General features: G+C 55.4%; 54 protein-coding genes and 3 tRNA genes. 31 read left to right on the top strand and 26 right to left on the bottom strand.

What is annotated here, in order from left to right; all coding sequences use genetic code 11:
• The first annotated feature begins 6 nt into the window (after positions 1-6).
• Positions 7-1506: a CoA-acylating methylmalonate-semialdehyde dehydrogenase gene (locus tag ACR0CA_RS18085; RefSeq protein ID WP_480504383.1), complete on the top strand. Its 1500-nt coding sequence runs from the start codon at positions 7-9 to the stop codon at positions 1504-1506.
• Between the two features lie 183 nt (positions 1507-1689).
• Positions 1690-2289: a L,D-transpeptidase gene (locus ACR0CA_RS18080; protein WP_170769642.1), complete on the top strand. Its 600-nt coding sequence runs from the start codon at positions 1690-1692 to the stop codon at positions 2287-2289.
• A gap of 53 nt (positions 2290-2342) precedes the next feature.
• Here the strand turns inward: ACR0CA_RS18080 and ACR0CA_RS18075 are convergent, their stop codons facing one another.
• On the bottom strand, positions 2343-2819 hold the full coding sequence (locus ACR0CA_RS18075) for a fasciclin domain-containing protein (RefSeq protein WP_170786627.1): 477 nt from the start codon (positions 2817-2819) through the stop codon (positions 2343-2345).
• 70 nt (positions 2820-2889) lie between these two features.
• Complete coding sequence (locus tag ACR0CA_RS18070) at positions 2890-3741, bottom strand: class I SAM-dependent methyltransferase (protein ID WP_480900519.1); 852 nt, start codon at positions 3739-3741, stop codon at positions 2890-2892.
• A 130-nt stretch (positions 3742-3871) separates the two neighbouring features.
• Here ACR0CA_RS18070 and ACR0CA_RS18065 point away from each other — a divergent pair, with 130 nt between their 5' ends.
• The 6 genes from ACR0CA_RS18065 (at position 3872) to ACR0CA_RS18040 (ending at position 9382) form a co-directional block, all read left to right on the top strand.
• On the top strand, positions 3872-4987 hold the full coding sequence (locus ACR0CA_RS18065; protein WP_480552069.1) for a carboxylate-amine ligase: 1116 nt from the start codon (positions 3872-3874) through the stop codon (positions 4985-4987).
• Positions 4988-5090: 103 nt separating this feature from the next.
• Entirely contained in the window at positions 5091-6233 is a 1143-nt protein-coding gene (locus ACR0CA_RS18060; RefSeq protein WP_480900517.1) for an acyl-CoA dehydrogenase family protein, read from the top strand.
• 7 nt (positions 6234-6240) lie between these two features.
• Positions 6241-7281 carry an enoyl-CoA hydratase/isomerase family protein gene (locus ACR0CA_RS18055; protein ID WP_480900515.1) on the top strand — a complete coding sequence of 347 codons (1041 nt, stop codon included), beginning with the start codon at positions 6241-6243 and terminating at the stop codon, positions 7279-7281.
• A 3-nt stretch (positions 7282-7284) separates the two neighbouring features.
• The gene (gene mmsB, locus ACR0CA_RS18050) at positions 7285-8157 is read left to right on the top strand and encodes a 3-hydroxyisobutyrate dehydrogenase (protein ID WP_170791081.1); all 873 of its coding nucleotides are present in this window, start codon (positions 7285-7287) and stop codon (positions 8155-8157) included.
• Positions 8158-8252: 95 nt separating this feature from the next.
• Positions 8253-8645, top strand: coding sequence for a hypothetical protein (locus tag ACR0CA_RS18045; RefSeq protein WP_480873667.1), 393 nt, complete (start codon positions 8253-8255; stop codon positions 8643-8645).
• A gap of 80 nt (positions 8646-8725) precedes the next feature.
• Complete coding sequence (locus ACR0CA_RS18040; RefSeq protein ID WP_170791085.1) at positions 8726-9382, top strand: site-2 protease family protein; 657 nt, start codon at positions 8726-8728, stop codon at positions 9380-9382.
• Positions 9383-9384: 2 nt separating this feature from the next.
• Here ACR0CA_RS18040 and uvrA read toward each other — a convergent pair whose 3' ends face one another.
• The 3 genes from uvrA to ACR0CA_RS18025 form a co-directional block, all read right to left on the bottom strand.
• On the bottom strand, positions 9385-12243 hold the full coding sequence (gene uvrA, locus ACR0CA_RS18035; protein ID WP_480900511.1) for an excinuclease ABC subunit UvrA: 2859 nt from the start codon (positions 12241-12243) through the stop codon (positions 9385-9387).
• Positions 12244-12420: 177 nt separating this feature from the next.
• Positions 12421-12497 (bottom strand) — tRNA-Asp (locus ACR0CA_RS18030).
• Positions 12498-12542: 45 nt separating this feature from the next.
• Positions 12543-12619, bottom strand: a tRNA-Asp gene (locus ACR0CA_RS18025).
• Positions 12620-12959: 340 nt separating this feature from the next.
• Here ACR0CA_RS18025 and ACR0CA_RS18020 point away from each other — a divergent pair.
• On the top strand, positions 12960-13697 hold the full coding sequence (locus ACR0CA_RS18020; RefSeq protein WP_480900510.1) for a porin: 738 nt from the start codon (positions 12960-12962) through the stop codon (positions 13695-13697).
• Between the two features lie 110 nt (positions 13698-13807).
• Positions 13808-13882, top strand: a tRNA-Val gene (locus ACR0CA_RS18015).
• A 101-nt stretch (positions 13883-13983) separates the two neighbouring features.
• Here the strand turns inward: ACR0CA_RS18015 and ACR0CA_RS18010 are convergent.
• The 4 genes from ACR0CA_RS18010 to ACR0CA_RS17995 form a co-directional block, all read right to left on the bottom strand.
• On the bottom strand, positions 13984-14877 hold the full coding sequence (locus tag ACR0CA_RS18010; RefSeq protein WP_214648752.1) for a tyrosine-type recombinase/integrase: 894 nt from the start codon (positions 14875-14877) through the stop codon (positions 13984-13986).
• 227 nt (positions 14878-15104) lie between these two features.
• Positions 15105-15656: a recombinase family protein gene (locus ACR0CA_RS18005; protein ID WP_170751026.1), complete on the bottom strand. Its 552-nt coding sequence runs from the start codon at positions 15654-15656 to the stop codon at positions 15105-15107.
• Between the two features lie 318 nt (positions 15657-15974).
• Positions 15975-16484 carry a hypothetical protein gene (locus tag ACR0CA_RS18000; protein WP_170354053.1) on the bottom strand — a complete coding sequence of 170 codons (510 nt, stop codon included), beginning with the start codon at positions 16482-16484 and terminating at the stop codon, positions 15975-15977.
• A 184-nt stretch (positions 16485-16668) separates the two neighbouring features.
• Complete coding sequence (locus ACR0CA_RS17995; RefSeq protein WP_170354052.1) at positions 16669-17964, bottom strand: MFS transporter; 1296 nt, start codon at positions 17962-17964, stop codon at positions 16669-16671.
• A 249-nt stretch (positions 17965-18213) separates the two neighbouring features.
• On the opposite strand from ACR0CA_RS17995, the gene ACR0CA_RS17990 reads away from it, so the two are divergent.
• The 6 genes from ACR0CA_RS17990 (at position 18214) to ACR0CA_RS17965 (ending at position 25343) form a co-directional block, all read left to right on the top strand.
• Positions 18214-18384 carry a hypothetical protein gene (locus ACR0CA_RS17990; RefSeq protein ID WP_170751020.1) on the top strand — a complete coding sequence of 57 codons (171 nt, stop codon included), beginning with the start codon at positions 18214-18216 and terminating at the stop codon, positions 18382-18384.
• A gap of 47 nt (positions 18385-18431) precedes the next feature.
• Positions 18432-19463: an AraC family transcriptional regulator gene (locus ACR0CA_RS17985; protein ID WP_480900508.1), complete on the top strand. Its 1032-nt coding sequence runs from the start codon at positions 18432-18434 to the stop codon at positions 19461-19463.
• A 315-nt stretch (positions 19464-19778) separates the two neighbouring features.
• Positions 19779-20642 carry an alpha/beta hydrolase gene (locus ACR0CA_RS17980; protein ID WP_414478960.1) on the top strand — a complete coding sequence of 288 codons (864 nt, stop codon included), beginning with the start codon at positions 19779-19781 and terminating at the stop codon, positions 20640-20642.
• Between the two features lie 283 nt (positions 20643-20925).
• Positions 20926-21747: a hypothetical protein gene (locus tag ACR0CA_RS17975; protein WP_170354049.1), complete on the top strand. Its 822-nt coding sequence runs from the start codon at positions 20926-20928 to the stop codon at positions 21745-21747.
• A 43-nt stretch (positions 21748-21790) separates the two neighbouring features.
• Positions 21791-23230 carry an arylsulfatase gene (locus tag ACR0CA_RS17970; protein WP_170354048.1) on the top strand — a complete coding sequence of 480 codons (1440 nt, stop codon included), beginning with the start codon at positions 21791-21793 and terminating at the stop codon, positions 23228-23230.
• A 328-nt stretch (positions 23231-23558) separates the two neighbouring features.
• Entirely contained in the window at positions 23559-25343 is a 1785-nt protein-coding gene (locus tag ACR0CA_RS17965; RefSeq protein ID WP_170751015.1) for a Na/Pi cotransporter family protein, read from the top strand.
• Between the two features lie 230 nt (positions 25344-25573).
• On the opposite strand, the gene ACR0CA_RS17960 is transcribed toward ACR0CA_RS17965, so the two are convergent.
• The 3 genes from ACR0CA_RS17960 to lon form a co-directional block, all read right to left on the bottom strand.
• Complete coding sequence (locus ACR0CA_RS17960) at positions 25574-26119, bottom strand: hypothetical protein (RefSeq protein ID WP_170751013.1); 546 nt, start codon at positions 26117-26119, stop codon at positions 25574-25576.
• A gap of 437 nt (positions 26120-26556) precedes the next feature.
• Positions 26557-27726 (bottom strand): hypothetical protein, encoded by a 1170-nt coding sequence (locus ACR0CA_RS17955; protein ID WP_480900505.1) that lies wholly within the window; start codon positions 27724-27726, stop codon positions 26557-26559.
• Positions 27727-28612: 886 nt separating this feature from the next.
• Complete coding sequence (lon, locus tag ACR0CA_RS17950; protein WP_480900503.1) at positions 28613-31021, bottom strand: endopeptidase La; 2409 nt, start codon at positions 31019-31021, stop codon at positions 28613-28615.
• Between the two features lie 333 nt (positions 31022-31354).
• Between lon and ACR0CA_RS17945 the strand changes: the two genes are divergently transcribed.
• Positions 31355-32512, top strand: coding sequence for a sugar-transfer associated ATP-grasp domain-containing protein (locus tag ACR0CA_RS17945; protein ID WP_480900501.1), 1158 nt, complete (start codon positions 31355-31357; stop codon positions 32510-32512).
• Between the two features lie 23 nt (positions 32513-32535).
• Here the strand turns inward: ACR0CA_RS17945 and tgt are convergent, their stop codons facing one another.
• A complete protein-coding gene (tgt, locus tag ACR0CA_RS17940; RefSeq protein ID WP_480900499.1) occupies positions 32536-33666 on the bottom strand; it encodes a tRNA guanosine(34) transglycosylase Tgt in 1131 nt (376 codons plus the stop codon).
• Between the two features lie 63 nt (positions 33667-33729).
• Positions 33730-34641, bottom strand: a complete 912-nt coding sequence (locus ACR0CA_RS17935; protein WP_480504394.1) for a nucleoside hydrolase — start codon at positions 34639-34641, stop codon at positions 33730-33732.
• A 178-nt stretch (positions 34642-34819) separates the two neighbouring features.
• On the opposite strand from ACR0CA_RS17935, the gene ACR0CA_RS17930 reads away from it, so the two are divergent.
• The 3 genes from ACR0CA_RS17930 to ACR0CA_RS17920 all read left to right on the top strand — a co-directional run bounded on the left by ACR0CA_RS17930 (position 34820) and on the right by ACR0CA_RS17920 (position 36442).
• Entirely contained in the window at positions 34820-35707 is an 888-nt protein-coding gene (locus ACR0CA_RS17930; RefSeq protein ID WP_170786600.1) for an SPFH domain-containing protein, read from the top strand.
• A complete protein-coding gene (locus ACR0CA_RS17925) occupies positions 35707-35985 on the top strand; it encodes an NfeD family protein (protein ID WP_480900496.1) in 279 nt (92 codons plus the stop codon). The genes ACR0CA_RS17930 and ACR0CA_RS17925 overlap by 1 nt, the downstream gene beginning before the upstream one ends.
• 94 nt (positions 35986-36079) lie before the next feature.
• Complete coding sequence (locus ACR0CA_RS17920) at positions 36080-36442, top strand: SUF system Fe-S cluster assembly protein (RefSeq protein WP_480873652.1); 363 nt, start codon at positions 36080-36082, stop codon at positions 36440-36442.
• Between the two features lie 53 nt (positions 36443-36495).
• Here ACR0CA_RS17920 and ACR0CA_RS17915 read toward each other — a convergent pair whose 3' ends face one another.
• Positions 36496-36825 carry a hypothetical protein gene (locus ACR0CA_RS17915; RefSeq protein ID WP_480900494.1) on the bottom strand — a complete coding sequence of 110 codons (330 nt, stop codon included), beginning with the start codon at positions 36823-36825 and terminating at the stop codon, positions 36496-36498.
• Between the two features lie 190 nt (positions 36826-37015).
• Between ACR0CA_RS17915 and ACR0CA_RS17910 the strand changes: the two genes are divergently transcribed.
• Complete coding sequence (locus tag ACR0CA_RS17910) at positions 37016-37381, top strand: HesB/IscA family protein (RefSeq protein ID WP_170786598.1); 366 nt, start codon at positions 37016-37018, stop codon at positions 37379-37381.
• On the opposite strand, the gene ACR0CA_RS17905 is transcribed toward ACR0CA_RS17910, so the two are convergent.
• Positions 37378-38292 carry an isopenicillin N synthase family dioxygenase gene (locus ACR0CA_RS17905; protein ID WP_480900492.1) on the bottom strand — a complete coding sequence of 305 codons (915 nt, stop codon included), beginning with the start codon at positions 38290-38292 and terminating at the stop codon, positions 37378-37380. The two genes, ACR0CA_RS17910 and ACR0CA_RS17905, sit on opposite strands and share 4 nt — an antisense overlap.
• Before the next feature lie 122 nt (positions 38293-38414).
• Between ACR0CA_RS17905 and tpiA the strand changes: the two genes are divergently transcribed.
• Positions 38415-39164: a triose-phosphate isomerase gene (tpiA, locus tag ACR0CA_RS17900; RefSeq protein WP_480900489.1), complete on the top strand. Its 750-nt coding sequence runs from the start codon at positions 38415-38417 to the stop codon at positions 39162-39164.
• A gap of 3 nt (positions 39165-39167) precedes the next feature.
• Here tpiA and ACR0CA_RS17895 read toward each other — a convergent pair whose 3' ends face one another.
• From ACR0CA_RS17895 to ACR0CA_RS17870, 6 genes are all read right to left on the bottom strand, one after another.
• Positions 39168-39479, bottom strand: a complete 312-nt coding sequence (locus tag ACR0CA_RS17895; RefSeq protein WP_170769621.1) for a DMT family transporter — start codon at positions 39477-39479, stop codon at positions 39168-39170.
• Between the two features lie 155 nt (positions 39480-39634).
• Positions 39635-41011, bottom strand: coding sequence for a TRAP transporter large permease (locus ACR0CA_RS17890; RefSeq protein ID WP_170786590.1), 1377 nt, complete (start codon positions 41009-41011; stop codon positions 39635-39637).
• Positions 41011-41688, bottom strand: a complete 678-nt coding sequence (locus tag ACR0CA_RS17885) for a TRAP transporter small permease (protein ID WP_170769619.1) — start codon at positions 41686-41688, stop codon at positions 41011-41013. Before ACR0CA_RS17885 ends, ACR0CA_RS17890 begins: the two co-directional genes overlap by 1 nt.
• 111 nt (positions 41689-41799) lie before the next feature.
• The gene (locus ACR0CA_RS17880) at positions 41800-42801 is read right to left on the bottom strand and encodes a DctP family TRAP transporter solute-binding subunit (RefSeq protein WP_170769618.1); all 1002 of its coding nucleotides are present in this window, start codon (positions 42799-42801) and stop codon (positions 41800-41802) included.
• 359 nt (positions 42802-43160) lie between these two features.
• Positions 43161-44390 (bottom strand): sigma-54-dependent transcriptional regulator, encoded by a 1230-nt coding sequence (locus ACR0CA_RS17875; protein WP_170769617.1) that lies wholly within the window; start codon positions 44388-44390, stop codon positions 43161-43163.
• Complete coding sequence (locus ACR0CA_RS17870) at positions 44387-46120, bottom strand: sensor histidine kinase (protein WP_480900486.1); 1734 nt, start codon at positions 46118-46120, stop codon at positions 44387-44389. Before ACR0CA_RS17870 ends, ACR0CA_RS17875 begins: the two co-directional genes overlap by 4 nt.
• 47 nt (positions 46121-46167) lie before the next feature.
• Here ACR0CA_RS17870 and ACR0CA_RS17865 point away from each other — a divergent pair, with 47 nt between their 5' ends.
• Positions 46168-47349, top strand: a complete 1182-nt coding sequence (locus tag ACR0CA_RS17865; protein ID WP_480900484.1) for a cytochrome P450 — start codon at positions 46168-46170, stop codon at positions 47347-47349.
• Between the two features lie 2 nt (positions 47350-47351).
• Here the strand turns inward: ACR0CA_RS17865 and ACR0CA_RS17860 are convergent, their stop codons facing one another.
• Entirely contained in the window at positions 47352-47831 is a 480-nt protein-coding gene (locus ACR0CA_RS17860) for an Lrp/AsnC family transcriptional regulator (RefSeq protein WP_170786584.1), read from the bottom strand.
• A 141-nt stretch (positions 47832-47972) separates the two neighbouring features.
• Here ACR0CA_RS17860 and cobA point away from each other — a divergent pair, with 141 nt between their 5' ends.
• From cobA to infC, 7 genes are all read left to right on the top strand, one after another.
• Positions 47973-48749 (top strand): uroporphyrinogen-III C-methyltransferase, encoded by a 777-nt coding sequence (gene cobA / locus ACR0CA_RS17855; protein WP_480900482.1) that lies wholly within the window; start codon positions 47973-47975, stop codon positions 48747-48749.
• Positions 48749-49063: a DUF2849 domain-containing protein gene (locus ACR0CA_RS17850; protein ID WP_170786582.1), complete on the top strand. Its 315-nt coding sequence runs from the start codon at positions 48749-48751 to the stop codon at positions 49061-49063. Before cobA ends, ACR0CA_RS17850 begins: the two co-directional genes overlap by 1 nt.
• A gap of 66 nt (positions 49064-49129) precedes the next feature.
• Positions 49130-50794, top strand: a complete 1665-nt coding sequence (locus ACR0CA_RS17845) for a nitrite/sulfite reductase (RefSeq protein WP_480900480.1) — start codon at positions 49130-49132, stop codon at positions 50792-50794.
• Positions 50784-51545 carry a phosphoadenylyl-sulfate reductase gene (locus ACR0CA_RS17840; protein ID WP_170769610.1) on the top strand — a complete coding sequence of 254 codons (762 nt, stop codon included), beginning with the start codon at positions 50784-50786 and terminating at the stop codon, positions 51543-51545. The genes ACR0CA_RS17845 and ACR0CA_RS17840 overlap by 11 nt, the downstream gene beginning before the upstream one ends.
• Positions 51542-51949, top strand: a complete 408-nt coding sequence (locus tag ACR0CA_RS17835) for a DUF934 domain-containing protein (protein WP_170786575.1) — start codon at positions 51542-51544, stop codon at positions 51947-51949. Before ACR0CA_RS17840 ends, ACR0CA_RS17835 begins: the two co-directional genes overlap by 4 nt.
• Before the next feature lie 111 nt (positions 51950-52060).
• Positions 52061-52912 carry a ferredoxin--NADP reductase gene (locus ACR0CA_RS17830; protein ID WP_170769608.1) on the top strand — a complete coding sequence of 284 codons (852 nt, stop codon included), beginning with the start codon at positions 52061-52063 and terminating at the stop codon, positions 52910-52912.
• A gap of 117 nt (positions 52913-53029) precedes the next feature.
• Positions 53030-53620, top strand: coding sequence for a translation initiation factor IF-3 (gene infC, locus ACR0CA_RS17825; protein WP_456239037.1), 591 nt, complete (start codon positions 53030-53032; stop codon positions 53618-53620).
• Between the two features lie 16 nt (positions 53621-53636).
• Here infC and ACR0CA_RS17820 read toward each other — a convergent pair whose 3' ends face one another.
• The 3 genes from ACR0CA_RS17820 to ACR0CA_RS17810 form a co-directional block, all read right to left on the bottom strand.
• Complete coding sequence (locus tag ACR0CA_RS17820; RefSeq protein WP_480900478.1) at positions 53637-54002, bottom strand: hypothetical protein; 366 nt, start codon at positions 54000-54002, stop codon at positions 53637-53639.
• Positions 54003-54132: 130 nt separating this feature from the next.
• Entirely contained in the window at positions 54133-55449 is a 1317-nt protein-coding gene (locus ACR0CA_RS17815; RefSeq protein ID WP_480552950.1) for an aspartate aminotransferase family protein, read from the bottom strand.
• Complete coding sequence (locus tag ACR0CA_RS17810; RefSeq protein WP_480552948.1) at positions 55446-56213, bottom strand: beta-keto acid cleavage family enzyme; 768 nt, start codon at positions 56211-56213, stop codon at positions 55446-55448. The genes ACR0CA_RS17815 and ACR0CA_RS17810 overlap by 4 nt, the downstream gene beginning before the upstream one ends.
• Before the next feature lie 89 nt (positions 56214-56302).
• Between ACR0CA_RS17810 and ACR0CA_RS17805 the strand changes: the two genes are divergently transcribed.
• The gene (locus tag ACR0CA_RS17805; protein WP_237215909.1) at positions 56303-57193 is read left to right on the top strand and encodes a MurR/RpiR family transcriptional regulator; all 891 of its coding nucleotides are present in this window, start codon (positions 56303-56305) and stop codon (positions 57191-57193) included.
• Positions 57194-57283 lie beyond the last annotated feature (90 nt).

The following is a 57283-nucleotide window of genomic DNA, read 5'->3' as shown; positions in this document are numbered from 1 at the left end:
TTCGCAATGTCCGAACTGTCCCATTTCATCAACGGCGAGAACGTGTCCGGCACGTCTGGTCGCTTTGACGACGTCTTCAACCCGGCTACGGGTGAAGTTCAGTACAAATGCCCGATGGCCAGCGTGGCCGAGACCACGGCTGCCATCGAAAGCGCCGCCGCTGCGCAACCCGCGTGGGGAGCCACTAACCCGCAGAAACGCGCGCGGGTGATGATGGCCATGGTTGGCCTGATGAACCGCGACATGGACAAGCTGGCCGAGGCGCTCAGCCGCGAGCACGGTAAGACCATCCCTGACGCCAAAGGCGACCTTCAGCGTGGTTTGGAAGTGATCGAATATTGCATCGGCGCACCACAGATGCTGAAGGGCGAATACACCGACAGTGCAGGCCCCGGCATCGACATGTATTCCATGCGCCAGCCGCTGGGCGTTGTGGCCTCGATCATGCCGTTCAATTTCCCCGCCATGATGCCGCTGTGGCACGTGGGCCCGGCACTGGCCTGCGGCAATGCCGTGGTTCTGAAACCGTCCGAACGTGACCCCTCGGTCCCGCTAATGCTGGCGGAATTGTTCGTCGAAGCCGGTCTGCCCAAAGGCGTGTTCCAGGTGGTCAATGGCGATAAAGAGGCCGTGGATACCCTGCTGGACAGCGAGATCATTCAGGGCGTCTCTTTCGTGGGTTCGACCCCGATTGCGCAGTACATCTATTCCCGCGCCACGGCGAATGGCAAACGTGCACAGTGCTTTGGCGGCGCCAAGAACCATATGATCGTCATGCCCGACGCGGATATGGATCAGGCCGCAGACGCGCTGGTCGGTGCCGGGTTTGGTGCGGCTGGCGAACGCTGCATGGCGGTTTCGGTCGCCGTTCCTGTGGGTGAGGAAACCGCCGATGCGCTGATCGAAAAGCTGGTGCCGCGCATCGAAAAGCTGAAGGTCGGCCCCTATACCGCAGGCGATGACGTGGACATGGGCCCCGTCGTCACCGGAGCTGCGAAAGAGCGTATCCTTGGCCTGATCAACTCGGGCATCGAACAAGGCGCAGAACTGGTCGTCGACAACCGCGACTTCAGCCTACAGGGCTATGAGGACGGCTTCTTTGTCGGCCCACACCTGTTCGACCGCGTGACCCCGGATATGGACATCTACAAGCAAGAGATCTTTGGTCCGGTCCTGTCGACTGTCCGCGCGGGATCTTATGAAGAAGCGCTGAAACTGGCGATGGACCATGAATATGGCAACGGCACCGCGATCTTCACCCGTGACGGTGACACCGCGCGTGACTTCGCCAGCCGTGTGAACATCGGTATGGTCGGCGTTAACGTTCCGATCCCGGTTCCGCTGGCCTATCACACCTTTGGCGGTTGGAAGAAATCCATGTTTGGCGATCTGAACCAGCACGGCCCGGACAGTTTCAAATTCTACACCCGGACAAAAACGGTCACGGCGCGCTGGCCATCTGGCATCAAAGAAGGCGGCGAATTTAACTTCAAAGCCATGGACTAAATGGCACGTAGTTTTTGAATCGGCCCCTTCGGGGGCCGGTTTTTTTCGGCAACGGTCTGCCGAATTCAGGCCGAAGCGCCGATTTCACGATAAATTCAGGCCAAGATGTCTGGAAATGTGCATCGATCGCCAATATTTTATCGACAAAATACAGACCGAGCAGTTCCTGAACCGGAGGCCAAATTGTCCAATTCCCGCTTGACCCGTCGCTCTGCCTTGTTGGGGGCAGCGTCCCTGTTGGCCACCCCTGCCCTTGTGCGCGCCCAAAGCTCTGACGCATTCCCGCAGAACGAAGACGCGATCAGCACGCAGCTTCCGGTGCGCCGTAACGTTTCGTCCTTCTCGCAGCAGAACTGGCAGGACCATTTTGATGAGCTGGGTGTGGGTGCCCTGTTGGCCGACATCACCAGCCGCGCGGTGCATTACTGGGGTCCAGACGGGACCTACAAACTGTATCCCAGCTCAGTCCCCATGAGCGAAGAGCTGACAAAACGCGGCTATACCGAGGTTGTACGCAAACGCGAAAACCCAAGCTGGACACCGACCGCGTCGATGCGCGAGCGTGATCCTGATCTGCCGATCCGCATGGAAGGCGGTGAGCCGGGCAATCCGCTGGGCACGCGGGCTATGTATCTTGGCTGGCCTGCCTATCTGGTCCACGGTACCCATGATACCCGAAAGATTGGACGTCAAAGCTCGTCCGGCTGTATCGGGCTCTACAATCAGCATGTCGAGGAGCTCTATCCCCTCGTCCAGGTCGGAACCCAAGTTCGACTGGTTTGAAACACAAAACCCCGGCCGCAAGGACCGGGGTTTTTTCATGACTTTACAGCGCGTTATTCCGGCAGGATGACTGCGTCGACAACGTGGATCACACCGTTGCTGGTTTCAATGTCAGCCTGAATGACTTCGGCGTCGTTGACTTTAACCCCGCGCTTGGCGTTGACGCTCAGTCGATCACCTTGGACCGTCAGAACCTTTGCACGCTTACCAGCAATGTCACCGGACATAACCTTTGCCGGGACCACGTGATAGGTAAGAATTTCGACCAGTTGATCCTTATTCTCGGGCAGCAGAAGCGTTTCTACTGTGCCTTCGGGCAAGGCGGCAAATGCCTCATCTGTGGGGGCGAATACGGTGAACGGGCCGTCACCTTTCAACGTGTCGACCAGTCCGGCAGCCTGAACAGCGGCAACAAGCGTTTCGAACGACCCGGCCGAAACGGCGGTGTCCACGATGTCGGCGGCTTGCGCCTTGACCGGCAGTGTCAGGGCAAGTGCGGCTGCGGCACCCATCAGTGTTTGGCGGAACATGGCTGTATCTCCTCTCCAGCGTGTTATGAAAAGGGGTACGGGGCCTCAGCCACAGCGGATCACTTTGAGTTCAATTTTCTTTGATCTGCACCCAGATACTTTGCGCACGACCATCGCCCAGGAACGGCAAAGCCTCGACCGCATCGGGGCGATCCTGTTGCAGGTAATACCCCGGCCAAAGCATTGAAAACGCGCCAGATTGCAGCAAAGCATGCAGCATGTACTGCTCGCCCCAACCGGGGCAGTCATAGAAGAATCGCTTGGGATATTCGTAGGGCAAAAAAGCATCGTGCACATGGATGACGACACCAGGTTTCAATGCCGGAATGATGCGACAGAACAGGTGTGCGACGTCATTGCTCATGCGTACAACGTGGCTGGAATCGATGAACAGGATGTCACCCGCCTCCAACTGATCGAACAGCGCGGGGTCGACCTCTTCCAGCCGTTTCTGTTCGAAATGATCCACCACATGGGCGATGTCTGCACGCGGATAGGGGTCAATCGCGGTGATCTGCGTCCTGAGCCCGCCGTCGATGATCGCTTGCCGGGTCACGCGCGTTGAGTTGCCGCAGCCGACCTCAATCACCCTTCGAGGTTTGAACCGACGGATCATCAGGTACAAGGCATCGGCATCGGGGCTATCATAATAGCCATTGCCAATCCGATAGCCGGTTTGACTGCGCGCCGGGTCCTTCATCGCGGCCAGCGCATCGGCATGTTCGCCATATTCGGCCGCTAGCGGCGCGATATCGAACTCCTTCATCCCCGGCGACAAGGCATAGGCGGGTCGAGTCAAGCCTCCTGCCCTCTCAAACGCTTCAAGGCGGGCGCGTTCGTCATTTTCGGGGGCTTTGTCGATAAGTTTAACCCCAAGTTCCTCAAGGGCGTCGTTGATTTTTCGGAATTTCCTGGGTTTCACGCGAACGCTCCGGGGTTTGGACTGTTGACTGAAGGGTTCTTATCGCCGGCGCCGGGGGCTTCGCAAGCCAAACACTTGGCAAGACGATCATTTCCGTATTCACTGTTTGGAATAACCGACGAGGGCGACCATGCAGCAAGAATACACGCTGGGTATCGAGGAAGAGTATCTTCTGGTCAACCGCGACACATGCGAACTTGCCGAAGCGCCCGAGGCGTTGATGGAAGCTTGCCAGACCGACTTCCAAGGCCAGGTCAGCCCGGAATTCCTGCAATGTCAGATCGAGGTCGGCACCCGCCCCCATGCCACTATCGCCGCCGCACGAGAGGACCTGAAACGCCTACGGTCCTGCGTGGCCAAACGCGCGGCAGACTACAACCTCGCACCAATTGCGGTGTCGTGCCATCCGTTTGCCGACTGGAAGAAGCAGCACCACACGCGCAAGGAACGCTATGACGCGCTGCAACATGCCTTGGGCGGCGTGGCGAGGCGAATGCTGATCTGTGGGATGCATGTCCATATCGGGGTTCAAGACCCTGCCCTGCGTGCTGATCTGATGCCGCAACTGGCCTACTTCCTGCCTCATCTGCTGGCCTTGTCCACCTCATCCCCCTATTGGAACGGTGAGGATACGGGGCTGTCCTCGTACCGTTTGACGGTCTTTGACAACCTTCCACGCACCGGGTTGCCCCCAGCCTTGGCCAGTTGGGACGAATATGAGCGCACCACCGGCATTCTGGTAGAGCTTGGCGTGATCGAGGATACGTCGAAAATCTGGTGGGACCTTAGGCCGTCGCACCGCTTCCCCACGCTTGAGACGCGGATCATGGATGTGCAACCGAGGCTTGAACACGCGCTGTCTCTTGCGGCGATGGTACAGGCCCTGACCCGAATGCTGTGCCGCCTGAAAGCGCGAAACCTGCGTTGGCGCAACTATGACCAGTTCCTGATCGGAGAAAACCGTTGGCGCGCACAGCGCTATGGCGTCGGCGAGGGCATGATCGACTTTGGCGACCGCTCGATCAAGCCCATGCCCGAACTGATGGGCGAACTGATGGGACTACTGGCCGAAGACACCGAGGCACTTGGTACAATGACCGAACTGGCGCGGTTGCAACAAATCGCGCAGAACGGAACATCGGCCACACGTCAGCGACGCGTTTATGCCGAGGCATCCGCCCGTGGCGAAGATCCGGGAAAAGCGGTTGTCCAACACCTGATCGAGGAATTTCACCACGACCTTTAATCCCCAATAGACAGATGCTGGGAATTGCTGGCCGTGAAAAATTTCTGTAAGGATTGGGAAATAAACACTCGTTCAATTCATCCGTCGGCGTGGGAGGGAAGCCATGGATTTCGCTTTGACCGAAGAGCAGACTGCGATCTTCGACATGGCATATGAGTTCGGGCAGAAGAACATAGCCCCCTATGCTCGACAGTGGGAGGCTGAAGGGACCATCCCCAAAGACCTGTGGCCACGTGTCGGAGAGCTTGGATTCGGCGGCCTCTACGTCTCTGAAGACAGTGGAGGTTCGGGCCTGTCGCGTCTGGATGCCACAATGGTGTTCGAGGCGTTGTCGATGGCCTGCCCGTCCGTCGCGGCGTTTCTTTCGATTCACAACATGTGCGCGAAGATGTTGGACAGTTTCGCCGGGGATGCGCTTAAAGCACGTATCATGCCCGATGTTCTCAGCCTGAATACCGTTCTCAGCTATTGCCTGACCGAACCGGGCTCGGGCTCGGATGCTGCTGCGCTGAAAACCCGCGCGGACCGCAGCAATGAAGGATACCTGCTGAACGGGACCAAGGCGTTCATCTCAGGAGGTGGTTATTCCGACGCCTATGTCTGCATGGTGCGCACGGGACAGGACGGTCCCAAGGGGATTTCAACGGTCTATGTCGAAGACGGCGCCCCCGGCCTGTCCTTCGGCGCTTTGGAGCAGAAGATGGGATGGAAAAGCCAACCCACGGCGCAGGTGCAGTTCGACGATTGCAAAATCCCGGCCGAAAACCTTGTTGGTGTCGAAGGCGACGGGTTCAAATACGCGATGATGGGCCTAGATGGCGGACGGCTTAACATCGCCTCATGCTCGTTAGGGGCCGCGCAAACGGGGCTGAATATGACGTTGCAATATATGTCCGAGCGGCAGGCCTTCGGTCAGTCCATCGACCAGTTTCAGGCGCTGCAATTCCGTCTGGCCGATATGGAGATCGAGTTGCAGGCCGCGCGCACATTTTTGCGCCAAGCTGCGTGGAAACTGGATCAGGGCGCGCCCGATGCGACCAAGTTCTGCGCCATGGCCAAGAAATTCGTGACCGAGACCGGATCGAAAGTGGTGGATCAGTGCCTGCAACTGCATGGCGGCTATGGCTACCTTGCAGACTACGGTATCGAGAAACTGGTCCGCGACTTGCGCGTGCATCAAATCCTGGAAGGAACGAATGAAATTATGCGCGTGATCGTGTCGCGCCAGATGCTGGCCAATCGCTGAGGGCGCTATGGCTGATATCGACATTCGAACAGCGGGCCGCGCCGGACGGATCACTCTGACCAGGCCCAAGGCCCTGAACGCGCTCAGCTATGACATGTGCATGGCCATCGACGCGGCGCTCCGCAACTGGCGCGAGGATGATGCGGTGGATCTGATCATCTTTGACGCCGAGGGCGACAAAGCCTTTTGCGCCGGAGGCGACATTGCCGAGCTTTACGAAACCGGCACCAAGGGCGATTTCGCATATGGTCAGACGTTCTGGCGGGATGAATACCGCCTGAATGCGCTGATCTTCGAATACCCCAAACCGGTCGTCAGTTTCCTGCAAGGATTTACCATGGGCGGCGGCGTTGGGATCGGATGTCACGGCAGTCATCGCGTCGTGGGCGAAAGCAGCCAGATCGCCCTGCCCGAATGCGGCATCGGTCTGGTGCCGGATGTGGGCAGTTCGCTAATGCTTGCGCTGGCCCCCGGTCGGGTGGGCGAATATCTGGGCATAGCCGGCCACCGTATGGGTCCCGCCGACGCGATTTTCGCTGGATTCGCCGATCACTACATCCCGACCGCGCAATGGGCTGACCTGATCGACATGCTCGAAGCCTCGGGCGACGCAAGCCTGCTGGCCGCCCATGCCCAAGACGCCCCTGACGGCAAACTGGCCGCGCTGCAAGACCAGATCAACATGCTTTTTGATGGTGAAGGGTTGCAGGACATCCTCAACACCCTGACCGCGTCAGACACGGATTTTGCGGCGTGCGCATTGAAAATGGTGAACCGAGGTTCGCCCCTTTCCATGGCCTGCTGTATCGAAATGCTGCACCGGCTGCGCGGGCCTAACCTGACCATTCGGAAAGCGCTGGAACATGAATTCCGCTTTACCTACCGCGCAAGCGAGCACGGAGATTTTCTGGAAGGTATCCGCGCACAGATTATCGACAAGGACCGCACACCCCGCTGGAAGCACCAAGACCGGACTGTCCCCATTGTCGAAGTGTCGCGGATGCTACAACCGCTGGGCAGCAATACGCTGACATTCGAGGAGGATTGAGGAATGAAGATCGGGTTTATCGGCCTTGGGAATATGGGCAATCCGATGGCTGCCAATTTGTCCAAGGCCGGGCACGAGGTTGCAGGCTTTGACATGGCAGACGTAGACGTTCCAGGCGTAGTTATGGCCGCTTCGGGGGCTGAAGCCGCCGTCGGTGCCGAGATCGTCATCACCATGCTGCCCAACGGCCAGATACTGCGTGCTGTCGCTGACCAGATCTTGCCCGCAATGGATTCGGGCGCGGTCTGGGTGGATTGCTCGACCGTAGATGTGGACAGTGCCCGCGCAGTCGCAGACCAAGCCGCTCAAGTTGGCGTCTTGGCCGTGGATGCACCCGTGTCCGGAGGGATTGGCGGTGCCGCCGCCGGAACCCTGACCTTTATGGCAGGTGGCATTGAGGAGGCCTTCGCCAAGGCCGCCCCACTGTTCGACATCATGGGGCAAAAGGCCGTGCATTGCGGTGGCTCTGGTGCCGGTCAGGCCGCCAAGATCTGCAACAACATGATCCTCGGCGTCACTATGATCGCCACCTGCGAGGCGTTTGCGCTGGCTGACAAGCTGGGTCTGGACCGGCAAAAGATGTTCGACGTGGTCAGCACGTCCTCGGGCTATAGTTGGACGATGAACGCTTATTGCCCCGCGCCCGGTGTAGGACCTGCCAGCCCGGCGGACAACGATTACCAACCGGGCTTTGCGGCGGAACTGATGCTCAAGGACCTGCGCCTCAGCCAGCAAGCGGCCGAAAGCTCGGATGCTGATACTCCGATGGGACAGGCGGCCACTGCGCTTTATGAGCAGTTTGTCGAGGCCGAGAACGGGCTGGGCAAGGACTTTTCTGCCATGCTGCCCCGGTTCGAAAAACGCGGACGCGGATGATATTATCCCGTGGGCGGGTATCTGCCCGCGGGGTTGACCGCCGACCTTCGGACCGCCATCTATCGAGTCAGAGCAGTTTTGTGTCGGAGATCACGATGTCACGCGTTTTGGCAGTTTTGTTAACAGTTTCCACTCTGGTGGCCGCTCCTGCGGCGGTGATGGCAGGCAATGGTAAAGGCAACGGCAAGACTACGGACAACGTTTTTCGCATCCCTTCGCAACCTGTGATTCAGGTCAAGAACAAGGGTGGCCATTGCCCACCGGGTCTGGCCAAGAAAAACGTACCTTGCGTTCCGCCTGGCCAGGCCAAAAAACTGTATCGCAACGGCGAGTTCATCAATAACGACTACCGCTGGATCAATGACCCTTACCGTTATGGTCTAGATCGCGGTTCGTATATCCGAGCTGGCGATTACGTTTACCGGGTCGACCCCGAAACGCGCAAAGTGCTGAACCTGATCGGCGCGGTCGTCGACATTCTGAACTAGGTCACACAACCTCAACGATAGCACCCAATTTTTGACGCAATTCTGCGTCATCACGATTCTCGTTATTGCGAGGATTGAATATGTATAGTGACGGTGCGATTTTTGAGTTCCGCGGCCCGTGGAACGTACCCATTCAATTGAACCAGAGCCTGATTTTACTGGTTCTGATCATCGTCGGATTCAGCTTCGACCCCGGGACCCTGCCCTATGCGCTTGGATTCGTGGGTATTTTGCTGGGCTCGATCCTGCTGCACGAACTCGGGCACGCTTGGGGTTGTTTGATCCAGGGCGTCCCCGTCAACCGCGTCGTCCTTTATTGCGGTGGCGGATTTTGCGAACATCGCCGCTCGACCTCGTCATACGAAGATGAGTTGATCGTGGCCATGGGGCCAATAGTGAACCTGACCCTTTGGGCGGTGTGTTCACTGGTCGAGCCCTTCGTTTCCTCTCCCGCGCTGGGTTGGGTTTTGGTCGTGACCGCACAATTGAACCTGTGGCTGGCGATTTTCAACATGCTGCCATTGATGCCGCTGGATGGTGGACGGCTGTTCCACGCAATGCTGAACCGCATGGTGAAACCCGTAACAGCGACCCGCATTGCCGGATTTGTCGGACTGATTGGCGTCGCCATGTGGCTGCCGATGATGGTGTTTGCCTATGTGAATTTCGGCTTTGTGTTTCTTTTCTTCCCACCATTACTGCGCCACTGGCATATGCTGCGATACGCGCAGTATTGACGCTATTCCGCCGCGACCTGTTCAGAGTTCAGCATCTGATTCAGGTATCGCCCAGTATGGCTGCGCTCGACGGCGGCCACATCTTCAGGCGTGCCGGTGGCGACGATCTCACCACCGCCATCGCCACCTTCGGGGCCGATGTCGATGATATGGTCAGCGGTTTTTACCACATCCAGATTGTGCTCGATCACAACGACCGTATTGCCCTGATCGACCAATTCATGGAGCACTTCCAACAGCTTGCGCACGTCTTCGAAATGCAGACCAGTCGTTGGTTCATCCAGAATATACAGCGTCCGCCCAGTCGAGCGTTTGGACAATTCCTTAGACAATTTCACCCGCTGCGCCTCGCCCCCGGACAAGGTCGTGGCCTGCTGCCCAACCTTGATATAGCCCAGCCCAACACGCGCCAGCGCATCCATCTTATCGCGGATTGAAGGCACGGCCTTAAAGAACTCCTGCGCGTCTTCTACAGTCATATCAAGGACATCGGCGATGGACTTGCCCTTGAATTTGATCTCCAATGTTTCGCGATTGTAGCGCGCACCCTTGCAGGTTTCGCAGGTGACATAGACGTCAGGCAGAAAGTGCATCTCGATCTTGATGACGCCGTCACCCTGACACGCCTCGCACCGGCCACCCTTGACATTAAAGCTAAACCGCCCCGGCTTGTACCCTCGCGCCTTGGCTTCCGGCAGACCAGCGAACCAGTCGCGGATTGGGGTGAAGGCCCCGGTGTAAGTCGCTGGATTCGAACGCGGAGTCCGCCCGATAGGGCGCTGGTCAATGTCGATGACCTTGTCGAGATGCTCCAGCCCCTTGATCGTCTCACAGGGCGCAGGCGTCTGCCGGGCGCCGTTCAATCGCATCGAGGCGGTTTTGAACAGTGTCTCAATCGTCAGAGTCGACTTACCGCCACCTGATACACCGGTCACACAAACGAACTTACCCAGCGGAAATTCTGCCGTGACGTTTTTCAGGTTATTCCCGGTGGCTTTGACGACCTTGAGCTTTTTCTTGTTCCCCTTGCGCCGGTCACTGGGCACAGCAATCTCGCGCGTGCCCGACAGGTATTGCCCGGTCATCGAGGCCGCATCGGCCGCGATATGCTCTGGCGTTCCATGGCTGACCACCTGCCCGCCATGCACACCGGCACCGGGGCCAATATCGAACACGTAATCAGCCTCGCGGATCGCTTCTTCGTCATGTTCGACCACGATCACCGTATTGCCCTGATCGCGCAGATTCTTGAGCGTCCCCAGCAGCCGGTCATTATCCCGCTGATGTAACCCGATCGAAGGCTCGTCCAACACATATAACACGCCCGTCAGGCCCGACCCAATCTGGCTGGCCAACCGGATACGCTGGCTTTCGCCACCGGACAACGTGCCACTAGAACGAGACAGCGTAAGATATTCCAAACCCACATTATTCAGGAATCCGAGGCGCTCGCGAATCTCTTTCAGAATCGCCCGAGCAATCTCATTCTTCTGTACGCTCAGATGGTTCGGGGCGTCCTCAACCCAAGCCAAGGCCTCACGGATCGACATCTGAACCACCTGCCCCACATGCAGACCCGCGATCTTGACTGCCAAAGCTTCGGGTCGCAGACGGTAGCCTTCGCAGGCCCCGCAAGGACGGTTGTTCTGATAACGCTCGAATTCTTCCCGAATCCAGGCACTGTCAGTTTCGCGATAGCGGCGTTCCATATTCGGAATAACGCCCTCAAAGCTGCGTGTCACCTGATAGACTCGCCCGCCCTCATCATAGCGGAACTGGATTTCCTCATCACCAGAGCCGCGCAGGAATACCTGTTGCACCTTGGCGGGAAGGTCTTTCCACGGGGTGTTCTTATCGAACTCAAAATGCCGCGCAATGGCTTCGATGGTTTGCAAGAAATAGGGCGACTTACCCTTGCGCCACGGGGCCAAGGCACCGTCATACAGCTTGAGCGTCTGGTCCGGCACCACGAGGCGTTCGTCAAAGAACAGCTCGACCCCTAACCCGTCGCAATCCGGGCACGCCCCAAATGGCGCGTTGAAAGAAAACAGGCGCGGTTCGATCTCGGGGATGGTGAAGCCGCTGACTGGGCAGGCAAAATTCTCGCTGAAGGTGATACGTTCCGGGTCGCCCTCCTTCGGGGCGGTTTCCAGAATCGCAATGCCATCCGCGAGATCCAAAGCGGTGCGCAGGCTGTCGGCCAGTCGAGTCTCCATCCCTTCACGCACAACAAGGCGGTCTACGACCACGTCGATGTCATGGCGGAATTTCTTGTCCAAAGTGGGCGGGGAATCGAGCTCATAGAACTCGCCATCCACTTTGACACGCTGAAAACCTTGTTTGCGCAGTTCAAGGAACTCTTTCTTATATTCCCCCTTCCGGTCGCGCACGATGGGGGCCAGCAAGTAGCCGCGCGTGCCCTCCTCCATCGTCATGATCCGGTCGACCATGTCCTGCACCTGTTGCGCCTCAATCGGCTGGCCGGTGGCGGGGCTAAAGGGCGTACCTGCGCGGGCAAACAAAAGGCGTAGATAGTCGTAGATCTCGGTCACGGTCCCCACGGTCGAGCGCGGGTTTTTCGACGTCGTCTTCTGTTCAATCGAGATCGCCGGAGACAGCCCACTGATGTGATCCACATCGGGCTTTTCCATCATGTCCAGAAACTGCCGCGCATAAGCCGACAGGCTTTCGACATAGCGACGCTGACCCTCGGCATAGATCGTATCAAAGGCCAGCGACGACTTGCCCGAACCAGATAGCCCCGTGATCACCACAAGCTGATCCCGCGGAATATCCACATCAATGCTTTTGAGGTTATGTTCGCGCGCGCCGCGCACCTCGATATTCTTCAGCTCAGCCATTCTTGGCCCCCTACACGCAAGTGACCTAGAAATAGGCGAGCAGCACTGAGTCTCCAACAGAAAAATTAGAACAAAGTGTGAACTTACGGATTATTGCCGATCACTCCTGACAAAACATGTGCGTCGGCGCGCAATGTGCTGAATGTTCAAAGTTCTGACTGAGATTTGAGAAATAAATGGCGCGGTTGACGGGGCTCGAACCCGCGACCCCCGGCGTGACAGGCCGGTACTCTAACCAACTGAGCTACAACCGCGCATCTATTTTTACGGCCTTTAACCTGGACCAAGGAGTGCAGCGATGGCGCGGTTGACGGGGCTCGAACCCGCGACCCCCGGCGTGACAGGCCGGTACTCTAACCAACTGAGCTACAACCGCCCGCTGCACGTTCGTTGCTGAACGTTGGGGTGTATTATGGCTCCGCTCGGGCAGCGTCAAGCGGCGTTTTGAAGTTTTTTCCGAATTCGGGAATTTTACCTTCGCCGAAGATCTCGGATCAACGTGTCATCACCGGTCTTGACAGCAGATCAGCCAACAACGCAAGTGGATCAAGCAGCAGGTGTTTTCGCCACAACCAAAAACTGTGTCAGCTTCGCCACATCGCACCTAATTCAACTGTGCCAGATACACTTTCCGCTCTAGCCCGATTAAGTCCGCAATTGCTCAGAAGGTCTCAAGAAGACCCTATTGCACAACGAAAAGAAAACGGAGCATAAACGTGAAAAAGTTGTTTATTAGCAGCGCTTTGTCAGCAGCAACCCTGACTGGTGCAGCACAAGCTGTCGAATTTTCCGGCGGATATTTGAATCTGGATTATTCTACGTTCACAGACACCGACTTCGGTGACGCCTACAACCTGAACGGTTCTGGAGAATTGGCATTTAACCGCGCATTCAGCACACAGCTAGATCTTGGCGTCCAGCGATTTCAGGACCTAAGCGAGACCGCAACGAACTGGACCTTGCACGGCAACTGGCACACCACCAACAACGCGTCTTTCGGCCTGTTTTACGGCCAGGAAGACCTGGACGATGCCGATTTCGAATTCTACGGTCTGGAAGCCGGATTTGATGCCGGACCCGCAGAGATCGAAGGTTATCTTGGGCGGCAAGATCTGACAAATGCCTCGGATCTGGATGGCACGCTATTTGGTATTTCGGCAAAAACCGAATTGGCTGATGCATGGGAACTGAACGCGAGCTTTGACATCGTTGACAACTTTGCAGGTGCACTGGACTACAACCTGTTTGCCATTGGCGCCTCTTATGCGGCTGCGGACAATGCCGAAGTCTACGGCAATGTCGGTGTTGCCCATATTTCGTCCCCATTGGTGTCCGGTAGCGAAAACGAAGCATATGTCAGCTTCGGCGTCCGTGTGAACTTTGGCAACGAGCGCGGCACCACCTTCGGTCAGCGTGGCGTTCTGTCCAGACTGCCAGGTTTGCCGGGTCTATGAGGACATTTTCCTCTCGGGGCGCGCCTCCGGGGGGACTTTGGTGCCGGGGTTAGAAAAACGAATCCCGGCTCTTGCGGCGGGCCAAGACTCACTGTAAGACGCCGCCTTACGGGTGATTAGCTCAGTGGTAGAGCGCTTCGTTCACATCGAAGATGTCAGCGGTTCAAATCCGTTATCACCCACCACTCCATTTTTCATTTACTTTTCAGCCCTTTACAGCCTGATTTTCCTACCCCAGAAGTATTGTCCGCACATACTGTGTGGGTTTTTGTACTAAGATTGCGCGTCAGGCGTCGAGCGCCAAACGTGCCTGAGCAACCACGTCTACCTTTTCAAGTTGAGCGTATTTCATGGTCTGGGAGATATTTGAATGCCCCAGAAGGACCGAGACTTGCTGTATCGAAAGGCCACGTTGGACCATCCGACTGGCATAAGTATCCCGAAGGCTATGCACCGTGGCGCTACCCCGTGTCAGGACAACCCGCTCCGACTTGTTGCAGTTGTCACGGATCACCTTACGCAGAAGTTTGATTGCTTCCTCTACGCCCTCGAAAGGCTGGTCCTGATTATGCAACCGTCGAAACAGGTCATGAACCCTTTGCGAGATAGGCACCAACGATACCGTTCCGGTCTTGGTCCGGTAGACTTCGATTTCCCGTCTGTTCAGGTCGATGAATTCCCATTCCAGAGTTACCGCTTCCATCAGGCGTAAACCCGTGTCAATCAGCACCACGCAAAGCTGTTCCGCCTTACGTGCCGTGATAGTTTCGTTCTGCGCCAGAACATCGAAGATGATCTTTTCCTCACGGTCAGACAGATACCGTGTCTTGGTAAAGCCTTTGATGCTCGGGTACTTCAGCTTCGGGCAGTTGTACCGATGCTCAAGCTTGTTGAACGCACGACGGATCGCTCGAATATCACCTTTCAGAGTGTTTTCCTTACGGCCCTGTTGACGACGAAAGTCCAGAAAGTCTTCCAGCATGTCTTGCGTGAAGTCAGAAGCGTTCATGTCCTTTGACGAAACGTATTCATAAAGGACACGATAGGACGCCCTGTAGATGCGTCTGGACTGTTCCTTGTCCAGATCAACCAATGCATGTTCAAAGCAGTCCTCAAGGCTGATTTCAGGCAGCTCTGCAAACTGAACTCGGTCAAGCGCATCTTGGTAGGCTTTCTGCATGACTGCCTTTGCCCCCTTTTTGTCGTTGGATAACCGCTTTGTTGAACCCCGGTATTGCTTTCCATCAACGGTGAACGAATACCACCAGAATGAAGAACCATTGCGTTTGTACAGTTTCATGAGTTGGTCTTTCTTGCGCTGGGCGTACAAAAAAGCCGCTCAGAATTATCCAAAGCGGCTCGTACGACGATTGTTTTTTTAAGTGATCTGATTGAGGTGGTGAGGTGTCAGGACAGCGACGTCACGACTCGATAGACTGACCTTTCGGAGATGTTCAGGTGTCTGGCTATCGCCCGTTTGCTAAGCCCCTCAGAAAGCAACTGCTCAATGTCCGTTGCCTTAGCTCTGGCAGTGGGCTTTCTTCCCTTGTACTTGCCTTCGGCCTTTGCCTTGGCGATGCCTTCCCGTTGACGTTCCAGCATCATCTCCCGTTCAAACTGAGCCACGGAACCCAGAACATTCAGCATCAGTTTCCCGGTGGCATTTGACGTATCCAAGCCTAGGTTCAGCACCCAAAGGCCAATATTCCTTGCTTCTAGGTCGTCCACAATTTCCCCGAGATGCTTCACAGACCGGGCCAGTCTGTCCAGTTTGGTCACTACCAGAACGTCACCTTCCCGGCAGAACTCCATAGCGGCGTTGAGGGACTCTCTGAGGGCCACAGAGCTTATCTGTTCCTCGTACACCTTCTCGCACCCAACGCCCCTCAGTGACTCTCTCTGAGCCTCTAGGGATGCTTTCTGTTCCAGTGTCGACGTGCGAGCATATCCGATCATCATGTGATGGTCTCCTTGTTTGCCAATGATGTTTTAGAAGTTGCGGCAGGGTGTCTGCCAAAAGTCGAGACCGACTCCATGGACAGACATTTGCGCCACGCTCTGAAGCTGACACATGGGCATGGTTTATCGGCAGAGGCCAGCAAGCCGTATAGCGCTGGGCAGTTGGCCAGACAGAATTCATATCCGAATAATGAGGGGGCGGGGGTTTTCAGAAAGCGACTTCAAAAATCGGGGGTTTTAAGTGTTGTTATTGTTGTTGTTTGGAAGTCGACCATCTCACGAAGGACGATTGTAAATATTTGTACTCAAATCCATTTCTCATTCTTCAGGGAATTCAATTAAAAAACTCTGTCCGGCTTCAAGAGAGTAGCGCAATCCCGATTCAACGACTTTAGCAACTAGAGTCACACAGTTAGAATTCACCACTTGTACGTCTTTTCGTTCTATCATCGGCAAGAAGCCACCAGCGACTCCTTCATAGTGTCCAACGAAGTCTTCCAAGGACTGCAGCCCGTATACATCTCCCTTTATTCGTACGGTGCTCGATCCCGTTTCGCCGAACTTCAACCCTCTTACTGTAAACTCAACCTGCTGACCGTTGTTGAGAGTAAGGACGCCTTCTCCCTGTCTAAAAGCGACGAATATTCCTCTCTTTTGGCCTTCCAATGTGAAGGTTCCTGATTTGTCGGGGTTTTCTGGACATTTCCTGCTTGCGGTTTGGGCGAAAGACTGAGCCGTAGGTTGATACACCATCCAACCTACAAATAAACCTACGCACAGATAAAATACAGAAGCTTTTGTTTTATTGCGCATTTTTTCCTCACTCAATGAGTTCCCAACACTTAACGTGAATTGCATTTCAAAAATTTTCTTATCGGATTGTGACCGCGTGATGATGCTTGTATCTGCGGGTGTAAGGCCTCATCTTGGCTACTTCGCAATGTGATACCAAGCGGCACCCGACACACTCGCCTATCCGAAACAAAGCTGAAGCTCGCGAAGCTAATAAGTATCATAGTTCCTCTTCTGCCCCCAAAATCGTGGCAGAAACCGGTACTCGCTTTTGCTCAGGCGTCATCTCAACGCTTGTCGCGGTACCGGGCACATGAGTAGCTCGAGCAGCTTGCGGTACACTATCGCGGCGATTCCTACGCCAAACGACAAACAGTGAGAACGTGAGCGCGATGACCAAGCACATCAAGAATATGTTTCCATCGCCAAATAACTTACTCACAATTGCTGCAAGAACAGGCCCCGTCACACCGCCGAGCGTCCAAACGAAGAGTAGCGTTACTGCTGCAGAAGGAACGTAGACCGGCACAGTTCGATCCATTCCATGCGCGACTAGCAACGAATAGGTTGGGAGAAGCAAGCCACCCAAGAGGAAAACCAAAGCAAACCCAAAAAGCTGCCACCCTATACCATAGTCGCCCTTGGCAGCCGCGGCGTCGCCCTTGCCCAAAACAACGAACAGTAACAGTATCATAGCGGTTAATACAGAGACGCCAGCAATCAAAATCCGACGGTCCATTTCGTCAGAGGCTTTTCCGAGCGGGAACTGGAAAAAAATGCGGCCCGCGTAGGCCAATCCAATTCCAATAGCAATTGTCCTGGGATCGAGCCCCAGCACGCTGGCACGAAACGGAACAACTGTTAACATAACAGTGACTAGAAGACCGTTTATAAAAGCGCCGACGAACGCTGTGGGCGACTCTCTGAAGACTTCGCTAATCCTAATATTCGCTGTTCCTCCGGGACTCGCAGGATTGGTCCGCGTTGTTGCAAGCACGACAATTGCGAAGCAATAGAACATCGAGACAAGAACAAAGGCTTCTGAAAGCTCGGCTGATTGGTTAATGACAATCCCTTGGCTCAGAACCGACACGATGCCGAGAACGATTGCGTAAACTGCGAGTATGCGTCCTCGGTTTTCAGGTCCGGCAGTGTCATTGATCCAAGCATCGCCGATAGCGTATAGACCTGCCGTCGCGAGCCCGGTGATGAACCGAACAAACACCATTATGACTGGTTCTTGGGTACTCGACAGAATTAGAGTGAAAAGCGTGCAAATCGCAGCGGCCGCCGTGAAGGCCCGGATGTGCCCAATCCGAGCTAGCGGCTTAGCGATGTAAAAACAGCCAACCATAAACCCAAGCGAATAAGCTGCAGCGACAATCGAAGCGGCTTCTTGAGTTCCTCCAATCGACGCGATTTGAAGAGCGACTAGCGTTCCCAGGGCTGCTGTTGCTAACTGTATCGCACCAACAGAAACAAATAGTGCGCGTAGTGACAGAATTTGGGCGTTCACTTTTCTTTCCCTAAATACATAACTACTCCAACGTCGCTTGCTTTTGCATTGGCTTGCGAGGAGGCTCACTTGCTGGGATTGCTTTCCAAGCCAGCCACAAGTGTCTCATTCGACCAGTTTCTCTCAAACCGGAGGAAACCTATTGCAATCGCTCGGGCTGGACTGAGTAATCCAACCATTGAGCAAATACGCTTTGTCGCCGTCCACCGCTTCTGGAATGGTAGATCGTAGCCTCATGCCGATGTTATGATGATCAAGTTTCGCTTGCTCTATCTTTCTGAGGAACGGCGTTACCATTTCACGACAAAATCCCGGCAATGGCTTGATCGATTGCAAAACTTTGCTTTGCAATGGTCATCAAGCCGCGTGTTTTCTCACAGCGCGGCGGCGTTCCGTCTCGAAGCTAGAGGAAAGCGCTGAATCTACGCCAAGTTGACATAAGGCTCCCGCAGCCATGATATTTAGTTATGAGTGAAATGACGTTTGGGCGCGTTAGCGATTTAAATGGGCTACCTGAGTTAATTCTAGCTTGGGGTGGAGAAGAAGCGCTGCGCCGCACGTTAGATCGGCAGATTCTTCCTTACGAAATTTTGGACGACCGTGACGCTGTCATCCCCATGAAAGACATTATCGGGCTGTACCGAAACGCCGCTGAAGTAACAGGCATTCGATCTTTTGGCCTTAAGGCTACTGAAGGAATAGAACTGAGCGAATACGGTGCAATGGCAGATTTTGTCCTTTCCGCAAAAACGCTGAAAGGTGCGATCGCTAAGTTTAAAACCGGGCTACCGTATTACGAAAGTGGGAGTGAAATCTCAGTACAGTACTCAGAAAATGAGTGCACTATAGGTTATCAGAACCTTTTCCAGTCTATTGTTGGTTTTCGCCAAGCAGGTGATATGACCCTGCGTATTCTTGAGGCCGTTATTCGAGCCTATCTTGGTCCTGAATGGTGCCCGAAGAGCATAAAATTAGCGTGTTCAAGTGGACCTTGGGAGCAAGACTATGAAGATACATTCGAAGCGCCTGTGCATTTTTATTCGGACAGCTTTGCGTTCGTTTTGGACCGGGATCAATTCGAAGAAGCACGGGCCATTCAAGCCTCCAATGGCGATGCACTGGTTTCCCTCGCCGACCTAAAGCATTTGGGTGAAGATTTGCCGCTAGATTTTATTGGGTCGGTCGCTCACCTGATCAAGATACACTTGCCGGATGGAAAGAGCGGTCTTGAGGAAACCGCCCGCGCTTTGGCAATGGGCCCTCGCACCTTGCAACGTAGGCTTGAGGCACACGGTATCGGATTCCGAGATTTATTGGAGCGAGTTCGAATGCAAAGGGCATGTGAGCTTTTACGAGGAAGTGAGGCGACAGTGGCGATCATTGGCAACGAGCTTGGTTACTCCGCCACTTCACATTTCACACGCGCGTTTACACGAGTATTCGAAGTTTCACCAAGCAAATACAGATCTGAAATAACCGCGTCAGCACGATTGATGTAGACCCAGCTTGCAAAATCTTGCGGAACTTTCCTGACCGAATGTGGAGGTCTCATTTACTAACAGGGAGCGCGCTTTTTGATGGGCATACTTCGGCAAGCATTGTTCTCCCTAGTTTTGTGCCTTGCACTACTAAGTTGTACGCGTCCGCCGGATCTTATTGGCATTGAAAATCCGGATGTGTCGCCATCCCAGGTGCCGGGTATAACAAGCCATAAAGTTTTCATCATGACATCCAGAGCTCGAAGTGGCGTTGAAGCTGAACTATATTCTCGTCAACGATCAGGGCAACTCGGCCTTTCGTCAGTCGTTGTAACCGTGCCCCCTAACCACACGACCTCAAAGATAGAGAGATCGAAAACAAATCCACCAGACCCGCGCAAGAACTTCACTGTAATTGAACCTGTGGTGTATGAAACCGACGGTAAGTTCCTATCAAGTATGAATAGAGAATTGGAAAGAAGATCTCCAGAAGATCGAACGATCTTAGGTTTCGTACACGGGTATAATATGACCCTGAGCGACGCGACACTTAGGTTAACCCAATTCGTGCAAGACTCAGGTTTCGAAGGCGTTCCGGTACTTTTTTCCTGGGCATCTTACGCTAGCGCCACACGATATGTTTACGACCTTAACAGTGCACTTCAATCTAGAGTTCAAATGGTGACTGCCGCAGATTTGCTGACGCGCAGCAATGCGAACAGGGTTGATATCTTAGCATGGTCCATGGGCAGCTTTGCCATAATGGAAGGCATTGTCTACGCAACGACAACTGGCCATTTTGATCGTAAGAACCGACTGAAGAACATTATTCTGGCTTCACCGGACATCGATCTCGACCTGTTTCGTGCTCAATTGCAATTGATCCCCGAAGTCGTAGATGACGTATACATCCTTACTTCGAAGGCCGACTACGCGTTGAAGCTTTCAAGCTTAATTGCTGGACGACAAACACGACTTGGGCAAGCAAACATTGAGCAATTGGAAGACCTTGGTGTTTCAGTAATTGATCTCAGCGAAGTCGACGACGTTGGAACGAAGAGCCACGGAAAATTTGCTGAGTCGCCTAAGGTTGTTCAACTTATTGGCCGAGGCTTGAAGGAGACTAATTCTCTCGGAGAGGTCGCAGGCAGCGAGGCTGTGAGCCTTCCGTCTCTGCTTATCCAAGAACCGCGAAGATGATCCCCAATTGCCGCGGTTCAATAAGCTGTTTCGCTAGCTTTCTCATTTTCACTTCTGAGTATGCCTGTAGTCCTTTCCACAGAGTTTGACTCAATATTCAATTTGCGTGGCCAGTTTTCTTCACTTTAGCATGTGAAACCGCGAAAGCTGCATTGGTAGTGCCGCAAATTTTGTCGTGAAATGGCAACGACTTCCTAAGACCAAGGATAGTAGCGTAACCGCTACAAGTCTTCCTGATCGCCACTTCAGAAAGTGGCGAACCCAATGGAATTCGGAGTGCGTCATGAAATATTATTTTTTGTCCCTAGCGTTTTCTGTTTGCCTAACCGCATTGCAGACAATCAATCCTGCTCTGGCACAAGAAGCTTCAGAAGCAGAACAAGCTTCCGACGAAAAATTCCGTTCTAAAGATGACAAAACCGGAACAAACCCGATTAATTTTCAGAAAGACGTCCGCCTTTATCATGAATATCAAGATTTAGGAGGCGGAAACACGGGAAACGTTACTACGTTTGAATACCGAACGCCGTTCGCCAAAGGTAAATGGCAGTTTCGGATAAAAATTCCTCATCGATCAGTTGATGTTACTGGCCCCGGCTTTTTTTTTGATGAGGCGGGCCTTGGGGATATCAACTTTCGCGTCTTGACCGTTCCCTATCTGAATCCCGAGACTCGGCAAGCTTTCGCATACGGATTAGAGGTATGGTTGCCCACCGCGTCAGAGGACATCCTCGGCGACGATGACGTTGTATTGGGTCCGCAGTTATTTTACGCGTTCTTCAATCCGTTCGGCATTAAGAGTTCCGGGCTCTTCCCCGGCATACAGCATGCTTTTAATGTGGGATCAAACGTCGGCGACGATGTCAATGAGACCCGATTTGATGTCTTTTTCCTAAAGCAATGGCCTGAGCAGCAGCTCTATATGCTCTTGAATCCTCAATACATTGTGGATTGGGAAAACGATACCCAGGGCGGTGTTTTCGATGCGGAGGTTGGATACACGTGGAAATCCGGCGTCACTCTTTACGGCCGCCCTGGTGTCGGCTTGGGACCAGACGAACCACTGGATTGGAACTTCGAGGGCGGGGTCAAATATATATTCTGATCCTGAGCCCCTGCATTACTCAAATTTCGTTTTGGAGAGCAAGATGATGGGTCGAACATTCATAGCATTTGCAGTTGCAGTCACGACTCTGTTCGGCACGGCGGCTTACGCGTCCGAGAAACCCAACATTGTTTTGGTGTTCATGGACAACTTCGGTTGGGGCGAGCCTGGATTTAATGGCGGCGGAATAACGCGTGGTGCAGCGACTCCACGTCTAGACCAATTGGCTGCTGAAGGTTTGAGACTCACAAACTTCAACGTCGAGTCTCAATGCACACCATCACGCGCAGCGATAATGACCGGTCGCTACGCTGTTCGGACCGGCAATGGTACAATCCCTTTAGGAGGGGGCGTATATGGCTTGGTGCAGTGGGAAGTTACCATGGCCGAAATGCTGTCTGATGCGGGGTATGCAACTGGCATGTTCGGCAAGTGGCACCTTGGTCATACAGAAGGTCGATTTCCTACTGATCAGGGTTTTGAGGAGTGGTACGGAATCCCAAACTCAAGCGACGAAACACCTTGGTCCATCCTTGATGGGTTTTCCGAAAGCGGTGTTGCCGGAACCCACATTTATGAAGGCATTCGAGGTTCAACACCGCAGCAGGTTTTGGACTATGATCTTGAGCAGCGGGCATTGATCGACGGTGAGTTAACTAGGCGCGCGATCGACTTTATGGCTCGTCACGCCGCATCTGAAACGCCTTTTTTCCTCTACCTGCCTTACACAATGACACACTACCCCCTCATTCCCCATCCGGATTTTGCGGGCTCTACCGGCAACGGTAGATTTGCAGATGTGCTGGCACAGATCGATGCTTACAATGGTATGCTATTAGACGCGATTGACGATCTCGGAATACGAGACAACACGATCTTTATTTTCACGGCCGACAATGGTCCTGAAATCTTGCCTGAAGGATCAAATACTCCCTCCGTTGAATATTTCATACCGGGCAATGCAGGTCCTTGGCGCGGCTCGCTATTCACCGGGTTCGAGGGCAGCTTGAGAGTGCCGTTCGCAGTGCGTTGGCCAGGCAAAATTCCGGCTGGTGTAACCAGTGACGAAATTATTCATGAAATGGATTTATTCCCCACATTCGCCAATATAGCGAGCGGCTCAGTTCCAGACGACCGGATAATAGATGGTATCGACCAGACCGAGTTTTTCCTTGGAAATAAGGAGAAATCAAATCGGGAAGGCGTAATTGTTTATATGGGTAACGACGTTTGGGGCGTGAAATGGCGGAACTGGAAAGTACACCTCAAAGAGCAGCAGAACATTCTGACAGGTACCGTAAGTTACGGCGTGCCGCGGATCTACAATCTCTATAAAGACCCCGGTGAGACACAGAATGTCTTGTTTCCTGAGACTTGGGTACCGCAGGCAGCTCTGAAACAACTTACTCAGCACGCAATCTCACTTCAAAAAGAGCCTCCAATTAAGCCTGGCACTAAGGATCCATACATCCCCGCTGAATAAGCAAATGTGTTCTGTTGAACTTTCTTCACAAACTCTTCGTTCCCTTGATGCCGCGCGATTCTGCTTCGCTTGAAGGTCTGCTAAGCTGTTCGCAATGCGCGGAAATTACTTAATCCGTCGACGTGTCTGGAACAAAGTAGGTCCAAAACGCATATTGCGTCAGACTGCCGACGTTTATTCGGAATCTGACCGAATTCCTGCAACTTTATCTACCAAGGACCAATCTGTTGTTTATGGATTCGGAAAGCAGGCGAGAAAGGTATCCAGCTTCAGTTTGCTAACTTTAAATCCTGTCTATGCAGTTCGGATGAAAACGGGAGGGTGACCCATGCCGAAAACGATAGTTCGTTTGCTGCCATATCTTTTTATCAGTTTCGCTTTCTTGAGTTTCAATGCAGCCTATGCACAGCCCACAGAAACAACAGAGCAGCAAGTAGATTGGCTCCAATTGGGGATGGGACTTTTTGGCGGCTTGGCGCTCTTTTTAGCTGGATTGGATCTTTTGTCTGAGGGCTTGAAAAAGGCCGCAGGAAACACCCTGCGCGATGTTCTTCAGAAGTTGACAGTGAATCGATTCACGGGCGCCGCCACCGGTGCATTTGTTACCGGTGTACTGAATTCTTCTTCTGTTACGACAGTGTTGGTCGTGGGGTTTGTTACCGCCGGTGTCATGACATTGGCGCAATCCGTCGGCGTAATCATGGGAGCAAATATCGGCAGCACTGTCACGGCGCAGCTGCTGGCTTTCAACCTCTCTACGTATTCCCTTATTGCAGTTGCACTAGGTTTTTTTATGACTTTTGGCAGCAAAAATGAGCGCCCCAAATACATGGGTATGATGATAATGGGCCTCGGTTTGGTGTTCTACGGAATGGGTCTGATGAGTGAGGGTATGAAGCCTTTGCGCAGCTATGAACCCTTTCTGGAAATCCTTGCTAGCATGGAACGTCCGCTTTTTGGCATTCTGGCGGGAGCACTATTCACTGGGTTGGTTCAATCCTCCGCTGCCACTGTTGGTATTGCAATTGCGATGGCAAGCGAAGGTTTGCTGTCTCTTCAGGCCGGGATAGTTTTGGCCTTAGGAGCCAATATCGGGACCTGTGTCACCGCTTTGCTTGCGGCACTTGGCAAGCCAGTCGAAGCGGTTCGCGCATCTGTTGTCCATGTCTTGTTCAATATTGCAGGCGTCATAATTTGGCTTCCGTTTCTGAGCATTCTTGCGGACATAGCCGTAAGTGTTTCGCCCGCCGCTGCGGAAGGTCTGGTTGGAAAAGACAAACTTGCGGCGGAGGTTCCTCGGCAGATCGCAAATGCCAACACCATGTTCAATGTCCTCAACACTATGATATTTATTGGTTTCACAACGGCCTTCGCGCGCCTCGCGGAAAGACTGGTCCCAGATCGACCTGAGCCAATGGATAAAATCATTAAGTCCGAATTCCTCGATGACGCGGCGCTGGAAGCGCCCACGATCGCACTTGAAAACGCCAGAAGAGAGATTGAGCGGGCCGGACATATCGCCTTGGAAATGATGGACGCGTTGGGTGAAGGGGCTCAACGCTACGAAAGAGGAGCGTTGGATGCGGTCGCAAAGCGTGACGACGAAGTGGACATTCTAAGTTCAGAAATCATGAAGTATCTTGGTCGAATACGACAAAATTCACTCACGGAAAGCGAGAGCGATACCCATCAGCAACTTGTCGCCGCGATTATGAATATCGAGAGCGCAGCTGACATCGTTGAGGCGGATATGGTTGGGTTGCTCAAAATCTTCATCGATGGCGATTTTTCCGAAAGTAGTGAAACAACGCGAGATATGGTGCAGGGTCTTTGGACTTGTGTGAGAGAAAGTCTTGAACTCGCAGTCCAGGCTGTGGGGAATAGTGACGAACGCTCTGCCCAAGAAGTGCTCTTGCTCAAAGACGATATTAGAACCCTTTCCGACCAGCTATTCGAAAGGCACGCCAAGCGACTAAACATCGACGAACCCCGGTACTTGGAGCGTGTTCGACTACTGATGACTTTTATTGAGCAGTTGCGCCACATGTACACACTGACAAAACGGGTCGCGAAGACACAGTTACCAGTCGAAATCGCCGCAGAGGCGGCATAATTGGTTAATAGGTCAATTTCGGCAATGCGGCGAAGTTATTTGTTGTCCACACGAATTCTTGTTTTGCATATTTCCGCATGGAACGACTGTACCAAACGTGCCCCCACAACGGCCACAACGATAAAACTGTGGGCTTCGTTGGGGCGCTTGAAGCGGTTGGACAAGTTGTTCCAACGGTGGCGATATAACAATCTCAAGACGTACGCCTGATGAGGCTGCGCTGCGGACACCTATTCTTCGACAATTCCCACAGCAAGACCTTCCGTGAAGCTCAGAGCTACTCTGTCTCCCTGGCTAAGTTGCTCAACAAACTCACGACCAACTTCTGTTTCAACCTCGATCATTTGTTCTGTGCCGCTGCTGTCCGTCACAGTGGCTATTGAATTCGCGGCGTCGAAGGAAACAAAAGTCAGAATTAACGTGACCATCGTTCCAGCGGCTACGCCCGGTGTTGATCCCTCTGCCGCCCGGCCTTCCAATTCAACCATACTGTCGACCTCGCCAGGGAATGCCATGTTTGCAGCTACCCCCAGTGTGTAAACCGCTTTGACCTTGTCGCCTTCTTCAATTTGGTCGAAGTTTACGACTTCCGCTCCTGCAACAATGGTCTCTTCTTCGCCTGTCTCTGAGTTTTGCAGCACTATAAGCCGAGTGTCCGGGTCAACCGACTTAACTGTCGCATCGGCTTCGATGGTCACGCTGCGCTCAGCTGTTTGAGCAAAACTGAACGCAGGCATAATCAAGAAAAATGCAGAAACAAGAAGTTTAGTTAGCATGTCTTCTCCTAATAAAATTCATGGTTGAAGCCTGCAAAGTAGCACACAGTTTTGCAGTATAGCAAAACGTTGTCACACCGCTTAGCAGTTTCAAAGATGTATGTCAGTCAGTGTCACCAAAGACCGAAGTTCTTGAGCATCAGAATTGCGCCATATATCGAACGATTAGTCTAGAGCACTTAGGCGGAGAACGCTTGTTCGGCTGAAGCGATGTCAGTTTCGTCCGCTTTTTAGTCATTCCGATGGGCTCAGGTCCCAGACACGCTCAGGCAACCCGAAGTTCTCAGTGACAGCATTTCTGTCCTTACGCTTCAGAGTAATGCCTAAGATACTTCTTATAGGACAACGTGTCGGATGACTTGCAATAAGGGGGATAGTACCCCCTCCCAATAAAGTACCTTACCTAGTGGACTACATAAGGTAGCCTCAAATAGCCCTTAGGCGGCCATGGCAAAACCACTGTCCAAGGTCATCTTCACTTGAGGGATGAAGCCCAACCGTTCTTTATACTCATCCTTCAGCACAGTTGACGCCAATTCATGATCCCGTTGCTTCACGATCAGACTGTCATGAACCGGAAGGGACGGTATGTCTTGCAACTCATAGAGGCACTGCATTGCTTTTAGAAAACACTCTGCTTCTTCAAACTGCAAAATAGCCCAATCCAGTTTTTCGGGTTCGAGACTGGACAAAACCGGGTGTCGGGCCAAGATCGACGAAACCACGTCCTTCAGCTTGTACCGATCCCTAGGGTGGTAGCCATGTTCGGAAATGAAGTCGTCGTTGAAAGACCTCGGCCAGCGGGATGGGGGTTTCCCCCGCCCGATAGAGGCGACAATGATCCGTTTTATGACCTCTCTCGATATCCCGTCGATCTGATAAGGATCGGGATCATAGGCGAGGGTCTCACCTTGGATTGCGTACAGAATGGATAGCTGACTGGAAGAAACATCAATTTCACACGTTGGTTCACCATCAATCATAATGGCTTTCCGTTTTTCCTTCGGCATCTGCATCCAATCGTCGTCAGAGGCACAATAGAAACGGCCCCCGAGATTGAAGTCGAACCCTTTCCGGTCACCGCAATTGAAGATACGTCGCAACATTGGTTGATCTGATAGGTTAAACTTGTGACGGGCGAGATACCTGTTCAGGGTCTCTACTTCGGTTCTGCGCTCCTGAAATCTGGGGCCACTCTGCTTGATGAGCTTGCCACCTTTTGGGAAATTGTAGTCGCCGTCTTTGGTACTGCGTACCTGCAAGACACTGGCGTGACTGTGACAGCGTTCAAAGTGCTCGGTGACGTTGGCCGCTGTGAGTTGGTAGCTCTGGGCCAGTTCCAACAGAGCTGGTGTGGCTCTGAACCTCCGCGCTTTTTTGTACGTTGTGTTTTGGTCACTGTCGTCAATCGAAGCTCGGAAATGCACAAAGCCAGTTTCTTCCATCAGCCCCATTCCCATCCAGTAGGTTCGAAGCTTGATAAAGGCATCACTACTCACCAAGGTCTGTGCAAGTTCGTCTTTGTCGGATGGTCGATACATGTAGCCTTTGGCGGCCTCATTCGCGCTGTGCTTGATTAGATCGGCAGCCAACGCTCCAACTGCCAATTTGAAGTTGTCCAAGTCGTTCTGTCGTCTGGCACGTTTTCGGGGGTGGTATTGTGCTTCGTAAGCAATAGTTCGGTTTATCAACTCGGATACAAAGTTCTTCGATGCTTCGGTTACCGTAGACCGATCTAACGAAGCAAACCGGGCTTTGTTGAATGTGTGTCGAAGTAGACGTGTTACGTCGTTGTTTGTTTTGCGCATACATTTTCCGTATTGGGCGGTTTCAAAAAGAGAGGAAAGATTTAGGGAAACTTCCTCCTTTATAGGCTCAATATCCGAACACACACTTTTTCAGGCACCAAACGTCTGGAAAACTGAATGCCATAGCCGTTACTCGAGCAACGCCAATCAGACCACAATTGCTGTGTACACCCGACTAGCGTGCATGTCGTTGAGAGGGCGAGACTGTCCTAAATGTTGAAGGCTTACCAACTAACTTTGTTGAAGATCACGATAGAAGTGTGCGGACACCAGTTTCAGGCTGATCTTCATCAACCATCTTCGCAACCAAACGTCCGCTAGTCAGTGTCGGCTTTCCACAAAAAAAGAGGTGTTGAGTTTTGGTTTCGCTGACCTTTTTCCTTTTGACTCATCTCAAGGAAGGCAAATTGTCCTGTGTGGGTTTATGTACCACAACATCTAGTATTGGATGTATGGAGGGTCAAGTTGTGACAGACATAACCCTTTGATGTTATTGGGTATGGGCTTCCCTAACTACTAGGTCTTGATAGGCGATTACATATCGAAGATGTCAGGAGTTCAAATCTCTTATCACCCACCATTTTTCCCCTAAAACTTGGTGGTTCCTTGCGTCCCAATTCTTTGGGTAGTCGCATGAAAAAGGGCGAGGTTGAAACCCCGCCCATTTTGATCATTCAATCCGAACTCAGTGCGTTCTGGCAGACGCTGCCGAACTTTCCGCGGCTTTCGCAGCCGCGGCGGCGGCCTCCTCGGCTGCTTCGTCCCATTCGATGGGTTCAGGCTCGCTAATCAGCGCCTGCTTCAGAACCTCGGACACATGCGTGACCGGGATGATCTCCAGCCCTTCCTTCACGTTATCCGGGATGTCGGCCAGATCCTTTTCATTTTCCTCGGGGATCAGGACAGTCTTGATGCCACCACGCAGGGCCGCCAGCAGTTTTTCCTTGAGCCCACCGATCGGCATCGCGTTGCCGCGCAGCGAAACCTCGCCCGTCATGGCGATATCCTTGCGAACCGGAATACCGGTCAGCACCGACACGATCGAAGTCACCATCGCCAGACCGGCCGAAGGGCCATCCTTTGGCGTTGCGCCATCCGGAACGTGGACGTGAATGTCCAGCGTGTCGAATTTCGTCGGCTTCACCCCGATCTGAGGCGAGATTGACCGCACATAGGACGATGCCGCGTCGATGGATTCCTTCATCACATCGCCCAGCTTACCGGTGGTCTTCATCCGCCCCTTGCCGGGCAGTTTCAGCGCTTCGATATGCAGCAGATCGCCCCCGACCGAGGTATAAGCCAGACCAGTCACAACACCGACCTGATCGTCCTGTTCAGCCAGGCCATAGCGGTATTTGGGCACGCCCAGGAAATCATCCAGATTGTCGGGCGTCACCGTGACCGACTCGGCCTCTTTCTTGATGATCTTGGTCAGCGATTTCCGGGCAACCTTGGCGATCTCTCGTTCCAAGTTCCGCACGCCCGCTTCCCGGGTATAGGTGCGGATGATGGATTGCAGCGCATCATCGGTCAGCTCAAATTCCTTGGCCTTGAGGCCATGGTTTTTAACCTGCTTGCTGATCAGGTGCTGCTTGGCTATCTCGGATTTCTCTTCCTCGGTATAGCCAGCCAGCGGGATGATCTCCATCCGGTCCAGCAGAGGCCCGGGCATATTATAGCTGTTCGACGTGGTTAGAAACATCACGTTGGACAGGTCATATTCGACCTCCAAGTAGTGGTCCATGAACGTACTGTTCTGTTCCGGGTCCAGCACTTCAAGCATGGCCGAAGCCGGGTCGCCACGGAAATCCTGCCCCATCTTGTCGATCTCATCGAGCAAAATCAGCGGGTTCGTGGTCTTTGCCTTTTTCAGCGACTGGATGATCTTGCCGGGCATCGAACCGATATAGGTCCGACGGTGGCCGCGGATCTCAGATTCGTCACGCACGCCACCCAACGAGATGCGAATGAACTCGCGCCCCGTGGCTTTGGCAACCGACTTACCCAGCGAGGTTTTACCCACACCCGGAGGGCCGACAAGGCACAGGATCGGGCCTTTCAGCTTTTTCGAGCGCTGTTGAACCGCCAGATACTCGACGATCCGTTCCTTGACCGTCTCAAGCCCATAGTGATCGGCATCCAAAATGTCCTGGGCACGGCCCAGATCCTTTTTGACGCGGGATTTGGTGCCCCACGGCAGCGACAGAATCCAGTCCAGATAGTTGCGCACAACGGTGGCCTCGGCCGACATGGGTGACATATTCTTGAGCTTCTTCAGCTCACCCTCGGCCTTTTCGCGCGCTTCTTTCGACAGCTTGGTCTCGGCGATTTTCTCTTCCAGTTCAGCAACTTCGTTGCCGCCGTCCTCACCATCGCCAAGTTCCTTCTGAATGGCCTTCATTTGCTCATTCAGGTAGTACTCGCGCTGCGTCTTCTCCATCTGGGATTTGACGCGGGTCTTGATCTTTTTCTCGACCTGCAGAACCGACATCTCGCCCTGCATGAGGCCATAGACCTTTTCCAGCCGCTCACTAACCGAGAGCGTCTCAAGCAGTTCCTGCTTTTGCTCAACCTCGATGCCAAGATGGCCCGAAACCAGGTCGGCCAGCTTGGCAGGTTCGGTGGTTTCACCAACGGCGGTCAGCGCTTCTTCGGGGATGTTCTTGCGGACTTTGGCGTAACGCTCGAACTCATCTGCGACGGTGCGCAGCAGCGCCTCGGTCGTCGTCACGTCGCCCGGAATTTCGGTCAGATATTCAGCGCGGGCCTCGAAAAAATCGTCATTTTCCAGAAAATCGGTGATCTGCACGCGCGCCTGCCCTTCGACCAGCACTTTGACAGTGCCATCGGGCAGTTTCAGCAGTTGCAGCACATTTGCCAGTACGCCCGACCGGTAAATCCCGTCGATTGCGGGATCGTCCTCACCCGGATCAATCTGGCTGGACAGCAGAATCTGCTTGTCGTCCTGCATCACTTCTTCCAGCGCGCGGACGGATTTTTCCCGTCCCACGAACAGCGGCACGATCATATGTGGAAACACCACGATGTCGCGCAACGGCAGTACTGGGTACGAGGAATTCAGAGGCTCTTGCATGCTCTATCCTTATCATTGGCAAGACGGCTCCGGTCCCTGTGTCAGGCAACACTCGGCCATCTCCTGTTTGGATGGTTAAGGTGGGGTTATAGCCCCCTCTTTTCAACCTTACCTTTGCGTCTAGTACAATGGCCTGAAGACTATACCACTACAAGGCTAGAAAAACGCATTCGGAACAGTTTCATCGATTGGTGCAAGTACGTTGCAGTGCCTCATCGTGGGCTTCAAACAACAGCTAGACAACTTTTTTTGAATTCTCTCAAATTCCTCGGAAAACAATTTATCGTGGTACGCGACTCCGACACTTCAATAATGAGACATTCTGGCATGAGCATGAAAGAAAGAAATTCTGCGGCAGCGGACGACTATAAGCATTATCTAGAGGTTCGCGACTCCGATTATGTGGAACTTTTGTCCTATGCTGCGAAGAGCTCGGGAAGATCAGTTGTAAAAACTCAACTCGACTTCAACAAAATGTTAAAGGCACCAGGGCGATTGAACATGGTCGAGTATGTGCGAAATGGCCTTCACCACATTGATCGCTACTCCGAATCAGAACGCGCGACCTTTATCTCGAATGACCTTCATTGGCCTATTACCCACAAGTGTAACCACAATGGGTGGAGTGCCGCCGCTGAAGACAAAGTTGTAGCCTACACTCTGCTTGAGGCCGCTGGTGTTCCAGTTCCTAAAACTTTGGCTGTCTTAGATAAATCCAACAGAATATACCCGGGGCTTAAGACGATAGCAACGGCAGAGCAGTTGCGGGATGTTCTACTTGAGAACCTTGGATCAGGACTGTTCGGTAAGATCACCGAAGGCATGGTGAGCTTTGGTGCATTTTTGATAAAGGATGCAAATGAAACAACCATCATGTGCGAAGGACGCGACCCGGTTTCATACGAAGCATTCTTAGCCGAGATCGTCGGCGATAACTCTTATGTGCTGCAGTCTCTCCTTCAAAATCATCCTGACATTTCACAATTTGCATCGGCTCTCGCTACAGTTCGCATGGTCAACCTTGTGCGAGAAAACGACGTCTATTGCCCTATGGCGATCATTAAGCTTCCTCAAGGAGACAACATTGCGGACGCATTCTGGAGACCTGGGAACATTGCGTGTTCAGTCAATTTAGAAACTGGAAAAATAGAAACGGTGGCGCGGCGCGCGGACAAGGAAGTAGAATTTCTGGACGATCACCCAGAAATCAAAGGACTGATGGGTTTGCAACTTCCATTCTGGCGCGAATTGGTAGAAGCTAATGAGCGCGCGGCCAGAACCTTTGCACCTATACGCTACCAGTCAACGGATATTTCGATAACTGAAAGTGGGCCGGTCGTCGTCGAACTGAACTATGGTGGTGGGTTCGATCTACCTCAGTACGCCAGTGGGCGTGGAATGTTGACTTCCGAAGTTAGAGAGTTTTTCGAAGGTTTTGGTTGGGACTTCAACGAACAGCCAAAGAAGAAGTTTTGGCCGTTTCGGCGATAGACAAACGACCTAAACCGCTTATTTCACATCGGTTCGATATCGCCCTGTGCGCGTTGGGCATGGAATTGATTTTGCCATGCCTCAAAGGTTCCCGCCGCAATCGCGCCGCGCATTCCCTGCATGATTTCCTGAAAATAGTGCAGGTTGTGCCAGGTCAGCAGCATCCCCGAGATCATCTCGTTCGCGCGGAATACATGGTGCAAATAGGCGCGGGAGTAGTTGGAACAGGCCGGACAGGTACACTGCTCATCCAGCGGGCGCGGGTCATCCGCATGGCGGGCGTTTTTTATGTTGACCACGCCATAGCGGGTGAAAACCTGCCCTGTGCGCCCTGAACGCGAAGGCAAAACACAATCCATCATGTCGATGCCGCGCGCAACGGCGCCTACGATGTCGTCGGGCTTGCCCACTCCCATCAGATAGCGTGGCTTGTCGGTGGGCAGCATATCAGGCGCGAAATCCAGAACGCTGAACATGGCCTCTTGGCCTTCGCCGACGGCCAGTCCGCCGACCGCATAGCCTTCGAACCCGATCTCTTTTAAGGCTTCGGCGGATTCTTCGCGGAAATCGTGTTCTAGTCCACCTTGCTGAATACCAAACAAAGCGTGGCCCGGTCGGTCGCCGAACGCATCGCGCGACCTGCGCGCCCATCGCATCGACAGTCGCATCGATTCAGCAATCCGGTCCCGGTCCGCGGGTAAGGCCGGGCATTCGTCGAAACACATAACGATATCCGAACCCAGCAGGCGCTGGATTTCCATTGACCGCTCTGGCGTCAGCTCATTCTTGGAGCCGTCGATATGCGATTTGAAGGTCACGCCCTTTTCGGTCAGTTTTCGAAGCCCGGCCAGGGACATAACCTGAAACCCACCCGAGTCTGTCAGGATCGGACGTTCCCAGTTCATAAACTTGTGCAAACCACCCAGACGGTCAATCCGCTCTGCCGTCGGGCGCAGCATCAAGTGATAGGTGTTGCCCAACAGGATATCGGCCCCGGTTGCGCCCACGCTTTCGGGCATCATCGCCTTGACCGTCGCCGCCGTTCCGACAGGCATAAAAGCGGGCGTCCGAACCTCGCCGCGCGGTGTGCGGATCACGCCGGCTCTCGCCTTTCCGTCGGTGGCTTTCAGGTCAAAAGAAAAACGTTCGGTCATAGGGGGCCTCGGGGTCGCTGAACCGGGCAGGATTTGCCCGATCTGCCCGTCCTTTGCAACCCGTCAGGGCAATGAAGCGACCCGTTGGGTAAAGAGATCGACCACCCCTGCCCCGTCGACATCGCAGCACACGTGCACGACGGGACGCGAAGGATCAGGGCGGGTCAGGCCAATCTCGGGGCCGTCCGCAACAACCTGCAACCCGGTTTCCACCATTGTGAACATGTCCGCATGGGTACAGGCGATCACAGCTGTCGAATCGTGCAGCCCGCAACCCTCAAGCCCACCAACATCCTTGTAGAACTTCAGATAAAACTTCGAGATATCGCGCAGGAACCCACCCATATCTGCGGATTGTTCCGCGAGGCCGTCAAAATCGGCCCCTTCGTAGAGGGTCCTGAGCGTCACATCCAAGCCAACAACCACCGTCGTAGGAGGGTTGGCAAAAACCTCATCGGCGGCAAGAGGGTCATGGTAGATATTCGCCTCGGCATGCGGGGTAATGTTACCAGGGCAATAAACAGCACCGCCCATGATGACCAAGCGGGCGATGTTCTGGGCAAATTCCGGGTCCAGACGCAGTGCAGCGGCGATATTAGTTAAGGGACCGACGGCGCAGACCACCAGTTCGCCCTTATGCACGCGGGCCATTTCAACCAGGTATTCGGCAGCGGACAGGCTGTGATTGCTCCCGATCTGAGGGATGTCGGTGACATCTCCAAACCCCTCAGGCCCATGAACATGCTCAGACGGCGCATGTGTGTCCGCCCCCTGCGCCACGGGTGCGCCTTCTGCGACCGGGGCGTTTATGCCCAGTTTATCTAACAAAAACCGCGCGTTCCGGCTGGATTGATGCACATGGGTGTTGCCGAAAACCGTGGTCAGGCCAATCAGCTCAATCTCGGGGGCAGCAGCAGCATAGGCGATGGCCATTGCGTCATCAATGCCGGGGTCAGTGTCTATAATCAGTTTCATGTTTGCCCGATAGCGCAATCGGCAAGGGATGCAAAGTGGTCACAGACAGGCCTCCGCCCCCCTTATCAGCTTATTCAATGATTTGATTCCGCGCCCCTTCTCGGGATAGCTGAGTTGAAATTGGGCGAGTCAATCCCCAAATGTATACTATAGTACACAATACCGAGAGGACAGTTATATGGAAGAACAGATTATTGGATTGATTTCATCCAACATCATTTTCCTGCTGGGCGCGGCGCTGATCGTCGTCGTCATTTTCAAAGGCATAAAGATTGTGCCTCAATCCGAGAAATTCGTGATTGAACGGTTCGGGCGCCTGCATTCGGTCCTTGGGCCGGGGATCAACTTTATCGTTCCGTTTCTGGACGTTGCGCGCCACAAGATATCCATTCTGGAGCGTCAGTTGCCCAATGCGACTCAGGACGCGATCACCAAGGACAACGTATTGGTGCAGATCGACACCTCGGTCTTTTACCGCATTCTTGAACCGGAAAAGACGGTCTATCGTATCCGTGACGTCGATGGCGCGATTGCCACCACCGTGGCCGGTATCGTCCGCGCCGAGATCGGCAAAATGGACCTGGATGAGGTGCAGTCGAACCGTGCACAGCTGATTACCCGTATTCAGGAAAGCGTGGAAACCGCCGTGGATGATTGGGGTATCGAGGTGACTCGGGCCGAGATTCTGGACGTTAACCTGGATCAGGCCACCCGCGACGCAATGTTGCAGCAGCTGAACGCCGAACGCGCCCGTCGCGCGCAGGTCACTGAGGCCGAGGGTCAGAAACGCGCCGTTGAACTGAACGCCGATGCCGAGCTTTATGCGGCTGAACAAACCGCCAAAGCCCGCCGTATTCAGGCCGAGGCCGAAGCCTACGCAACGGGCGTGGTCGCCAAGGCCATTCAGGATAACGGGATCGAGGCCGCTCAGTATCAGGTCGCATTGAAACAGGTCGAGGCCCTGAACGCACTTGGCGCAGGCAATGGCTCGCAAACCATCGTAGTGCCCGCGAATGCGCTCGAGGCATTTGGCGATGCCTTCAAGATGTTGAAAGGAGGCCGGTAATGGCCGATCCGTTCTGGTTGACATGGTGGATTTGGTTGGCGGGGGCTTTGGCCCTCGGCATCCTCGAGATTGTGCTGCCGGGATTCATCTTTCTGGGCTTCGCAATCGGCGCGGCGATCACTGGGCTGTTGCTGGTCATCCCCGGTGTTGCCCCGCCGCTGCCGGTTTTGCTGCTGATCTTTGCAGCTTTGTCACTGGCGGCGTGGCTGGTGTTGCGGCGTATGTTCGCCCTGCCCCATGGTCAGGTGAAGACCTTCCGGCACGATATAAACGAATGAATCGCTCGGCGCCCGATAAGGGCGCCACGGCACCACTGGACGCTGCCCGTGGCTTTCCCTATATAAAAGCTCAGGAAACAGACCCGAGGCACGAATGACCCACCCGAGTGAACAGTTCGAAGGCACCCCGCTGATTGCGCCTTCCACGATTGAGCACCCCTTGTATGAAGCGGTGGTCGAGGCGTGCCGTTCCGTCTATGACCCTGAGATTCCGGTCAATATCTATGATCTGGGCCTGATCTACACCATTGACATCACGGCCGAAAACGCCGTCAAGGTCATCATGACCCTGACCGCGCCGGGCTGCCCTGTCGCGGGCGAAATGCCTGGCTGGATTGTCGAAGCTGTCGAACCGGTGGCCGGCGTCAAGGAAGTGGACGTAGAACTGACATGGGAACCGCCCTGGGGCATGGAGATGATGTCCGACGAGGCCCGTCTGGAACTGGGCTTCATGTAAGCAAACCAGCTGTCGATGGCTAAACCGCCCTCAATCACCGGGGCGGTTTTTTTTTATTTGATACCACAGGTGGTTTTGATTTCCTCCGCCCGCGCGTCCAGCGCTTTGACGTAATCACCGGAGAGCATCGACAGATGTTTCTTCTCGGTCCCCGTGATCAGGCCCAGCAACGCACCGGCTGGAAGGATTGAAACAACGCTTGCAACCTGTTGATCTTGAGCGTGTTTTCTCTCAGCCGCGATGGCGCGCAAATCCCCTGGCGCAGTGGCGCAATTCACCGAATGCCGCTTTTCATCGGTTTGAGCCGCAGCAGCACCAGCAAACGCCGCGAGGGCAATTAACGGCACTGCTTTTATTCCACTAAGTTTTAGCGAAGAATTCATCCTGTTATCCTACCTGCAATGTTCTCTGCTCAACTGCGTGCAAGGCTAGGACGAAGGCGCGGCGTTAGGCAAGCGTAGGTTGCATGTGTGCCTACCTGAGTGGAAAACTTAGGTAAGCACGTCTGCTATGTCTTGAGACTGCCCCACCAGAGGACTAAGTTATTAACAACGCGCGACGACGGAGACGAAAATGTTTGGCATTCCCGGCAAACAGGCCGTGACCATGACCCCAAAGGCTGCGGCCCAAATTGTACGCCTGATGGAATCGGGCGGGCACGCGGGACTGCGCATTGGCGTCAAGAAAGGTGGCTGCGCAGGCATGGAATACACCATGGATTACGTGGATGAGGCCGACACCAATGATGAGGTGGTCGAACAGGATGGCGCACGGGTGATGATCGCCCCAATGGCGCAAATGTTCCTGTTCGGGACCGAAATCGACTATGAAGTCTCGTTACTGGAATCCGGTTTCAAATTCCGCAACCCCAACGTGGTCGATGCCTGCGGCTGCGGCGAGTCGATCAAGTTCGACGAAACCCTGTCAGCGCAGAATTAGGACGCCGTTTTCAGGTGGACGTACGTCTCGTTGAACCGCCGGGTCAGGTGTTCTCCGGCTGAAATCACTTGGTCCGACTCAGGTGGCGCAACGTTGGTGTCATAGGACGGGTTAAAAAACAGCGGCACCGAAACCCGTTCATCCGCTCCTCCGACGACCCTGTGCATGGTCGCTTTGACCTGCCCTGCGGTCCAGAACTCCAGCATTTCCCCGAAGTTGATCACGAAGGTGCCGGGGTCGGCTTGGACCTCGGCCCAACTTCCATCCGGCAATTGTGCCTCAAGTCCCGGAGTGCCGTCGGTCGCCAGCAAGGTCAGGCAGCCATAATCCGTGTGCGCGCCGATCCCGAAATCACGCGCCCCCGCCCAAACGGGACGCTGAGGGTAGAAGTTGCCGCGCAGCAAAGCCATCGGCGTGTCAAACGCCACATCAAAGCTGCCCGCGTCGCGGCCCAAAGCAACGGCAATCGCTCGCAAGATACGCATCGCAACGGCACAAGCGTCACCATAGTAGCCTTGAATCATGTGCTGAAAACCAGACGGCGCGTCGGGCCATTGGTTAGGGGCGTAAACGCTCAGGCCCCGGTCGGCATAGGCACTGTCCTCGGGCAGATCGAAACCGCAATCGAACACCTCTTTGTAGTCCGGATTCGCATCGGGATCGACTTGTTCGGAATGCGGCGCACCCCAGCCTCGATTTGCCCCGGTCTTTGCCATGTCGACGCGGCTTTTTTGCGCCTCGGGCAGGTGGAAAAACGCTTTGTAAGCGGCTAGGACGGCTTCGATCCTCGCCTTGTCTAATCCAGTGTTGGAGACGCGCAGAAACCCAACGTCGCTAACGGCGCGCCGCAATCTGGCCAGTTCCGCCACATCACGGGCGTCCAATTTCGCAAGATCCAGTGTGTCGATCATCTCTGCCTCATTCGCTCGCGCGAGTTCTGTCGATTTCTGCGATGGTCTGCAACCGGAATTGTCACGACCCCCGGCGGGTGTTATCCGAAACACAAACAACAATTCTTGTGGGAGTGTGTGCGATGCGGCGCAAGCTGGCGGCTGGTAACTGGAAAATGAACGGAATGTCGGCCGAGCTAGAGGAGTTGAGCACCCTCGCCCGCATGTATCCGTCCCCCACGGTCGATGTGCTGATCTGCCCGCCCGCAACCCTGCTGCACCGCGCGGCCAGCACCGTGGAGGCCACAGATATTCAGGTTGGCGGTCAGGATTGCCATGCAAACACCTCTGGCGCCCATACCGGTGATATCAGCGCCGGAATGCTGCTCGATGCCGGGGCGTCCGCGGTCATTCTGGGCCACTCTGAACGGCGCGAGGATCACGGCGAGCAAAATGAAGACATCCGTGCTAAGGCCCGTGCTGCCATGGACGCTGGGTTGAAAGCCATCATCTGTGTCGGTGAAAGCCTGGAACAGCGCGAAGCAGCCAACACGCTGGATATCATCGGCGGTCAGATGTCGGGCTCGATCCCGGACCAGTCAACCGGTGAGAACTTGATCGTCGCCTATGAACCCATCTGGGCCATCGGCACGGGCAAGGTCCCCACCCTCGATGAAATCGGAGAGGTCCACGACTTTATCCGCACCCGTCTGGAACGTCGGTTTGGCGAGGGCGTGGGCCGCTCGGTCAGGCTACTTTATGGCGGGTCGGTCAAACCCGGCAATGCCGCAGACATCTTTGCGGTGTCCAACGTGGACGGGGCATTAGTCGGCGGGGCCAGCCTGAAAGCGCAGGATTTCGCGGGCATCATCGACGCGCTGCAAAACGCCTGAGCGTCACGCCAGTTTCATAGTTACCAAACCGGCCACAATCAGGGCCGCTGCAATCAAGCGCGGGGCTGTCAGGGCCTCGCCTAGAAACATGACGCCGATCATGAACGCTCCAACCGCACCGATCCCGGTCCAGATCGTATAGGCCGTGCCGAGTGGCAAATCCCGCATAGCCAGTGCCAGCAAGCCAAAAGACCCGATCATCGACACGCCCATCAGCGCGGTCGGCCAAAGCCGGGTGAAACCAACCGATTGCTTCATCGCAACGGCCCAGACGATTTCCAACAAACCGGCGAATAGCAGAAAAATCCAGGGCATAGAGGCACCTCATATCCGTTCGGGTCGTCCCGAATGATCAACCAAAGTGGTGAGGTCGTCCTCTGCCCTCCAGATGGGCATGACCCGCAATTCGTCAAGAGGGGCGCAAAGGAAAAAGCCGGGCCTCTGGGGCCCGGCTTTCATGTGGTTCACGGCTAGTTCGTTATGATCTCTGGCCCCATGAAAGTATTGGGCAAGAAGGTCGATATCCATGGGATATACGTGACCATGATCAGGAAGACGAACAGAACCGCCAGGAAGGGCAGCGCCGCCTTCACGACGCTCATCATCGGCATTCCGGCCACGCCCGAGGTCACGAACAGGTTCAGCCCGACCGGAGGTGTAATCATCCCAATCTCCATGTTGACCACCATGATGATGCCCAGATGGATTGGGTCGATGCCCAGTTCAATCGCAATCGGGAACACCAGAGGTGCCACGATGACCAGCAGGCCCGAAGGCTCCATGAACTGACCGCCGATCAGCAGGATCACGTTCACCACGATCAAGAAGGTCACTGGTCCCAGACCCGCCGACAGCATGGCACTGGCGATGTGTTGCGGCACCTGCTCGTCGGTCAGCACATGTTTCAGGATCAACGCGTTGGCGATCACGAACAGCAGCGTGACGGTCAGCTTGCCTGCCTCGAACAGCGTATGCTTGGTATCGGGGTGAAAAAAGGCCGTCACCAGCGCATAGGGCTTTTTGATCAGCGGCAGATTGGGCTGCCCTTCTTCCGTGCTGAGCGGGCCCATGTCCTTGTAGACAAAGCTGGCAATCAGGAAGGCATAGACGGCGGCCACGGCCGCGGCTTCGGTCGGTGTAAAGATACCGCCATAAATACCACCCAGAATGATGACGATCAGGAAAAGGCCCCATCCGGCCTCGCGCGCCGAGGCAAAGATCTCGCCCCATCCTTTCCACTCACCTTTGGGCAGGTTCTTAACCTTGGCCATGACATAGATGGTGATCATCAGCATCAGACCTGCCATCAGGCCCGGAATGACCCCTGCAAGGAACATGCGCCCGACCGAGACCTCGACGGCGGCTGCATAGACAACCATCACGATCGACGGCGGGATCAGGATGCCCAGCGTACCCGCGTTACAGATCACACCAGCGGCGAATTCCTTGGAATACCCCACCTGACGCATCCCTGCGATCACGATCGAGCCGATGGCCACAACGGTCGCCGGGGACGACCCCGACAGTGCCGCGAACAGCATACAAGCAAACACGCCGGCAATCGCCAGACCACCAGGCAAATGCCCAACACAGGCAATCGAGAAGCGTATGATCCGCCGCGCCACACCGCCCGTTGTCATGAAAGACGACGCCAGAATGAAGAACGGGATTGCTAGCAGGGTGAAATGCCCCTCGAAGGCCTCGAACAGCGTGCCTGCGACCGAGGCCAAAGAACTGTCAGAATAGATCAGCAGGAACAGGGTCGAGCTAAGGCCAAGCGCCACCGCAATCGGAACACCGATCAACAGCAGGCCAATGACCATTGAGAAAAGAAGAACGACGTCCATCAGTCATGCACCCCTTGTTGTGCGCGGACTTCTTCGATCTCGTCCTCGACTTCGTGGCTGGCGACAAGGCGGTCGGTTTCGCCGCGCCAGATTTGTACTGCAACCTGAGAAAAGCGGATCACCAGCAGGATCATCGACACCGGCAACACCAGATACGGGATCACCTTGGGCAGCTTTTCATAGCCCTCGCCATAGTTGATCATGTCTTCCAAAAACCGCAGCGGCGCGACCATTGGGATGTCGTCAACCTCGTAAAAGCTCTGGCTGCGCGCACCGGTATCGAACCCGGTCGGGAACCACCGGCCTGAGGTCGGCGGCAGATCCGCGAAGACGGCCCAATAGTCATAAGACCCCTTTAGCAGCAGCAACGAGAAGACCAGACAGCACGCCACCGCAATTAGGGCCAGGATGCGTCGCGGCGCCGGTGCCAGCATATTCAGGATCGCATCCACGCCCAGATGCGCGTGTTTCTTCACTGCATAGGACGCCCCCAACAGCACCAACCAGCCAAAGGTGAACACTGTCAGTTCCAGCGCCCACAGGATGTTAGAATTAAAGACGAACCGCGCGATGACGTTGGCGAAGGTGACGACGGTCATCACCCCCAACAACAGCGCGATCATCGTCTCTTCGATATGGTCGATCAGCCCGCCAGAGCCGGGTTTCGCACCAGACATCTCATTGTCCCCGCATTTTGTGTGATGAGAATAATTGGGGCGGGCCTGTTTCAGCCCGCCCGGCCCGCGCGTCGATAACTCCCCAGTCCCCCGGCGCGCGGACTGCTCGGATTAAAATCCGGCGTTGATCGCCTGTGCAGCGTCGATCTTGTCCTGACCCACATCGCCAGCGAACTTGTCCCAGACAGGCTTCATCGCATCGACCCAAGCCTGACGCTGGTCGGCGTTCAGCTCACGAATGGTGCCGCCGGCGTCGATCACCGACTGCTTGGCCGCTTCGTTCACCGCAAAGGCTTCTTTGTTCCGCGTCTCGGTGACTTCACTCAGGATCGTCAGGAACTGATCGCGCACTTCGGGGTCCAAGCTGTCCAGCCAGTCAACCGAAGTCACAACCAAGTAGTCGATGATGCCGTGGTTGGTCTCGGTAATACCGTCCTGCACTTCGAAGAACTTCTTGCCGTAGATGTTCGACCAGGTGTTCTCCTGCCCGTCCACAACGCCCTGCTGCAAAGCACCATAGACTTCCGAGAACGCCATTTTCTGCGGGCTGCCACCAATGGCTTCCATCTGCGCGACCAGCACGTCCGAAGACTGAACACGGAACTTCAGACCATCCGCATCGGAAGGATCAACCAAAGGTTTGTTCGCCGACATTTGCTTCATGCCGTTGTGCCAAAATGCCAGCCCCTGCAGGCCACGGCGCTGCATGCTGTCCTTCATCGCTTGACCGTCAGCCGAGGCTTGGAATGCGTCCACCGCATCAATGTTCTTGAACATGAACGGCAGGTCGAACAGACGGAACTGCTTGGTGAACTTTTCAAACTTCGACAGCGACGGCGCGGCCAGTTGGACGTCGCCCTGCAGCATCGCCTCCAGCACCTTGTCGTCATTATAGAGGGTCGAGTTCGGGAACACCTCCATGCACATAACGCCGTTCATCTCGTCATTGACACGCTGCTCCAGCAACGATGCAGCAATCCCCTTGGGGTGCTTGTCGGTGTTGGTCACATGCGCAAACTTCACCACGATCTCGCCGTCGTCACACGCCGCCATCCCAGCGGTCGCGGTCACGGTCAGCGCCAGTGCGGTTGCGGCTGTTGTCAGGAATTTCATCTGTCCTATCCTCCCAGACTTCACAAAACTTCTCCCAGACGCTCGACGAGCGCCTCATGCCGGGCAGTGAACCGAATCGCCTCTTACCGCTCAACTTTTTGTTCCGAATGCCGGTTGATTGTATTTTTTTGTTAATTAACAGTGCTTTACAAGTCGCGCGAACAGATCTTTGGCTGCTATCCTTGAGCGACGTGCGAAATTTCGCACAAGCCCAAACCCCTTCTGTGCGGTTTTCCGCACAACTTGATTCGCCCATCGAGAATCACCACCCAATCAAGCGCAACCACAGTTCGCGTCAGCGAACTGCCCGGCCCAACCGCCTGACCTGCATGAAATGCAGAGAAAGCGGGCGGGAGCACCTACCTGCGATAATCCTCGGGCCGAATGCCATAGCGAGCCAGCTTGTCGTAAAATGTCTTGCGCGGCAGTTTCAGCGCCTTGGCCGCGTCCGATGCTTTGCCGTTATGGCGCCCCAGCGCCGCGATCAAAAGTGACCGCTCAACTTGGGCCATCTGCTCGCTCAGACCCAACTCAGTGGCGGCGCCCACCTCATCCGGCATCCCAAGCACAAAGCGCATGGCCGCTGACATCAAGGATCGGGCATTCCCTGGCCAATCTTGCGACATCAAAGCCGCCAAATGTTCGGAAGAGATGTCAGGTACTGCAATGCCAGCCTGTTCCGCCGCCTGCGCGACGTAGTGGCGAAAGATCACCGGGATATCCTCGGGCCGCTCGGACAGGGACGGGATGCGCACGCGCATCACATCCAACCGATAGAACAGGTCCGCATGAAACTGCCCTGTTGCGGACAGATCCGCCAGATCCGCAGTGGTGCCGGCGATGATCCGCGCCCCAACCCCCTGCTCGATGATTTCAAGCGCCGCATATTGGGTGTCTTTCGGCATCACCGAAACCTCGTCAAGGAACAGTGACCCACCAGCCGCGTCCTCACACACCTGCTGCAAAGACTGAACCGACATGCCCGAAGCGGGCCGCTTGACGAATGGACCCTGCGATTGCGGTGACATCAAATGAACCACCTCAGCAACCTTTGATATCCCACTGCCCGCAGGTCCTGTCACCAGAACCTCGGCCCCAGTCGGCGCAACTGAACGCACCCGGTCCCGCAACGCCTCCGACCGCGCAGACAGACCAAACAGAAGCCGCGCCGCCGGGTCGCCCTTTTCCAACTCCTGTTTCAGGGCGCGCTGTTCCAGAACTTGCCGCCGCGCCAGATGTGCTCGTTCCAGCACCTCAAGCAGATCAGAGGCCGCACAGGGCTTTTCCAGAAAATCGAACGCACCCTTGCCCATCGCCCGAACGGCCATTGGAATATCGCCTTCGCCTGTCAGCAGGATCACCGGCAACTCGGGATCAATCTCCAACGCGTAGTTCAAAAGGTAAAAACCGTCCCGTCCGGGCATGCGGATATCCGAGACGATGACCCCCGCAAAGTCTGCGCGAATATGATCCTTGGCTGCTACAAAAGAGCCTGCCGTGACCGGCGCGTAATCCGCCAGTTCCAGCGTTTGCGCCAATGCCTCGCGGACCGCCGCGTCATCATCGACCAGAAGAACCTTGCGTGTCATACCACTTCATCTTCCTGAAAATACTCCAGTTCAACCGTAAAGGTCGCCCCTGGATTCGAGTTCACACCGCGAATATTGCCGCCAAAGCTTTGCACCAGCCCGTACGAAATCGAAAGACCCAGCCCCATCCCCTCTGAGGAGCCGACCTCTTTGGTCGTATAAAACGGTTCGAACAGTTTTTCCGTATTTTCAATCCCCGGACCGATATCGCGGACTGTCACCGACAGCTTTTCGTCATCATGTATTTCAATGTCGATCCGCCGCTCGGGTTGCTGGCTCATGGCGTCGGCGGCGTTGTTGATCAGGTTGACGAAAACCTGCCCCAGACGCACCTCTCCGCCCCACGCGAACACAGGCCGCACCGGAGGGGTCCAGTCCAGAACCACCCCATCCGCGCGCAAACGCGCCTCGGTCAGTTCGATCGCGGTTTCGATGACCTGCACCAGATCAACCTTGCTCATCGGCTCGCTTTCATTGCGCGCAAACGCCCGCAGGTTCTTGATGATGCGGGCCATACGTGCGGCCATATCGGAAATGCGGGTTAGGTTCTCAGCGGCCTTTTCCTCGCGTCCACGGGTCAGGAAAGCGGTTCCATTATCGGCGAATTGCCGGATCGCCATGAGTGGCTGGTTCAACTCGTGACTGATCCCAGCAGACATCTGCCCCAATGCGCTGAGTTTTCCAGCCTGCACCAATTCTTCCTGCGCGTGTTTCAGGGCGGTTTCCGCCTCCTGTCGCTCATGCACTTCGCGGCGCAGGGCGGTGTTGGCATCCGTCAGTTCATGAGTGCGTTGCGCCACGCGGCTTTCCAACTCGACATTGGCCAAGGCCAAAGTGCGCCTGCGCTCGGTGGCCAGATACAACAAAGCCCCAAAGGCCAGACAGATTGCCGCCACCGTCGCCGCCTGCAACCCGGCCAAGCGCAGGGCCGGAGCAACATCGACCAGCACTTCGGCCGTCATGTCGATCACTGGCAGATCCAGCGTCAGATGCAAGGCACGTTGCGGTAAATACCGACCCCAATCGACCTCCCACAACTCATGCGGTCCCACTTGGACCGAGGCGAAGGCCACGGACTCACCGGTTGGCGGAGATAGCCCCAGCTGGCCGTCGTCACGGCGCCAGAACAACAGGTCCGAGCGATTGGAGATGAACACGACCCCCTCGGCATCGACAAAGAAAACAGCCTCGGTACTGCCGCGCCACGTCTGCTCGACGTCCTGCACGTCGGCGATGACCATTAATGCCCCGTCCACCTGCCCTTCGGGGCCAAACGCGGGGGCGGCGTAAGAATAGATCCGGTCCCCGGTCGCGTCTAACACCCCATGCGCACTGCCCATCGCGCCCTGCAAGGCACGCTCAAAGGCAGGGTGATCGGCCATATTGGTCTGTGCCGCCGGTTGTGCCGAGGCCAGAACCTGACCGTCGCGGTCCAGATAGATCATATCGACCGCCGCTGTCTTGTCGGCAACATCCAACAGCACGAAGCGCGCATCGCGCCGTTGTGCTTCGGTCTCCAGCGTGTCGAAAGCAGGATGTGTGGCCATCAGTACGGCAAGTTCCTGATAGACCTGCATCTGAGTGCTCAGCCGGTCGGCAGCGAGTTCCAGATCAGCCTCGGCCTTGTCACTAAGTTGCAGCAGCGCCTGCCGGTAGCCGTATGACCACACCCCTGCCGCCAACAGCGCGACAGACAAGACAAATCCCAAAACAACCCAAACCCTTTGCATGAAATAGGGTCTTGCATTCACCGGGCCTCATGGCAAGTGTCCTTGGAATGAAGACGCTTACCCAATCGCCGGTTGCACCGGAGTTCGTCCAAAACCCTTATCCTTTCTACCACCAGGCGCGCGCATCCGGCGATCTGATCTATTGGGACGACTATCAGATGGTGGCCGCCGTTTCGCACAAGGCCGTGCAAACGTTGCTGAAAGACCGCCGCTTTGGCCGTGAAACCCCAGCCGAGATGCAAAAGCCGGGTCCAAGGCACCTCGCCCCATGGTTGGCGATCGAGGCGCATTCCCTGCTTGAGCTGGAACCACCCCGCCATACTAGATTGCGGGCCTTGGTGATGCGCGCCTTCACCTCGCGCGCGATTACTGCGCTGGAGCCCGCAATACGGGACCTGACCCACGCATTGATCGACGATTTCCCTGATTCCCCGTTCGATCTGCTGGACCGGTTTTGCACCCAAGTGCCCGTGATCACCATCTGCCGCCTGCTGGGCGTACCCGAGGAGATGTCGCCGGACCTGCTGCGTTGGTCCCATTCCATGGTCGCCATGTATCAGGCCAGCCGAACGGCACAGACCGAACAAGATGCCGCCGCAGCCTCACAAGAATTCACTGATTTCCTGAACAGCTATATCGACCGCCGTCGCACGGATTCGCGTGACGACCTGATCACCCGGCTGATTGCAGCCGAGGAAGATGGCGAGAAACTGACGCGCGATGAATTGGTCGCCACTTGCGTCCTGCTGCTGAACGCCGGACATGAGGCAACCGTGCATTCGCTGGGCAACGGCGTGAAGACAGCGTTGGAACTAGGCCTTGATCGCAGCGTTTTTCAGCCGGGTGTCATAGACGGAACGGTCGAGGAAATCCTGCGCTACGATCCGCCGCTGCACATGTTCACGCGCTATGCTTACGAAGACGTCACCCTGTTCGACCACAGTTTCAAACGCGGCGACGAGGTGGCCTTGCTTTTGGGGGCGGCGAACCGCGACCCGGCAGTGTGGACAAACCCAGATCAGTTTGACCCAACCCGCCCGGTTGTCACCAACACCAGTTTTGGCGGCGGCTTGCATTTCTGTGTCGGGGCGCCGTTGGCACGGCTGGAAATGCGAGTCGCGCTGTCAAGCCTGTTCAATCGGTGCCCCTCTCTACGCCTGAGCGAAGCACCGGCCTATGACAACACCTATCACTTCCACGGCTTGCAGCGCTTGATAGTGGAAACCTGAAACTATCCGTCGACCAAAGCACCCAAGGGCAACATCGTGGTGGACTTGATTTCCTCCATCGATAGCAGCGCGGTCACGTTGTGGACCCGCACTTCCGAGATCAGGGTCTGGTAGAACTCATCATAGGCGCGCGCATTCTTGACACGCACTTTCAGAATATAGTCGATATCTCCCGCCAGCCTGTGCGCCTCTTGCACTTCGGGCCGATCCCGCAAGGCCTTGAGGAACCTGCGCTGCCAATCAGCCTCGTGCTCTGAGGTTCTGATCAGCACAAAAAACGTAGCCTCGAACCCCAGCGCCTCGGCGTCCAGCAAAACGGTCTGCTGACCGATGACTCCGGCCCCTTTTAGCTTGCGGATCCGATTCCAGACCGGGGTCTTGGAGCTGCCGACCCGCGCTGCTATTTCGTCCAGCGATTGACTGGCATCGCGCTGAAGCTCAACCAGAATTTTCCGATCCGTGTCGTCTATTCGCACCGACATTCCAATTTATCCCTCGTTTCGAAACCCACGTTCCACATTCCAATTTTACAGGAACGTATGTTCTTATTTAAGCGCCCATATGGCGCAATACTGGGAATATTTCCTATATTGCAGGTCAAGTCAAACTAACCGGAATCAACTATGCAAGACGCACGTTCATATGATGGCACAGGGCATGTCGACTTTGTCGGCGCGGGCCCCGGCGATCCTGAATTGCTGACGCTCAAGGCGCTGCGTGCGTTCGAGCGCGCGGATGTCGTACTTCATGACCGCCTGATTAGTGCCGAGGTTTTGGCGATGGCGGGAAAAACGGCTGCTCTGGTTGATGTGGGTAAAGCCGGTTTTGGTCCTTCGTGGAAACAGGCGGATATCGACGCCCTATTGGTGGAACATGCGTTAAAAGGTCAGCGGATCGTACGCCTGAAATCCGGTGATCCTACCGTGTTTGGTCGTCTGGACGAAGAGATCGAGGCCGTTGAAGCCTCAGGCATCTCTTGGACCATCATCCCCGGTATTACGGCTGCCTCGGGCGCTGTGGCGGGTATCGGCCAAAGCCTTACCCGGCGCGGCCGCAATTCCTCGGTCCGGTTCTTGACCGGCCACGACATGAAGGGCTTTGCCGATCACGACTGGTCAGCACTGGCGCGTCCGGGCTCTGTCGCGGCAATCTATATGGGCAAAAAATCGGCTCGGTTCGTCCAGGGCCGCCTGATCATGCACGGCGCCGACCGCGCCACGCCCATCACATTGGTGGAAAACGCCTCGCGCCCTGATCAGCGCATCGTGTCAACCAATCTGGACCAGTTGCCCGCCGATCTGAACGCCGCCGAAATGGACGGCCCCACCCTGACTTTTTACGGCCTTGCCCCGCGCCAAGCGGCCAAGACCCTGACCGAATTCAAGAAGGAGCACGCCTGATGGCCCGCGCTTTTACCCCCAAAGTCGTCACCGCCAATGACCTGCTGGAAGGCGACGTGATCTACTTGACTGCCGATGACCGTTGGTCGCGCGACCTGGCCGAGGCCGAGCTGATCACCGACGAGGCCCACGCTCAGGTCCGCCTGCTGGATGCCGCGCGTCAAGCCAATAAGATCGTCGGCGCATATCTGGCCGATGCAGTGGCCGGTGAAAACGGCCCCGAACCCACCCATTTCCGCGAGGACTTCCGCCGCACCGGCCCGTCCAACTATGCCCACGGCAAGCAGGAAACAACAACGCAGCCCCGGGCCTGATCTCTGGCCCTCTCTCTCCCCAAAAAGGCCCCAAGGTATCGGGGCTGCAACTAAGGACAGCTAATCATGTATCGCTACTCCGAGTTCGACACAGCATTTTTGGCAGAACGTAACAAGCAGTTCCGCGCCCAGGTTGAGCGTCGCATCGACGGCTCGCTGACCGAGGATGAGTTCAAACCCTTCCGTCTGATGAACGGCCTGTATCTGCAACTGCACGCGTACATGCTGCGCGTCGCCATTCCCTATGGCACGCTGTCCAGTGCACAGATGCGCCAACTGGCCCTGCTGGCCGAGAAGTGGGACAAGGGCTATGGCCATTTCACCACCCGCCAGAACATCCAGTATAACTGGCCTAAGCTGAACGACGTTCCGGATATGCTGGACGCGCTGGCCGAGGTTGGCATGCACGCCATCCAGACCTCGGGCAATACGATCCGCAACGTGACCGCCGACCATTTCGCCGGTGCCGCCGCGGACGAGATCGCCGATCCTCGCCCCTATGCCGAACTGCTGCGCCAGTGGTCCACCGATCACCCGGAATTCCAGTTCATGCCGCGTAAGTTCAAGATCGCCATCACCGGTTCGGAAAACGACCGTGCTGTAGTCAAAGCGCACGACATCGGCCTACAACTGGTTGAACGCGACGGCGTTCTGGGCGCCCGCGTGATCGTGGGCGGTGGTCTGGGCCGTACGCCGATGATCGGCAAGGAACTGTCGGATTTCGTCGCCTTTGACGACCTGCTGGCCTATCTTGAAGCGACTGTGTCTGTCTGGAACCAGATCGGCCGCCGTGACAACAAATACAAAGCACGCATCAAGATCACCGTTCATGAAAACGGCATCGACACCATCCGCGCCAAGGTAAACGAGCGCTTCCTTCAGGTCCGCCCCCAATTCAAAGGCGCCGATATGGCGTTGTTGGAAGAGATCAAGGGCCACTTTGCAGCGCCTGATTTCCGTCAGGGCTCGGTCGCGTCCTTTGAAAGCGCCTATACCAACGATCCAGTCTTCCGCTCGTGGGTCGATACCAATATCGCGCCGCATAAGAACGCGGACCACGCGATTGTCACGATCTCGATCAAAAAGCACGGCGCGACACCGGGTGATGCGACCGCAGAACAGATGCGCGTGATGGCCGATTTGGCTGAAGAGTTCGCTTATGATGAGCTGCGCATCAGCCACGAGCAGAACGTGATCCTGCCGCATGTCCACAAATCGGACCTGCCCGCGATCCACGCCAAGCTGAAGGAATACGATCTGGCCACCGCAAATATCGGCCTGATCAGCGACATCATCGCCTGCCCCGGCATGGATTACTGCGCGCTGGCCACGGCACGTTCGATCCCGGTTGCACAGGAAATCGCAACCCGCTTTGACGATCTTAAGCTGGAGCATGATATCGGCCACCTGAAGATCAAGATCTCGGGCTGCATCAACGCTTGCGGTCACCACCATGTGGGTCACATCGGCATTCTGGGTCTGGATCGTGCAGGCGTCGAGAACTACCAGATCACTCTGGGCGGCGACGGCACTGAAACGGCAGCCATCGGCGACCGTACCGGTCCAGGCTTTGCTTATGATGAGATCGTCCCGGCGGTCGAGCGGATCGTGAACACCTATTTGGAACAGCGCGACAGCCCCGAAGAAGAGTTCCTGCAGACCTATCGCCGTGTCGGCATGGCTCCGTTCAAGGCAGCTCTGTACCCCGAGGCTCAGGCGAATGCCGCTTGATCTGATCCAGACGGAACTGGGCAAAGACCGCAGCGAACTGACCGAAAAAGTCGAGGCGCTGAACGCCCGGTTCCGGCACCACAGCGCGCATGACGTGATGCACGGTGCCATTGACCAGATTGAAGATCTTGCCCTGGTGTCCAGCTTTGGGGCCGAGTCGGTGGTGTTGCTGCACATGGCGGCGGTGGTCGACAAGATGACCCCGGTGCTGTTTGTGGACACTCAGATGCTGTTTACCGAAACGCTGGAATACCAGCAGGAGGTCAGCGAACGTCTGGGGCTTAAAAACGTGCAGATCATCCGCGCCGAGGACGAGGATGTGAAGCGCGACGACCCCTATGGTGCCCTGCGTCTGCGGGATACGGATGCGTGCTGTAACTTGCGCAAGACCTTCCCGCTGCAACGGGCCCTGACGGGCTACTGCGGCTGGATCACCGGGCGCAAACGGTTTCAGTCCGGCACCCGCGCCGCGCTGGAGTTCTTCGAGGTCGAAGACGGCACTGGCCGGATCAAGGTCAACCCGTTGGCCCATTGGGCGCCCGAGGATGTGCGCGCCTATATGGAAGAAAACAACCTGCCCCGGCATCCACTGGTGGCCAAAGGATACCCCTCGATCGGTTGTGCGCCCTGCACCTCGCCGGTCAAAGAAGGCGAAGACCCTCGCGCCGGACGTTGGCGCGATCAGAACAAGGAAGAATGCGGCATCCATTTTGTCGATGGCAAGATGGTGCGCGCCGGAGAGACAACATGAACGTAATCGTAAATGATGAGGGCTTTGCCCCCGACGACTGGACCGATGGGTTTGTTACGCTGGAAGACGCCGCCAATGACGTGGTTGCGTTGGATGTGGCCTCGGACACCGATCCGGATGAGCTGTTTGAACGTCTGGGCAGCGCCAAAATGGTGCGCGTGGACTTTCCGTCGTCGGCTGATGGGCGCGGCTTTACCATTGCCCGCATTTTGCGCCTGAAAGGCTATACCGGCCGTCTGCGCGCCCGCGGCCATGTGCTGGCGGATCAATTCGCCATGGCTCGCCGTAGCGGCTTTGACGAGGTCGAGATCGACCAGGCACTGGCCCAGCGTCAGCCCGAAGATCAGTGGCTGGCCCGGTCGAACTGGGAAGACAACAACTATCAGGCCCGCCTGCGCGGTTAAGACCGCCATCGGTCAGCTTGAGGACAGGACGTGGGGGCAACTGCCCCCTTTTCCTGACGTGGATCAAAGATTAAACGGAGATGCCGGTTTACCCAACTGGCGGATATAACGATGACAGAGATGAAACCAGTGAGTGAAGCAACCGCCGTGAAGGCCCCCGTTCTGCCCGACGCCCAGACCGTCACCGACGTCAAGCATTGGACCGACAGCCTGTTTTCCTTCAAAGTGTCGCGCCCGGCCTCGCTGCGGTTCCGCTCGGGCGAGTTTGTGATGATCGGTTTGATGGGCGATCCCGACCCCAAGACCGGCCGCCAAAAACCGCTTCTGCGCGCTTATTCGATCGCGTCGCCCTCCTGGGACGAAGAGCTGGAGTTCTACTCGATCAAGGTGCAGGACGGTCCGCTGACGTCAAAGTTGCAACATATCAAACCCGGCGATCAGATTATCCTGCGGCCCAAGCCCGTTGGCACGCTGGTACATGACGCCCTGCTGCCCGGCAAACGCCTGTGGTTCTTCGCCACCGGCACCGGCTTTGCGCCCTTCGCCTCGCTGCTGCGCGAACCGCAGACCTATGAAGATTATGATGAGGTCATCATCACGCATACCTGCCGCGAAGTGGCCGAACTGGAATACGGTCGTCAGTTGATCGAAGACATCCGTAAGGACGAGATGCTGGCCGAGCTGATGGGCGAAGGTTTCGCCGACAAGATCCGATACTACCCGACCACCACACGGGAAGAGAGCCCCAAGATGGGCCGCATCACCAACCTGCTGCAAGACGGCACTGTCTTTGCCGATCTGGGTATCGAAGGTGGCATCAAGCCGGAAACCGACCGTGCTATGGTCTGTGGCTCACTCGCCTTTAACCTCGATATAAAAGCCATTCTGGAAGAGTTCGGCCTGCGTGAAGGCGCGAATTCCGAACCCAAGGAATTCGTCATCGAAAAGGCCTTTGTAGGCTAATCAGGCCGCGCCGGTCACCGTGTTACCCCTGACCGGCGCATAAACCTGCTGTGAAACCACCGAAATTCCATCGTTTTGGCGTGGATCACGCTTGAATCAGGCACCGGAGCGGTCTAAATTTCGGGCTCGAATTTCTGCAATCATCAAAGGAATGAACCCATAGCCCGCAGACCTCACAACGCGCCGCCTCAGAGAGATACCGGCCCGCGCGTCAATGAAAGAATCCGTGCCCCCGAAATCCGCCTGATCGGCGCTGATGGAGATAACGTCGGGGTGGTTCATCCCGCCAAAGCCATGCAACTTGCCGCAGATGCGGGCCTAGACCTGGTCGAGATTTCGCCAAACGCGAACCCGCCGGTCTGCAAGATCATGGACTTTGGCAAGTTCAAATACGAACAGCAGAAACGCGAAAGCGAAGCGCGTAAGAAGCAAAAAGTCATCGAGGTGAAAGAGGTCAAGTTCCGACCCAACACCGACACGCATGACTATGACGTCAAGATGAAGAACGTCTTCAAGTTTCTGGAAAAGGGCGACAAGGTCAAAGTCACTCTGCGCTTCCGAGGCCGTGAGATGGCACACCAGAATCTTGGGCGTGAACTGCTGGAGCGCGTGGCAGAGGACATCAAGGATCTGGGCAAGGTCGAAAACATGCCCAAAATGGAAGGCCGTCAGATGATCATGATGATCGGGCCGCTTCCTCAGAAGTAATCAGAATTACCGGATGTTATTCATAGCCCCCCGCCGTGGGGGCTTTTTTCTGTTCATCCTGCCGTTCACGCAGCCACACGATTGAGTCGTTCAAGTCAAATCCCAATGAGATCAGATCGACGATCAAAAGCAGAACCAGAAACCGAACAAATCCGGTGGTCAGCGGAGTTCCATCCGTTAGCAGGATTATGATGATCGCCACCATCGGCACCCAGCAGATCAGATGAGGCAGAGCCATGGCCTTGGACATGCCGCGTGCGGCCCTCATGATAGGAATATTCAACGCCATTCCTGTCACGGCCAAGGCCGCAATCAGTGCACCCTGCGGTTGATCAACAAAAGCCAGAGTGCCGAGATTCACAGGCACAAGGATGAACGTCATCCATAACTGTACCCATAGTGGCAGTGCCCGAAAACTAGACCAAATGTCTGCGATCATTACTCACACCCATTCACAATAAAATAATGAATAAGTGTATTAATTACACAGGAGTTGTCAGTACACAAACACGTTATACGACTGCGGCCAAAGAATTACTCAACTTTGTGACCATTTCGCCAACCTGAGTCTCCTTTAGAATGAAAGGAGGAGCCAAAAGAACGTGGTCTCCGAATCGCCCATCGCGTGTGCCTGACATCGGGTAGCAGATCAAACCTTCCGCTAAAGCGGCCTTTTTGATCTTGGCAGCTACGCCCTGAGACGGATCGAAGGGTGCTTTGGTTGCACGGTTCGCGACCAGCTCGATTCCACGAAAAAGCCCCCGCCCCCGAATATCCCCGACATTGGGGTGCTGACCGAACTCGGCAAGCAAAGCGTCCTGAACCGTCGAACCCATCTGCATCACGCGATGCGGCAGATCCCGCTCGATCATCTGTGTCACAACGGCAAGTGCCGCTGCTGTTGCAACGGGGTGGCCAATATAGGTGTGACCGTGCTGAAAAAAGCCGGAGCCGTCTCGGACTGCGTCATAAATCTTCCCGGTGCACATCATGGCCCCGATCGGCTGATATCCCGCCCCCAGACCTTTGGCAATGCACAGGATATCGGGGGCGACACCCTCATGATCGCAAGCGAACAGATGCCCTGTGCGCCCCATACCGCACATTACTTCGTCCAGGATCAGTAACACACCGTACTGGTCACAAATCTCGCGGATTCGTCTGAAATACCCCTCGACCGCCGGTACCGCACCCAATGTTGCCCCAACTACGGGTTCGGCCATGAACGCCATCACGCTGTCCGGTCCCAACCGCAGGATTTCTGCCTCAAGCGCGTTTGCGACCCTCTGGCCATAATCAAAGCTACTCTCATCCTCGGGTTTCTCGCCGTATTCGTAGCAGGCCGGGATATGAGACATCTCGATAAGCATCGGCGCAAACTGCGCACGCCGCCATGCGTTCCCGCCGGCCGATAAGGCCCCTAAGGTGTTCCCGTGATAGCTTTGACGACGTGCAATCACATGACGCCGGTCTGGTTGCCCGATCTCAAGAAAATATTGCCGCGCCAGTTTTATCGCGGCCTCGGTCGCCTCGGATCCGCCCGATACAAAATAAACGCGGTCCAGATCACCCGGTGCGTGTTTGATCAGCAGATCCGCCAACGCCTCGGCCGGTTCCGAGGTCATGAACCCGGAATGGGCAAACGCGATCTTTCCAACCTGCTCTTGAACAGCGGCAATCACCGCATGATCCGAGTGGCCAAGGCAAGACACAGCCGCATCGCCACAATCCAAATACCGACGCCCCTGAGAGTCGATCAGATAGCATCCGTCGCCTCCAACAGCAGTTGGCAGATCAGCCTTGGTATGGCGTGGAAAAACGTGGCTCATGATCTGATACCTTTCAAAGTTTCTACCAAAGCGGCAACAGATGCCGCGTTGTCGGCCCAAGGGGTTCCGGCGTGGTCCGTCAGACTGTTTTCAAACCCGACACGCACGTCTCCACCCTTTTTCGCAGCCATCGCAAGGCACGCATGTTCCCGCGGCCCAAAAGCACAGACCATCCAGGGCCCATCGACCGGCGGCAACCTGTCCAAATCCTCGGGCGATGAATTCATCCCTGCCGAATACCGCCCCAGAACCAACAGATGCTCCGACTGTTCCATTCGCACTATGCCCGACGCGCGCCATTGCGCCAACAAAGCAACGTCTGCTGCATTATAAAGGATATGCTGAACCCGCGTCCCCTGTTCGGCACATAGCCCATAAACCCGATCTGCGAGGTCCGGCGCGCGCGCAATCTCGCGCACAGAAACCGAGGCCCAACCCGGCCTCACCCCGGCCAGACAGTCGTACTGTGCTTGCACGTCATACAGACCGACCGCTTCGGTTGTGATCTGGATGTCCAGCGTCGGGACTTGTCTACGCAGCTCGGCAATCGTTTCCAGATATTGCCCCGCGTCCAAACTATGCCGTCCCTGCGTATCGCGTATATGTAGGTGAAGACCCTGCGCCCCGGCCCCATGACATGCCTGCGCCGTCGCCGTGATCTCATCCAGCGTCACTGGTAGATGGGCATGATCCTTAAGCCCGCGCCGCGCCCCGTTTGGCGCAACCAGAACATAGGGTTTGTTGGGCGTCTTCTGGGCAGACATTGGCACATCCTTTTGAACACCTCGGACATGACGGTTCGCTTCAATGTTTTCAATTTGCCTTTTTCAAAACATTTGTTTTTATGGGGAACATGACACTCAATTCCCTAACCCGACGCTTGCGCAGTACAATCGATCAGTTGCCCCCAGCCCTGCAAGCGGCCGCAAAATATGTACTCGACCATCCCGGCAATATAGCGCTGGACCCAATCCGAGTGTCTGCCGACAAGATCGGCGTAAGCACCAATGTGTTGGTCCGGCTGTCCGAAAGACTTGGGTATGACAGCTACGAGGCCTTCCGCGCACCCTTTCGCCATGCTCTGCTAACTGATCGGGAGCGACACCTGAACCAAAGCTGGGTAGCGGAATTGCGCGAAGGCACGCCCGCCGATCAGGCACAGGCCAAATTCGCCGAAACCACACTGAATGTAACAACCCGATCCCTTCGGTTGATGACGCCCGAAAAAACGGCGCTGGCGCTGGATGTCATCACGTCCTCTCGGCGCTGCTTTGTCACCGCCACCCGCGCCAGCTATGCGCTATCCTACTATTTCTCGTATGTGGGCCGAATGGCACATCCCGGAATACAGTTGATCCCACGACATGTTGGCGCAGCCAGCGATGACCTCGTGGACGCGACACAGCAAGACTGCCTGCTGGCCATCACCGTTCACCCCTATTCCGCAGATACAATCCAATCGATGCGCTCTGCGCTAGCCCGCCGGATGCGCCTCATCCTGATCACCGACAGCGAGGTGGTCGCACCAGGCATTCAACCCGACGTCCTGTTCCCGGTCAGCACAAGATCCCTGCATCACTTTTCTACATATTCCGGCGCAATGGCTGTCCTTGAATGCCTTCTTGGGCACTTGTTCGACGCAGGCGGAGCGGACGCCCTGAACCAAGTTCAGGCCTACGAAAAGGCCAGGGAACAAAACGGCGCGTATTGGGCTCCCTCCAAAACGCCACGTATCCGGCGATAAAAAAGCCCCGCTTTTGTTGCGGGGCTTTTGGGTTCGTTTGTCTAGGCGGTTACGCGCAGGTTTGTACTGCGCGTTTGGTCATGACGCTGA

The sequence above is a fragment of the Ruegeria sp. F12 genome (assembly GCF_056533885.1).
Note: the sequence above shows the minus strand (reverse complement) of the source record. Positions and strands in the feature narration are given on the sequence as shown.

Coding starts and splice junctions, on each gene's coding strand:
- ACR0CA_RS18085 (WP_480504383.1), top strand. CDS start 7: ATGTCCGAACTGTCCCATTTCATCAACGGCGAGAACGTGTCCGGCACG.
- ACR0CA_RS18075 (WP_170786627.1), bottom strand. CDS start 2,819: ATGTTCCGCCAAACACTGATGGGTGCCGCAGCCGCACTTGCCCTGACA.
- ACR0CA_RS18065 (WP_480552069.1), top strand. CDS start 3,872: ATGCAGCAAGAATACACGCTGGGTATCGAGGAAGAGTATCTTCTGGTC.
- ACR0CA_RS18060 (WP_480900517.1), top strand. CDS start 5,091: ATGGATTTCGCTTTGACCGAAGAGCAGACTGCGATCTTCGACATGGCA.
- ACR0CA_RS18055 (WP_480900515.1), top strand. CDS start 6,241: ATGGCTGATATCGACATTCGAACAGCGGGCCGCGCCGGACGGATCACT.
- mmsB (WP_170791081.1), top strand. CDS start 7,285: ATGAAGATCGGGTTTATCGGCCTTGGGAATATGGGCAATCCGATGGCT.
- ACR0CA_RS18045 (WP_480873667.1), top strand. CDS start 8,253: ATGTCACGCGTTTTGGCAGTTTTGTTAACAGTTTCCACTCTGGTGGCC.
- ACR0CA_RS18040 (WP_170791085.1), top strand. CDS start 8,726: ATGTATAGTGACGGTGCGATTTTTGAGTTCCGCGGCCCGTGGAACGTA.
- uvrA (WP_480900511.1), bottom strand. CDS start 12,243: ATGGCTGAGCTGAAGAATATCGAGGTGCGCGGCGCGCGCGAACATAAC.
- ACR0CA_RS18010 (WP_214648752.1), bottom strand. CDS start 14,877: ATGCAGAAAGCCTACCAAGATGCGCTTGACCGAGTTCAGTTTGCAGAG.
- ACR0CA_RS18005 (WP_170751026.1), bottom strand. CDS start 15,656: ATGATGATCGGATATGCTCGCACGTCGACACTGGAACAGAAAGCATCC.
- ACR0CA_RS17990 (WP_170751020.1), top strand. CDS start 18,214: ATGATCAAGTTTCGCTTGCTCTATCTTTCTGAGGAACGGCGTTACCAT.
- ACR0CA_RS17985 (WP_480900508.1), top strand. CDS start 18,432: ATGAGTGAAATGACGTTTGGGCGCGTTAGCGATTTAAATGGGCTACCT.
- ACR0CA_RS17975 (WP_170354049.1), top strand. CDS start 20,926: ATGAAATATTATTTTTTGTCCCTAGCGTTTTCTGTTTGCCTAACCGCA.
- ACR0CA_RS17970 (WP_170354048.1), top strand. CDS start 21,791: ATGATGGGTCGAACATTCATAGCATTTGCAGTTGCAGTCACGACTCTG.
- ACR0CA_RS17965 (WP_170751015.1), top strand. CDS start 23,559: ATGCCGAAAACGATAGTTCGTTTGCTGCCATATCTTTTTATCAGTTTC.
- ACR0CA_RS17960 (WP_170751013.1), bottom strand. CDS start 26,119: ATGCTAACTAAACTTCTTGTTTCTGCATTTTTCTTGATTATGCCTGCG.
- lon (WP_480900503.1), bottom strand. CDS start 31,021: ATGCAAGAGCCTCTGAATTCCTCGTACCCAGTACTGCCGTTGCGCGAC.
- ACR0CA_RS17945 (WP_480900501.1), top strand. CDS start 31,355: ATGAAAGAAAGAAATTCTGCGGCAGCGGACGACTATAAGCATTATCTA.
- tgt (WP_480900499.1), bottom strand. CDS start 33,666: ATGACCGAACGTTTTTCTTTTGACCTGAAAGCCACCGACGGAAAGGCG.
- ACR0CA_RS17935 (WP_480504394.1), bottom strand. CDS start 34,641: ATGAAACTGATTATAGACACTGACCCCGGCATTGATGACGCAATGGCC.
- ACR0CA_RS17930 (WP_170786600.1), top strand. CDS start 34,820: ATGGAAGAACAGATTATTGGATTGATTTCATCCAACATCATTTTCCTG.
- ACR0CA_RS17925 (WP_480900496.1), top strand. CDS start 35,707: ATGGCCGATCCGTTCTGGTTGACATGGTGGATTTGGTTGGCGGGGGCT.
- ACR0CA_RS17920 (WP_480873652.1), top strand. CDS start 36,080: ATGACCCACCCGAGTGAACAGTTCGAAGGCACCCCGCTGATTGCGCCT.
- ACR0CA_RS17915 (WP_480900494.1), bottom strand. CDS start 36,825: ATGAATTCTTCGCTAAAACTTAGTGGAATAAAAGCAGTGCCGTTAATT.
- ACR0CA_RS17910 (WP_170786598.1), top strand. CDS start 37,016: ATGTTTGGCATTCCCGGCAAACAGGCCGTGACCATGACCCCAAAGGCT.
- ACR0CA_RS17905 (WP_480900492.1), bottom strand. CDS start 38,292: ATGATCGACACACTGGATCTTGCGAAATTGGACGCCCGTGATGTGGCG.
- tpiA (WP_480900489.1), top strand. CDS start 38,415: ATGCGGCGCAAGCTGGCGGCTGGTAACTGGAAAATGAACGGAATGTCG.
- ACR0CA_RS17895 (WP_170769621.1), bottom strand. CDS start 39,479: ATGCCCTGGATTTTTCTGCTATTCGCCGGTTTGTTGGAAATCGTCTGG.
- ACR0CA_RS17890 (WP_170786590.1), bottom strand. CDS start 41,011: ATGGACGTCGTTCTTCTTTTCTCAATGGTCATTGGCCTGCTGTTGATC.
- ACR0CA_RS17885 (WP_170769619.1), bottom strand. CDS start 41,688: ATGTCTGGTGCGAAACCCGGCTCTGGCGGGCTGATCGACCATATCGAA.
- ACR0CA_RS17880 (WP_170769618.1), bottom strand. CDS start 42,801: ATGAAATTCCTGACAACAGCCGCAACCGCACTGGCGCTGACCGTGACC.
- ACR0CA_RS17875 (WP_170769617.1), bottom strand. CDS start 44,390: ATGACACGCAAGGTTCTTCTGGTCGATGATGACGCGGCGGTCCGCGAG.
- ACR0CA_RS17870 (WP_480900486.1), bottom strand. CDS start 46,120: ATGCAAAGGGTTTGGGTTGTTTTGGGATTTGTCTTGTCTGTCGCGCTG.
- ACR0CA_RS17865 (WP_480900484.1), top strand. CDS start 46,168: ATGAAGACGCTTACCCAATCGCCGGTTGCACCGGAGTTCGTCCAAAAC.
- ACR0CA_RS17860 (WP_170786584.1), bottom strand. CDS start 47,831: ATGTCGGTGCGAATAGACGACACGGATCGGAAAATTCTGGTTGAGCTT.
- cobA (WP_480900482.1), top strand. CDS start 47,973: ATGCAAGACGCACGTTCATATGATGGCACAGGGCATGTCGACTTTGTC.
- ACR0CA_RS17850 (WP_170786582.1), top strand. CDS start 48,749: ATGGCCCGCGCTTTTACCCCCAAAGTCGTCACCGCCAATGACCTGCTG.
- ACR0CA_RS17845 (WP_480900480.1), top strand. CDS start 49,130: ATGTATCGCTACTCCGAGTTCGACACAGCATTTTTGGCAGAACGTAAC.
- ACR0CA_RS17840 (WP_170769610.1), top strand. CDS start 50,784: ATGCCGCTTGATCTGATCCAGACGGAACTGGGCAAAGACCGCAGCGAA.
- ACR0CA_RS17835 (WP_170786575.1), top strand. CDS start 51,542: ATGAACGTAATCGTAAATGATGAGGGCTTTGCCCCCGACGACTGGACC.
- ACR0CA_RS17830 (WP_170769608.1), top strand. CDS start 52,061: ATGACAGAGATGAAACCAGTGAGTGAAGCAACCGCCGTGAAGGCCCCC.
- ACR0CA_RS17820 (WP_480900478.1), bottom strand. CDS start 54,002: ATGACGTTCATCCTTGTGCCTGTGAATCTCGGCACTCTGGCTTTTGTT.
- ACR0CA_RS17815 (WP_480552950.1), bottom strand. CDS start 55,449: ATGAGCCACGTTTTTCCACGCCATACCAAGGCTGATCTGCCAACTGCT.
- ACR0CA_RS17810 (WP_480552948.1), bottom strand. CDS start 56,213: ATGTCTGCCCAGAAGACGCCCAACAAACCCTATGTTCTGGTTGCGCCA.
- ACR0CA_RS17805 (WP_237215909.1), top strand. CDS start 56,303: ATGACACTCAATTCCCTAACCCGACGCTTGCGCAGTACAATCGATCAG.